This window comes from Vreelandella halophila (genome assembly GCF_019903425.1).
Lineage (GTDB): Bacteria > Pseudomonadota > Gammaproteobacteria > Pseudomonadales > Oleiphilaceae > Halospina > Halospina halophila.
The window spans coordinates 2075569-2133239 of sequence record NZ_JACHUZ010000013.1 but is presented as its reverse complement, the minus strand read 5'-3'; the positions used below and the strand labels follow the sequence as shown (position 1 = coordinate 2133239).

At 62.0% G+C, this 57671-nt stretch carries 49 protein-coding genes, 2 tRNA genes and 2 pseudogenes (2 of these 53 only partly in view); 12 read left to right on the top strand and 41 right to left on the bottom strand.

Annotated elements, in window-relative coordinates:
• A protein-coding gene (smc, locus tag H4I92_RS14300) for a chromosome segregation protein SMC (RefSeq protein WP_077531220.1) crosses the window boundary here: on the bottom strand, nucleotides 1-2031 show its 5' portion. It extends 1467 nt beyond the left edge of the window; 2031 of the gene's 3498 nt are visible here — the first part of the coding sequence; it begins with the start codon at nucleotides 2029-2031; its stop codon lies beyond the left edge, outside the window.
• Nucleotides 2032-2042: 11 nt separating this feature from the next.
• Entirely contained in the window at nucleotides 2043-2732 is a 690-nt protein-coding gene (locus H4I92_RS14295; RefSeq protein ID WP_077531219.1) for a GntR family transcriptional regulator, read from the bottom strand.
• A 226-nt stretch (nucleotides 2733-2958) separates the two neighbouring features.
• Here H4I92_RS14295 and H4I92_RS14290 point away from each other — a divergent pair, with 226 nt between their 5' ends.
• Complete coding sequence (locus tag H4I92_RS14290) at nucleotides 2959-3918, top strand: GGDEF domain-containing protein (RefSeq protein ID WP_077531218.1); 960 nt, start codon at nucleotides 2959-2961, stop codon at nucleotides 3916-3918.
• Here H4I92_RS14290 and rluB read toward each other — a convergent pair.
• The 13 genes from rluB to sdhC all read right to left on the bottom strand — a co-directional run bounded on the left by rluB (nucleotide 3908) and on the right by sdhC (nucleotide 18697).
• A complete protein-coding gene (rluB, locus tag H4I92_RS14285) occupies nucleotides 3908-4837 on the bottom strand; it encodes a 23S rRNA pseudouridine(2605) synthase RluB (protein WP_077531217.1) in 930 nt (309 codons plus the stop codon). The two genes, H4I92_RS14290 and rluB, sit on opposite strands and share 11 nt — an antisense overlap.
• Nucleotides 4834-5466 carry an SMC-Scp complex subunit ScpB gene (scpB, locus tag H4I92_RS14280; protein ID WP_077531216.1) on the bottom strand — a complete coding sequence of 211 codons (633 nt, stop codon included), beginning with the start codon at nucleotides 5464-5466 and terminating at the stop codon, nucleotides 4834-4836. Before scpB ends, rluB begins: the two co-directional genes overlap by 4 nt.
• Nucleotides 5466-6293: a segregation and condensation protein A gene (locus H4I92_RS14275; protein ID WP_077531215.1), complete on the bottom strand. Its 828-nt coding sequence runs from the start codon at nucleotides 6291-6293 to the stop codon at nucleotides 5466-5468. Before H4I92_RS14275 ends, scpB begins: the two co-directional genes overlap by 1 nt.
• Entirely contained in the window at nucleotides 6290-7507 is a 1218-nt protein-coding gene (locus H4I92_RS14270; RefSeq protein WP_179105719.1) for a tryptophan--tRNA ligase, read from the bottom strand. Before H4I92_RS14270 ends, H4I92_RS14275 begins: the two co-directional genes overlap by 4 nt.
• Before the next feature lie 118 nt (nucleotides 7508-7625).
• The gene (sucD, locus tag H4I92_RS14265) at nucleotides 7626-8498 is read right to left on the bottom strand and encodes a succinate--CoA ligase subunit alpha (RefSeq protein ID WP_077531214.1); all 873 of its coding nucleotides are present in this window, start codon (nucleotides 8496-8498) and stop codon (nucleotides 7626-7628) included.
• Nucleotides 8495-9664: an ADP-forming succinate--CoA ligase subunit beta gene (gene sucC, locus H4I92_RS14260; protein WP_077531213.1), complete on the bottom strand. Its 1170-nt coding sequence runs from the start codon at nucleotides 9662-9664 to the stop codon at nucleotides 8495-8497. Before sucC ends, sucD begins: the two co-directional genes overlap by 4 nt.
• 34 nt (nucleotides 9665-9698) lie before the next feature.
• Nucleotides 9699-11141, bottom strand: a complete 1443-nt coding sequence (gene lpdA / locus H4I92_RS14255; RefSeq protein ID WP_077531212.1) for a dihydrolipoyl dehydrogenase — start codon at nucleotides 11139-11141, stop codon at nucleotides 9699-9701.
• Between the two features lie 29 nt (nucleotides 11142-11170).
• On the bottom strand, nucleotides 11171-12454 hold the full coding sequence (gene odhB / locus H4I92_RS14250; RefSeq protein ID WP_077531211.1) for a 2-oxoglutarate dehydrogenase complex dihydrolipoyllysine-residue succinyltransferase: 1284 nt from the start codon (nucleotides 12452-12454) through the stop codon (nucleotides 11171-11173).
• Between the two features lie 26 nt (nucleotides 12455-12480).
• Nucleotides 12481-15318: a 2-oxoglutarate dehydrogenase E1 component gene (locus tag H4I92_RS14245; RefSeq protein ID WP_077531210.1), complete on the bottom strand. Its 2838-nt coding sequence runs from the start codon at nucleotides 15316-15318 to the stop codon at nucleotides 12481-12483.
• Between the two features lie 167 nt (nucleotides 15319-15485).
• Nucleotides 15486-16190 carry a succinate dehydrogenase iron-sulfur subunit gene (locus H4I92_RS14240; RefSeq protein WP_077531209.1) on the bottom strand — a complete coding sequence of 235 codons (705 nt, stop codon included), beginning with the start codon at nucleotides 16188-16190 and terminating at the stop codon, nucleotides 15486-15488.
• Nucleotides 16191-16205: 15 nt separating this feature from the next.
• The gene (gene sdhA / locus H4I92_RS14235) at nucleotides 16206-17978 is read right to left on the bottom strand and encodes a succinate dehydrogenase flavoprotein subunit (protein ID WP_077531208.1); all 1773 of its coding nucleotides are present in this window, start codon (nucleotides 17976-17978) and stop codon (nucleotides 16206-16208) included.
• 3 nt (nucleotides 17979-17981) lie between these two features.
• A complete protein-coding gene (gene sdhD / locus H4I92_RS14230) occupies nucleotides 17982-18329 on the bottom strand; it encodes a succinate dehydrogenase, hydrophobic membrane anchor protein (RefSeq protein WP_077531207.1) in 348 nt (115 codons plus the stop codon).
• Entirely contained in the window at nucleotides 18323-18697 is a 375-nt protein-coding gene (gene sdhC / locus H4I92_RS14225; protein ID WP_077531206.1) for a succinate dehydrogenase, cytochrome b556 subunit, read from the bottom strand. The genes sdhD and sdhC overlap by 7 nt, the downstream gene beginning before the upstream one ends.
• A 392-nt stretch (nucleotides 18698-19089) precedes the next feature.
• Here sdhC and gltA point away from each other — a divergent pair, with 392 nt between their 5' ends.
• Nucleotides 19090-20364 carry a citrate synthase gene (gene gltA, locus H4I92_RS14220; RefSeq protein WP_077531205.1) on the top strand — a complete coding sequence of 425 codons (1275 nt, stop codon included), beginning with the start codon at nucleotides 19090-19092 and terminating at the stop codon, nucleotides 20362-20364.
• Between the two features lie 68 nt (nucleotides 20365-20432).
• Nucleotides 20433-21305: an NAD(P)-dependent oxidoreductase gene (locus tag H4I92_RS14215; RefSeq protein WP_077531204.1), complete on the top strand. Its 873-nt coding sequence runs from the start codon at nucleotides 20433-20435 to the stop codon at nucleotides 21303-21305.
• A 39-nt stretch (nucleotides 21306-21344) separates the two neighbouring features.
• Here the strand turns inward: H4I92_RS14215 and topA are convergent, their stop codons facing one another.
• From topA to fadB, 3 genes are all read right to left on the bottom strand, one after another.
• Nucleotides 21345-24038 carry a type I DNA topoisomerase gene (gene topA, locus H4I92_RS14210; RefSeq protein ID WP_077531203.1) on the bottom strand — a complete coding sequence of 898 codons (2694 nt, stop codon included), beginning with the start codon at nucleotides 24036-24038 and terminating at the stop codon, nucleotides 21345-21347.
• 149 nt (nucleotides 24039-24187) lie between these two features.
• Nucleotides 24188-25363 (bottom strand): acetyl-CoA C-acyltransferase FadA, encoded by a 1176-nt coding sequence (gene fadA / locus H4I92_RS14205; RefSeq protein ID WP_077531202.1) that lies wholly within the window; start codon nucleotides 25361-25363, stop codon nucleotides 24188-24190.
• Between the two features lie 32 nt (nucleotides 25364-25395).
• The gene (fadB, locus tag H4I92_RS14200) at nucleotides 25396-27543 is read right to left on the bottom strand and encodes a fatty acid oxidation complex subunit alpha FadB (protein ID WP_077531201.1); all 2148 of its coding nucleotides are present in this window, start codon (nucleotides 27541-27543) and stop codon (nucleotides 25396-25398) included.
• Nucleotides 27544-27784: 241 nt separating this feature from the next.
• Here fadB and H4I92_RS14195 point away from each other — a divergent pair, with 241 nt between their 5' ends.
• Both H4I92_RS14195 and H4I92_RS14190 read left to right on the top strand, forming a co-directional pair.
• On the top strand, nucleotides 27785-28648 hold the full coding sequence (locus H4I92_RS14195) for a hypothetical protein (protein ID WP_077531200.1): 864 nt from the start codon (nucleotides 27785-27787) through the stop codon (nucleotides 28646-28648).
• Between the two features lie 20 nt (nucleotides 28649-28668).
• Nucleotides 28669-29103, top strand: coding sequence for a universal stress protein (locus H4I92_RS14190; protein WP_077531199.1), 435 nt, complete (start codon nucleotides 28669-28671; stop codon nucleotides 29101-29103).
• 2 nt (nucleotides 29104-29105) lie between these two features.
• Here H4I92_RS14190 and H4I92_RS17210 read toward each other — a convergent pair whose 3' ends face one another.
• From H4I92_RS17210 to H4I92_RS14175, 5 genes and pseudogenes are all read right to left on the bottom strand, one after another.
• On the bottom strand, nucleotides 29106-29501 hold the full coding sequence (locus H4I92_RS17210) for a hypothetical protein (protein ID WP_422821991.1): 396 nt from the start codon (nucleotides 29499-29501) through the stop codon (nucleotides 29106-29108).
• A 150-nt stretch (nucleotides 29502-29651) separates the two neighbouring features.
• A pseudogene (locus H4I92_RS17205) lies at nucleotides 29652-30179 on the bottom strand (ATP-binding cassette domain-containing protein); the annotation flags it as partial.
• Nucleotides 30165-30998 (bottom strand): annotated as a pseudogene (locus tag H4I92_RS17200) (ABC-F family ATP-binding cassette domain-containing protein); the annotation flags it as partial. The pseudogenes H4I92_RS17200 and H4I92_RS17205, both read right to left, overlap by 15 nt.
• A 41-nt stretch (nucleotides 30999-31039) precedes the next feature.
• The gene (locus H4I92_RS14180) at nucleotides 31040-31972 is read right to left on the bottom strand and encodes a chemotaxis protein (RefSeq protein WP_077531198.1); all 933 of its coding nucleotides are present in this window, start codon (nucleotides 31970-31972) and stop codon (nucleotides 31040-31042) included.
• 108 nt (nucleotides 31973-32080) lie between these two features.
• Nucleotides 32081-32156, bottom strand: a tRNA-Gly gene (locus H4I92_RS14175).
• Nucleotides 32157-32439: 283 nt separating this feature from the next.
• Between H4I92_RS14175 and H4I92_RS14170 the strand changes: the two genes are divergently transcribed.
• Entirely contained in the window at nucleotides 32440-33450 is a 1011-nt protein-coding gene (locus H4I92_RS14170) for a zinc-dependent alcohol dehydrogenase family protein (RefSeq protein ID WP_077531197.1), read from the top strand.
• A gap of 1 nt (nucleotide 33451) precedes the next feature.
• Here the strand turns inward: H4I92_RS14170 and H4I92_RS14165 are convergent, their stop codons facing one another.
• From H4I92_RS14165 to H4I92_RS14145, 5 genes are all read right to left on the bottom strand, one after another.
• Complete coding sequence (locus H4I92_RS14165; protein WP_077531196.1) at nucleotides 33452-34555, bottom strand: sulfate/molybdate ABC transporter ATP-binding protein; 1104 nt, start codon at nucleotides 34553-34555, stop codon at nucleotides 33452-33454.
• Between the two features lie 9 nt (nucleotides 34556-34564).
• Nucleotides 34565-35392 (bottom strand): sulfate ABC transporter permease subunit CysW, encoded by an 828-nt coding sequence (cysW, locus tag H4I92_RS14160; protein WP_077531195.1) that lies wholly within the window; start codon nucleotides 35390-35392, stop codon nucleotides 34565-34567.
• Nucleotides 35389-36264, bottom strand: coding sequence for a sulfate/thiosulfate ABC transporter permease CysT (gene cysT, locus H4I92_RS14155; RefSeq protein WP_077531194.1), 876 nt, complete (start codon nucleotides 36262-36264; stop codon nucleotides 35389-35391). Before cysT ends, cysW begins: the two co-directional genes overlap by 4 nt.
• Before the next feature lie 17 nt (nucleotides 36265-36281).
• On the bottom strand, nucleotides 36282-37313 hold the full coding sequence (cysP, locus tag H4I92_RS14150; RefSeq protein ID WP_077531193.1) for a thiosulfate ABC transporter substrate-binding protein CysP: 1032 nt from the start codon (nucleotides 37311-37313) through the stop codon (nucleotides 36282-36284).
• Between the two features lie 167 nt (nucleotides 37314-37480).
• Entirely contained in the window at nucleotides 37481-38083 is a 603-nt protein-coding gene (locus H4I92_RS14145; protein ID WP_077531192.1) for a DUF924 family protein, read from the bottom strand.
• 130 nt (nucleotides 38084-38213) lie between these two features.
• Here H4I92_RS14145 and H4I92_RS14140 point away from each other — a divergent pair, with 130 nt between their 5' ends.
• The 6 genes from H4I92_RS14140 (at nucleotide 38214) to pta (ending at nucleotide 45723) form a co-directional block, all read left to right on the top strand.
• Entirely contained in the window at nucleotides 38214-39113 is a 900-nt protein-coding gene (locus tag H4I92_RS14140) for a TIGR01777 family oxidoreductase (RefSeq protein ID WP_077531191.1), read from the top strand.
• Entirely contained in the window at nucleotides 39110-39712 is a 603-nt protein-coding gene (locus H4I92_RS14135; protein WP_077531190.1) for a hypothetical protein, read from the top strand. The genes H4I92_RS14140 and H4I92_RS14135 overlap by 4 nt, the downstream gene beginning before the upstream one ends.
• A 51-nt stretch (nucleotides 39713-39763) precedes the next feature.
• A tRNA-Glu gene (locus H4I92_RS14130) sits at nucleotides 39764-39838 on the top strand.
• Between the two features lie 141 nt (nucleotides 39839-39979).
• The gene (locus H4I92_RS14125) at nucleotides 39980-42382 is read left to right on the top strand and encodes a bifunctional diguanylate cyclase/phosphodiesterase (protein ID WP_077531189.1); all 2403 of its coding nucleotides are present in this window, start codon (nucleotides 39980-39982) and stop codon (nucleotides 42380-42382) included.
• A gap of 9 nt (nucleotides 42383-42391) precedes the next feature.
• A complete protein-coding gene (locus tag H4I92_RS14120; protein WP_077531188.1) occupies nucleotides 42392-43588 on the top strand; it encodes an acetate/propionate family kinase in 1197 nt (398 codons plus the stop codon).
• On the top strand, nucleotides 43588-45723 hold the full coding sequence (gene pta / locus H4I92_RS14115) for a phosphate acetyltransferase (protein WP_077531187.1): 2136 nt from the start codon (nucleotides 43588-43590) through the stop codon (nucleotides 45721-45723). Before H4I92_RS14120 ends, pta begins: the two co-directional genes overlap by 1 nt.
• 6 nt (nucleotides 45724-45729) lie before the next feature.
• Here the strand turns inward: pta and der are convergent, their stop codons facing one another.
• The 13 genes from der to trmJ form a co-directional block, all read right to left on the bottom strand.
• Nucleotides 45730-47154, bottom strand: a complete 1425-nt coding sequence (gene der, locus H4I92_RS14110; protein ID WP_077531186.1) for a ribosome biogenesis GTPase Der — start codon at nucleotides 47152-47154, stop codon at nucleotides 45730-45732.
• Nucleotides 47155-47159: 5 nt separating this feature from the next.
• Entirely contained in the window at nucleotides 47160-48323 is a 1164-nt protein-coding gene (gene bamB / locus H4I92_RS14105; RefSeq protein ID WP_077531185.1) for an outer membrane protein assembly factor BamB, read from the bottom strand.
• Nucleotides 48323-48970 carry a YfgM family protein gene (locus H4I92_RS14100; protein ID WP_077531184.1) on the bottom strand — a complete coding sequence of 216 codons (648 nt, stop codon included), beginning with the start codon at nucleotides 48968-48970 and terminating at the stop codon, nucleotides 48323-48325. The genes bamB and H4I92_RS14100 overlap by 1 nt, the downstream gene beginning before the upstream one ends.
• A gap of 3 nt (nucleotides 48971-48973) precedes the next feature.
• Nucleotides 48974-50245: a histidine--tRNA ligase gene (hisS, locus tag H4I92_RS14095; RefSeq protein WP_218668222.1), complete on the bottom strand. Its 1272-nt coding sequence runs from the start codon at nucleotides 50243-50245 to the stop codon at nucleotides 48974-48976.
• Between the two features lie 66 nt (nucleotides 50246-50311).
• Nucleotides 50312-51430 carry a flavodoxin-dependent (E)-4-hydroxy-3-methylbut-2-enyl-diphosphate synthase gene (ispG, locus tag H4I92_RS14090; protein ID WP_077531182.1) on the bottom strand — a complete coding sequence of 373 codons (1119 nt, stop codon included), beginning with the start codon at nucleotides 51428-51430 and terminating at the stop codon, nucleotides 50312-50314.
• Between the two features lie 41 nt (nucleotides 51431-51471).
• Complete coding sequence (locus H4I92_RS14085; protein WP_179105718.1) at nucleotides 51472-52434, bottom strand: RodZ domain-containing protein; 963 nt, start codon at nucleotides 52432-52434, stop codon at nucleotides 51472-51474.
• Nucleotides 52427-53224 (bottom strand): type IV pilus biogenesis/stability protein PilW, encoded by a 798-nt coding sequence (gene pilW / locus H4I92_RS14080; RefSeq protein WP_077531180.1) that lies wholly within the window; start codon nucleotides 53222-53224, stop codon nucleotides 52427-52429. The genes H4I92_RS14085 and pilW overlap by 8 nt, the downstream gene beginning before the upstream one ends.
• Nucleotides 53225-53254: 30 nt before the next feature.
• Nucleotides 53255-54382, bottom strand: a complete 1128-nt coding sequence (rlmN, locus tag H4I92_RS14075) for a dual-specificity RNA methyltransferase RlmN (protein WP_077531179.1) — start codon at nucleotides 54380-54382, stop codon at nucleotides 53255-53257.
• A 30-nt stretch (nucleotides 54383-54412) separates the two neighbouring features.
• On the bottom strand, nucleotides 54413-54844 hold the full coding sequence (ndk, locus tag H4I92_RS14070) for a nucleoside-diphosphate kinase (RefSeq protein WP_077531178.1): 432 nt from the start codon (nucleotides 54842-54844) through the stop codon (nucleotides 54413-54415).
• 68 nt (nucleotides 54845-54912) lie between these two features.
• Nucleotides 54913-56088: an aminotransferase class V-fold PLP-dependent enzyme gene (locus H4I92_RS14065; protein WP_077531177.1), complete on the bottom strand. Its 1176-nt coding sequence runs from the start codon at nucleotides 56086-56088 to the stop codon at nucleotides 54913-54915.
• A gap of 41 nt (nucleotides 56089-56129) precedes the next feature.
• Entirely contained in the window at nucleotides 56130-56615 is a 486-nt protein-coding gene (locus H4I92_RS14060) for an Rrf2 family transcriptional regulator (RefSeq protein ID WP_077531783.1), read from the bottom strand.
• A gap of 59 nt (nucleotides 56616-56674) precedes the next feature.
• Nucleotides 56675-57481 (bottom strand): serine O-acetyltransferase, encoded by an 807-nt coding sequence (gene cysE / locus H4I92_RS14055; RefSeq protein WP_077531176.1) that lies wholly within the window; start codon nucleotides 57479-57481, stop codon nucleotides 56675-56677.
• Nucleotides 57474-57671 carry the 3' end of a tRNA (cytosine(32)/uridine(32)-2'-O)-methyltransferase TrmJ gene (trmJ, locus tag H4I92_RS14050; protein ID WP_077531175.1) on the bottom strand. The gene runs 597 nt beyond the window's last position, so 198 of the gene's 795 nt are visible here — the last part of the coding sequence; its start codon lies beyond the right edge, outside the window; it ends in the stop codon at nucleotides 57474-57476. Before trmJ ends, cysE begins: the two co-directional genes overlap by 8 nt.

Here is a 57671-nt window from a genome sequence, read left to right as displayed (position 1 = left end):
CTCACCCTCGGTAACCGATTCCTGCAGGGAAGCGGATTCTTCTTCCAGGGCTTCAACACGCTTCTGGCGTTCAATCACGCCGGTGTCATCATCCCCCTCATCCGGAAGGCGCAGCCATTCAGGGCCGACCCAGATGCCGCCCGGGGTAACCAGGGATTCACCGTCCGCCAGGGAACCACGGCGCGCCAGTACATCATTCAGATCGCCTGCGCACCAGACGCGGGCCAGCCACCCGGCAACACTCCCGCCACGGCCAACTTCCGCCAGCAGCGTGCCGGGCACGGCGTCCGCGCCTACACCGGAGGCATGCGCAATGGTCAGCCCCGAGGGTGCCTGCGTGAGGACAGTGCCGTCGTAATCATCCGGGTTCAGGACCAGTGCCTGCGCCAGTGGGCCGAGTACGGCTTCCACCGCTTTCTCCCAGCCTTCACTCACCTCCAGTGTCTGGGCCAGGCGCTGGGCCTGCTCCCAGCCCTGCTGGCTGAGCCATTCCCGGCGGCGTTCGTCACTGTCACCCAGCTGCCCTTCCAGAAGTGCCTGCTCGGAAGCCAGACGCCCGTTCAGGGTCTGCAGCCGGCCACGCTTCTCGTTGAGCTCCGGCTCCAGCTGCTCGATCGCCTCGCGATCCCGCTCCAGCTGTTCGGTATGGGTCTCGACCCGTTCCCGTGCCTCTTCAACCCGGGCCTGCTGTTCCTCGCGTTCATTCTCGAGTGTGGCTTCCTCCCCGGAGCGGTCATCGTGGTCCAGGGTGGCCCGTTCCTCCTCCAGGCGCTGGCGGCGCTCGCGGAGCTTCAGCAGTGCGTCCTCGCTGGCCTTGATCCGGGACTGCCCCACTTCCGCCTGCTGGCGGTCATCCGCGGAACGCTGGCTGAAATCCTCCCAACGCTGCTGCCACTCCTGCATGCGGGTCTCCGCGTCGGCCAGCCGTTCGCCGAATTCCTCGGCGCGGGCAGAGGCGGTTTCCAGTTCCGGCTCAACCGTTGTCAGTTCGCTGGTGACGCTGTCCAGCCGCTCCTGGTCCTGCTCCAGTTCCTTCGCCACCTCCCTGCGGCTCGCGAGTGCCTGCTCCAGATCCTCGGCGGCCTGGCGGGCATTGCGCTTCTGGTTCTTCAGATTCTGTTCAACCCGCGCGATCTCCGCGCCGGCCTCGTAGTAGCGCCCCTGGGCCTGGTTGAAGCGTTCGCTGCGGTCGCTGTGCTCCTGGCGCAGGGATTCCAGCTCGGACTCCAGCGAGGTACGCTCGGTGACCACCTTTTCCTGGGCGGTTTCGGCCTCGCCAATCGCCCTGCGGTGTTCCTGCAGTGAGGCATCCAGATCACGCCAGCGCAGCACCGCCAGCTCCGCCTGCTTCTCACGCTCCTCCTGCTTCAGGGCCCGGTATTTTTCCGCCGCTTCCGCCTGTTTTTCCAGATGCTGGAGCTGGCGGTCGAGCTCGTCCCGCAGGTCGGTCAGGCGGTCGATGTTCTCCTGGGTCCGACGCATCCGGTTCTCGGTCTCGCGCCGGCGCTCCTTGTAGCGCGAAATGCCCGCTGCTTCCTCGATGTAGTGGCGCAGTTCCTCGGGCTTGGCCTCGATCAGGCGCGAGATCATGCCCTGCTCGATGATGGCGTAGCTGCGCGGCCCCAGGCCGGTGCCCAGGAACAGGTCGGTGATGTCCCGGCGCCGGCACTTGGCACCGTTCATGAAGTAGTCGGACTGTCCTTCACGGGTGACGCGGCGCTTGACGGAAATCTCGTTGAAACGGCCGTATTCACCGGGCGCCGTACCGTCACTGTTATCAAATACCAGCTCGATGGAGGCCTGCCCCACGGGTTTGCGACTGGTTGAGCCGTTGAAGATGACGTCGCTCATGGCCTCGCCGCGCAGGTACTTGGCCGAGCTCTCGCCCATGACCCAGCGAACGGCATCGATGATGTTGGACTTGCCGCAACCGTTGGGCCCCACAACCGCCGTCATATTCGAGGGAAAGGGAACCGTGGTGGGTTCAACAAAGGATTTGAAGCCGGCGAGCTTGATGGACTTCAGGCGCATGGGCGACCGGCTCAGGTAGCGGGTTCGACGGTAAGCGATTCATCCCGGGCCAGCGCCTGGAGAGCCACTTCGCGCTGGTGTTCACCGAAAGCCCGGATCACCTCGGTCACACCCTGGTGATCATCCGACTCGACACGGTCCGCGATGCGTTGGAAATAGGTTCTGGAGACCTGCATTTCCCCTGGATCATTAGCCAGAACCAAGTAATAGGTGCGGCTGATGGCGGGCCGGAAGTTCTCCAGGGTTTCCTCCAGGTAGGGGTTGGCCACCACCGGGTAGCACCGGCGCATCACTTCCAGGCCGCCGTCAATCACTTCACTTACCTCAGATGAATCACCACTGAGGCGGCGACAGAGCTGGTGGATGGACTGGAGCAGCGGCTGCTCATCGCTTTCAGTCCGCCGGGCCATGAAGCGGTCGGCGAGCATCTCGAGCAGATTCAGGTAGATGTCGTAGAGGCTGTTCACCAGTTCCGGCGTCATGCCGGAGACAACAGCCCCCTTGCGTGGGTAGATGCGGATGAGATGGCGGCGCTCCAGGATCAGAAGCGCCTCGCGCACCGAGCCGCGACTGACGTCCAGCTCCCCGGCCACCTTGAGCTCCTGGATGCGTTCACCAGGGCGCAGAGCGCCGGTGATGATCTGGCGGCCGATGTGCTGGGCAATCTGTTCGGAGAGACTTTCCGGCGCCTGGAATTGCATAGTGAGCGACCTACCCCTTCCCTGTATAAGCTGGAGGATCATATCACAACAGCCCGACAATGGGACACGCGGCCAGGGCCTGCCGTCATTTTTTTGCCACACCGGCCAGCAACACCCCCGGGAGAGGCGCAAAATATTTTCAAGCCGCTGTTTTTAAAGTATTAATAATGACTGGCACGGATTTCGCTTAAACAGCCTGTCAGCGAATCCGAGACCGGAGTAAGGCATGAAAAAGGTAACCGGCAACGCCCGCCCCATTGATCTGAAACAGGCCCGTGATGCCGCGGAAAATGTGCGGATCATTGATGAGTGGCAGGAAAACACCAACCGGCTTACCGTCCTGTGCAGCCGCCTGCACCAGACGCTGGACCTCAATACAATGCTGGACATTTTTGCCGAGGAGCTGAACCAGGTAATTCCCTTCGCTGCCCTGGCCTACCGTCGCTCACGCAGCGGTGGGGACTTCGGTTACCTGCTCGGTTCCGGCGGACCCCATCACTGCTGCTACAACCTTTCGCTGCGCGGCCAGGAGCTGGGCTCCCTGCGACTGGACCGCCGTGAACGTTTCCGCGACGACGAACTGATGTTCATTGAACAGGCCATCGGTGTGCTCATCCAGCCCCTGCGCAACGCATGGCGCTACCAGGAGGCTCTGGAATCCGCGATGACCGACGGCCTCACCGGCATGGGCAACCGCCGCGCCCTGGACGAGACGCTTGAAAACCACGTGGAGCAGGCTCGGCGCTACACTCAGCCACTGAGCCTGCTGCTGGTGGACCTGGACCACTTCAAGCAGATCAATGACACCCTCGGGCACGCGGCGGGCGACGAGATCCTTGGCTTGGTCAGCGAACGGATTGAAGCCCAGATCCGCTCCTGCGACCAGGGCTTCCGTTATGGCGGGGAGGAATTCGCCGTTGTGCTGCCCCACACTGGCCAGGAAGCCGCGCACCTGGTGGCGGAACGGCTGCGGTGCGCATTCCGGGAACAGCCCATGCATTACGCTGAAAGGGCTCTATCCATCACCGCATCTATCGGCGTTGCCACGTTGGGTGACAGTGACGACGAGGACGACCTCCTGCGGGCTGCGGATGGCGCCCTGTACGCCGCCAAGAACAGTGGCCGCGACAGAGTTCGCATTGCCGGCGATGGCACTGACGGCCTGGACAACGCCGTCAGCGTTTAGGGCTGCGCCCCTTTCCCTGGCGGCCTTTGGTGCCGCCACGCCCCTTCTCCGCGGGCTTTGCGGACTTCCGGTTGTCGGGCCGGGCCGGCCGCTTGCGCTTGAGGCGACGCAGCCGGTGCTTTTCCGGGGGCGTCGGGGATTTGACGGGCACCCGTTCTAGCCCGACGGAGTCACTCAGCGTATCCACATCCGCCTGACCCAGCTCCTCCCAGCGTCCAGCACTCAGCCGGCTGGGCAGAAAGATCGGACCGTGACGCACGCGCTTGAGCCGTGACACCTGAACCCCCTGAGACTCCCACAGGCGCCGCACCTCACGGTTGCGCCCCTCCATAATCGCCACGTAATACCAGTGGTTGTGACCGGTGCCCCCCCAATACACAAGATCCGTAAAGCGCGCGTCACCATCCTCAAGCGTAACGCCGCTGACCAGACGTTCGGCCATGGCGTCATCCACCTCACCGAAAATGCGCACGGCGTATTCACGGTCCACCTGCCAGGAGGGGTGCATCAGCCGATTGGCGAGTTCGCCGTCAGTGGTGAACAGCAGCAGCCCGCTGGTGGAAATATCCAGGCGCCCGACCGCGATCCAGCGCTCGCCGGTAAGCTGGGGCAGCCGCTCAAAAACAGTGGGCCGACCCTCCGGGTCATCCCGGGTCGTTACCTCGCCTTCGGGCTTGTTGTAGACAATGACCCGCCGCGTGGGCGAGGCAGCTGAATCCAGGTCCACGCTGCGTCCATCCACGACGATTTCATCCTGAGCCGTCGCGCGGGCGCCCAGCTGGGCGACTTCACCATTGACCTGCACGCGCCCCTGGCTGATCCAGCCCTCAATGGCCCGCCTTGAGCCCAGGCCGGCGCGCGCCAGCAGTTTCTGGAGACGCTCGCCGGCCTCGTTCGGTGTATGACCGGAATCACTCATACGTTCGTCTCCGTTTCTTCTTGGGAATTGGCGTTGGATTCATCCAGTGCCAGCTCCTCCTGGAGCCGGTCTTCCACCTCGCGGCTGATGGTCTCGAGATCACGGACCTCCGCGAGGCTCGGCAGCTCATCCAGTGACTGCAGGTTGAAATAGTCCAGGAACTGTTTCGTCGTGGCGTACATCGAGGGGCGGCCCGGTACGTCACGCTGGCCCACCACCCGGATCCATTCACGGTCCAGCAGGGTCCGGATGATGTTGGTGTTCACCGTGACCCCGCGTACCTCTTCAATCTCGCCCCGGGTAACGGGCTGACGATAGGCGATCAGGGCCAACGTCTCCAGCAGGGCACGGGAATAGCGCTGGGGCTTCTCCTCCCAGAGCCGGCTCACCCAGGACGAGAGTGATTCCCGCACCTGGAAGCGCCAGCCCGAGGCCACTTTCCTGAGCTCAAAACCCCGCCCCTCACAAGACTGCTCGATCAATGAGAGCACGTGTTCAAGCACCGTGCGCGTGGGTCGCTCATGCTCGTCGAACAGCGCCTGCAGCTGATCCAGACTGAGCGGCTTTCCAGCCGCCATGAGCGCGCCTTCGACAATGCGCTGGACCTGGTCGATGCTCGCCTCGTCCATCAGGCACTCCCTCTTGCACGGATGTGAAGCGGCGCCAGCGGCTCGGACTGCACCACCTCCACCAGTTGCTCACGGATCAGTTCCAGTGTGGCGATGAAGCTCACGACCACACCCAGCCGACCCTCTTCCGGCGAAAACAGTGTCTCAAAGCGCACGAAGCTGTCGCCGGAAAGCTGTTCCAGAATACTGGACATTCGCTCCCGGGTGGACAGCTGCTCACGCTCAACCTGGTGGTGCTCATACAGATCCGCACGTTCCAGCACCCCCCTAAGGGCCAGCAGCATCTCGCGCAGGCTGACGTCCGGATGCAACTGGCGCTCGGGCATTTCCGGCGGCTTCGCACCGGCCAGATGGAAATCCCTGTCCCGCCGCGGCAATGCATCAATGTCCTCGGCCGCCATCTTGTAGCGCTCGTATTCCTGGAGGCGGCGGATGAGCTCGGCCCTCGGGTCGTGCTCTTCTTCCTCCTCCTCAGTCTGGCGTGGCAGCAGCATGCGGGATTTGATCTCGGCCAGGGTGGCCGCCATCACCAGGTACTCGGCGGCCAGTTCAAACCGCATCGCCTCCATGAGCGCGATGTACTCAATGTACTGATCGGTGATCGCGCTGACATCCACGTCCAGGATATCCATGTTCTGCCGCCGGATCAGATACAGCAGGAGGTCCAGCGGGCCTTCAAAGGCGTCCAGAAAGACCTCAAGTGCATCCGGCGGGATGTAGAGATCCTGGGGCAGATCATGAACCGGCTCGCCGGCTACCCGTGCCAGCGCCTCCCGATCCGGCGAGGCCCGGTTCTCCCCGGTGCCGGTTTCCGCTTCCGTGGTCATCGACGGTATTCCAGCCCCATCACGCGCCGGACTTCCTGCAGGGTATCCCGGGCGGCGTCGCGCGCCTGTTCACGGCCCTCATCCAGGATCGAGCGCACCAGGTCCGGATTGTTCTCGTATTCGCGGCCACGTTCCCGGAAGCCCTTCTGCTCCTCGATCACCTTCTCCTCGAGCGGCTTCTTGCAATCGATGCAACCGATGCCCGCGTTGCGGCAGCCATTCCAGACCCATTCGCGGGTACTGTCGTCGGAGTAGATCTTGTGCAGGTCCCAGACCGGGCACTTCTCCGGGTCACCCGGATCACTGCGCCGAACCCGCGCCGGATCCGTCTGCATGGTCCGGATCTTCTGGCTGACCGAATCCGGTTCCTCGCGCATGAAGATGGTGTTGCCGTAGGACTTGGACATCTTCTGCCCATCCGTTCCCGGCAGCCGCGCCTCCGGCGTCAGCAGCTCCTGGGGTTCCGGAAGGATTACCTTGCCCCCGCCCTCGATGTAGCCATAGAGCCGCTCACGGTCCCCGATGGAAATGTTCTGCTGCTCCTTGAGCAGTGCCCGGGCCGTCTCCAGCGCCTCCTCATCACCCTGCTCCAGGAAGCGCCGGCGCAGGCTGCGGTAGAGCTTGGCGTTCTTCTTGCCCATCTTGGCGATGGCCGCCTCGGCCTGCTCCTCGAACCCGGGGTCCCGGCCATAGAGGTGGTTGAAGCGCCTGGCCACCTCGCGCGTTATCTCCACGTGGGAGACCTGGTCGGCACCCACCGGCACCAGGCCGGCCCGGTACATCAGGATGTCCGCGCTCTGGAGCAATGGATACCCGAGGAACCCATAGGTCGCCAGATCCTTTTCCTTGAGCTTCTCCTGTTGGTCCTTGAACGACGGCACCCGCTCCAGCCACCCCAGCGGCGTGATCATCGACAGCAGCAGGTGAAGCTCCGCGTGCTCCGGCACATGGGACTGGATGAACAGGGTCGAAGACCCGGGATTGACCCCTGCAGCCAGCCAGTCGATCACCATGTCCCAGATGCTCTCCTCAATGGTGAACGGATCCTCGTACATGGTGGTCAGCGCGTGCCAGTCCGCCACGAAGAAGAAACACTCATACTCGTGCTGGAGCTGGGCCCAGTTGGCCAGAACACCGTGGTAGTGGCCCAGATGCAGGCGGCCAGTGGGCCGCATCCCTGAAAGGATGCGTTGCTGGGGTTCAACGGAAGTCAATCCGGTCTCCTCATTGGTTCAGGGTCTGGCATGATTATACGCACGAAACGTTCATGGGTTAATCAACGAAAAAAGCCGACCCGCAGGTCGGCTTTAAAGGGCGTATGCGCCGGCCGTCTTACCAGCCGGTCGCCTCCTTGATGGCCTTGCCGATGTCGGCCAGGCTGCGCACCGTGTGCACGCCCGCATCGTGCAGGGCACTGAACTTCTCGTCCGCCGTGCCCTTGCCACCGGCAATGATGGCGCCGGCGTGGCCCATGCGCTTGCCGGGCGGTGCCGTAACACCCGCGATGTAGGAAACCACCGGCTTGCTCACGTTCTCCTTGATGTAGGCAGCCGCCTCTTCCTCGGCCGTACCACCGATCTCACCGATCATGACGATGGCCTCGGTTTCCGGGTCCTTCTCGAACAGCTCGAGCATGTCGATGAAGTTGGAACCTGGGATCGGGTCGCCGCCAATGCCAACACAGGTGGACTGACCGAACCCGTAGTCCGTGGTCTGCTTGACCGCCTCGTAGGTCAGCGTGCCGGAGCGGGAAATGATGCCGACCTTGCCGGGCTTGTGGATGTAGCCGGGCATGATGCCGATCTTGGACTGCTCCGGGGTAATGACACCGGGGCAGTTCGGGCCGATCATGCGCACGCCCTTGCGATCCACGTATTCCTTCACATAGAGCATATCCAGCGTCGGGATGCCCTCAGTGATGCAGACCACCAGCTCAATGCCGGCATCCGCCGCCTCGACCACCGCGTCCTTACAGAAGGGGGCGGGCACGTAGATCACGGTCGCGGTCGCGCCGGTCTGCTGGACCGCCTCGCGCACGGTATTGAATACGGGCAGACCCAGATGCTCGGTACCACCCTTGCCCGGGCTGACGCCGCCGACCAGATTGGTCCCGTATTCCAGCGCCTGTTCGCTGTGAAAGGTCCCCTGGGCGCCGGTGAAGCCCTGGCAGATCACCTTTGTTTCCTTGTTCACCAGTACACTCATGCTTCACCTCCGGCTGCGGCAACGACTTTTTCGGCGGCTTGGGTAAGGCTGCTGGCCGCGATGATGTTCAGGCCGCTGTCCGCCAGCTTCTGGCGTCCGTTCTCGGCGTTGTTGCCCTCAAGGCGGACCACCACGGGAACCGTAACGCCCACCTCTTCAACCGCACCCATGATGCCTTCGGCGATCATGTCGCACCGCACAATGCCACCAAAGATGTTGACCAGAACGGCCTTGACGGTGTCATCGGAAAGGATGATCTTGAACGCTTCGGCCACGCGCTCCTTGGTCGCGCCACCGCCGACGTCCAGGAAGTTGGCCGGCTGGCCGCCGTGGTGCTTGATGATGTCCATGGTACCCATGGCAAGACCAGCGCCGTTGACCATGCAGCCGATGTTGCCATCGAGGGCGACATAGTTGAGGTCCCACTCGGCCGCATGCGCTTCGCGCTCGTCCTCCTGGGAGAGGTCGCGCATCTCGGCAAGCTGCTTCTGGCGGTACATGGCGTTGTCATCCGCGCCCACCTTGGCGTCCAGGCAGTGCAGGTTGCCCTGATCGGTGATGACCAGCGGATTGATTTCGATCAGTGCCAGATCCTTGTCCTCAAAGAGCTTCGCCAGCCCTAGGAAGATTTTCGTGAACTGCTTGATCTGGTCACCCTGAAGGCCCAGCCCGAAAGCCAGCTCACGGGCCTGGTAGGGTTGCGCGCCCACCAGCGGGTCCACCGTTGCCTTCAGGATCTTCTCTGGGGTTTCCTCGGCCACCTTCTCAATCTCGACACCGCCCTCGGTAGAGGCCATGAAGACGATCCGGCGGGAGCCACGATCCACAACCGCGCCCAGATAGAGTTCCTGATTGATGTCGGTCAGGGACTCGACGAGGATCCGGTTGACGGGCTGACCCTTTTCATCCGTCTGGAAGGTCACCAGACGCTCACCCAGCCACTGGTCCGCAAAGGCACGGATCTCGTCCTTCGACTTGGCCAGCTTCACACCGCCGGCCTTGCCGCGGCCACCGGCGTGTACCTGGGCCTTGACCACCCAGCCGTCGCCGCCGATCTTATCGGCAGCCGCCACCGCTTCATCAGCGGTGGAACAGGCCACGCCCTCGGAGACGGGCAGGCCGTACTCCCCAAAGAGCTGTTTGCTCTGATATTCGTGCAGATTCATAGATCACAACCTGTTGTGTTGGAGATTGCGCCGGTCATTTCTTCCGGCGTCGATTTGCCTTGTGAATCGCCATGCCGTCCACACCCAGTGCCGCCTCATGGACGGATTCGGACAGCGTCGGATGCGCAAAGCAGGTCAGGGCCAGGTCCTCGGCACTGGAGCCGAACTCCATCGCGATCACGCCCTGGGCGATGATCTCGGAGGCCTGGGGCCCCACAACGTGCATACCCAGTATCCGGTCGGTCTCCTCGTGAGCGATGATGCGTACCTGACCTTCGGTTGCGTTGGCAGCCATGGCCCGACCGTTCGCCGCAAACGGGAAGGCACCGACCTTGTAGGGCTCACCCTCGGACTTGAGCTCTTCCTCGGTCTTGCCGACCCAGGCCAGCTCCGGATGGGTGTAGATAACATTGGGAATGCAGTCATAGTTGACCTCGGTCGCATAGCCGGCGATCCGGTCAACCACCATCATGCCCTCTTCCGAAGCCTTGTGCGCCAGCATCGGGCCACGCACCACATCGCCGATGGCATAGATCCCGGGCACATTGGTCTGGCACTCGTCATCCACAGCCACGAACCCACGTTCGTCGAGATCCACGCCCGAATCGGACGAGAACAGCTTTTCCGTATTCGGGGTACGACCAACAGCCACGATGAGCTTGTCGCACTTGATCTGCTCTTCGTTACCCTCGCCATCCTCATAGGTGACATAGACTAGGTTGCGCTTGACCTCAGTCTTGGTAACACGGCATTTCAGGCGAATATCCAGGCCCTGCTTCTGGAAGCTCTTGTAGGCATCCTTGGCAATGGCCTGATCCACGCCGGCCAGGAAGGTGTCCTGGGCTTCCAGCATGGTGACCTCGGAGCCGAGCCGGTTCCAGACACTGCCGAGCTCCAGACCGATGACCCCAGCGCCTATCACGCCCACGCGCTTGGGCACCTCATCAAATTCCAGAGCGCCTTCGCTGTCGACGATCTTGCCTTCCTTCATCGGTGCCGGCGGGATCTCGATCGGCCGGGAGCCGGTGGCAATGATGATGTTTTTGGCCCCGTAGGTGCTCTTGTTGCCCTTGGGGTCGGTCACTTCCACCTGTTTGCTGTTAAGCACACGGCCCCAGCCATGGATGGAAGTCACCCCGTTGGACTTGAACAGCCCCGCGATACCGCCGGTGAGGTTACCGACGATCTCGTTCTTGTTCTTCATCATCTGCTCGATATCGACATCAAGCTCCTTGATTTTCAGGCCCTGCTTCTCGAAACCGTGCTTCGCCTCCTCGTACTTGTGGGAGGTCTCAAGCAGCGACTTGGAGGGGATACAGCCCACGTTCAGGCAGGTACCACCCAGCACCTGGTCGCCCCTGTCGTTCTTCCAGCCTTCGACACAGGCAACGGTCATTCCCTGCTGGCCGGCACGGATTGCAGCAACATAGCCGCCCGGACCGGAACCGATGACGATGACGTCGTAATCTTGAGACATAGTGATTCCTGCTTGCCAGTGATTCGTTATCAGACGTCCAGAAGAATCCGCGCCGGATCCTCGAGCAGCTCCTTGATCGTGACAAGAAACTGCACAGCTTCCTTACCGTCAATCATACGATGGTCGTAGGACAGCGCCAGATACATCATCGGCAGCACCTTGACCTCACCGTTGACGGCCATGGGGCGCTCCTGGATCTTGTGCATGCCAAGGATCGCCGTCTGTGGCGGATTCAGGATCGGCGTCGAGATCAACGACCCGAAAATACCGCCATTGGTGATCGAGAAGGTACCACCGGTCATCTCCTCAATGGTGAGCTTGCCGTCCCGCGCCTTCTGGCCGAAGGTGTTGATGCCCTGCTCCACGTCAGCGACCGAGAGCGCGTCCGCATCGCGCAGCACCGGCACCACCAGCCCCCGGTCCGTGGATACGGCAATGCCCACATCCTGATAGCCGTGATAGACCATTTCATTGCCGTCGATGGAGGCGTTCACAGCCGGGAAGCGCTTGAGGGCTTCAGTCGCCGCCTTCACGAAAAAGCCCATGAACCCGAGCTTGACGCCATGTCGCTTCTCAAAGGACTCCTTGTACTGCTGGCGGATGTCCATGATCGGCTGCATGTTCACTTCGTTGAAGGTGGTGAGCATGGCCGTGGTCTGCTGGACGTCCACCAGGCGCTTGGCGATGCTGGCACGCATCCGGGTCATGGGTACGCGCTTCTCGGGGCGTTCGCCCTGAGGCATGCTGCCGGCCGGCGCCCCGGGGGCGGCCGCCTGGCTTCCGCTGCCACTGCTTTGCGCGGCGGATGCCGGTTCACTGCCTTTCTGGTCCGCGGCGCGCTGAACATCTTCCTTCAGAACGCGCCCGCCCTTACCGGTGGCCTCCACCTTCGACAGGTCAACGCCCTTCTCTTCCGCCATCTTCTTCGCGGCCGGGCTGACCAACGGCTCTTCGCCACTCTTGTCGCCCGAAGCAGCTGGTTCGGATTCCGGCTCTTCCTGGGCAGCCGCGGACTCACCGCCACCGCTGTCCTCTGACTCCTCCTTCGCCTCACCGCCAGCGGCGGAACCGGATTCGCCTTCCGCGAACTTGCCGATCACTTCGCCGCTCTCAACGGTATCGCCCTCGCCCTTGACGATCTCCTTGATGACACCGTCGCCGGGCGCCACCACCTCGAGCACCACCTTATCGGTCTCGATGTCGACGATCAGCTCATCCCGCTCGCACTGTTCGCCGGGTTTCTTGTGCCAGGTAGCGATCGTTCCTTCCGCGACGGATTCGGGAAAAACCGGAGCTTGGATATCTGTTGTCATTGCCCTTCCTTTCTTGTCGGGACCCGTTAGACCGAGAATGCGTCTTCAACGAGTTGTTTCTGTTCCTGAGCGTGAACACTGGGATAGCCGGAAGCCGGCGCTGCCGAGGCCTTGCGGCCCGCGTATTCCAGTCGCGGCTTCTTGGGCACGTTTTCCAGCGCTTGGCGCATGTGATGCTGGCTGCAGTACCACGCCCCCTGGTTCATGGGTTCCTCCTGACACCAGACTGCCTTCTCGATATGGCTGTAGGGCGCCAGAACCGCATTCAGGTCGTCGTGCGGGAAGGGATAGAGCTGTTCAATCCGCACGATCAGGGTGTCATCACGTTCATCCGTCTTCTGCTTCTCGAGCAGATCGTAATAGACCTTGCCGCTGCACATGATCAACCGTTTCACCTTGCGCGGATCGGGCATTTCCTTCGGCGGCAACACCGTCCGGAAGGTGCCCTCGCACAGGTCATCCAGGGAGGAAACGGCCTCCTTGTGGCGCAGAAGACTCTTAGGCGTGAGTGCAATCAGCGGCTTGCGCAGCGGACGCTTAACCTGCCGGCGCAGCATATGGAACACCTGGGAAGGCGTGGTCGGCACGCATACCTGGATGTTGTGCTCGGCACACAGCTGCAGGAAGCGCTCAAGCCGCGCCGAGGAGTGCTCCGGCCCCTGCCCTTCGTAACCGTGAGGCAGCAGCAGGGTCAGCCCGCAGAGCCGCGCCCACTTGTGCTCACCACTGGTAATGAACTGGTCGATCACCACTTGGGCACCGTTGACGAAGTCGCCGAATTGGGCCTCCCAGATGGTCAGTGTCGCCGGCGTGGTCGTGGCATAGCCGTACTCAAACGCCACCGCCGCCGCTTCTGACAGCAGCGAGTCGTAGATCTCGAAGCGCGGCTGGTCGTCCCGGATGTGCTCCAGCGGCACGTACTCAGAGCCGTCCTTCTGGTTGTGCAGTACCGCGTGGCGGTGCGAGAAGGTACCGCGACGCGAGTCCTGGCCGGTAAAGCGGATGGGATGCCCCTCATTGATCAGGCTCGCATACGCCATGGTCTCGGCATAGCCCCAGTTGAGCGGCAGCGCGCCCTGGGTCATCTTGCCGCGGTCCTCCATGATTTTCTTGACCTGGCGCTGGATGGAGAATCCTTCGGGAACGGTCGAAATCCGGCGCCCGAGTTCCTGGATGGTCTTCATCGGCACGCTGGTCTTGCAGCGCGCGGTCCACTCGTGACCGATGTAGGGGGTCCAGTCCACGTAGAGGTCGGTGTTGGGCTCTTTTACCAGCGCATCCACCACATGGTCGCCATTGTCGAGCTTGTCGCGGTATTCCTCGAACAGCTTCTTGGCATCCTGTTCCTGAATAACGCCGTCACTAACCAGCTGCTTCACATAGAGGTCACGGGTGGTCGGGTGGTTACGGATCTTCTCGTACATCCGCGGCTGCGTGGCGGACGGTTCGTCCGCCTCGTTGTGGCCACGGCGACGGTAGCACACCAGATCAATGACCACGTCCTGGCCGAATTCGTTACGGTAGTCCATGGCCAGCTGGGTCACATAGAGCACCGCCTCGGGGTCATCCCCGTTCACGTGCAGTATCGGCGCCTGCACCATCTTGGCCACATCCGTGCAGTATTCCGTGGAACGCGCGTCGTAGCGGTGGCTGGTGGTGAAACCGATCTGGTTATTCACCACAATGTGCACTGTTCCGCCGACGCCGTAGCCCCGGGTCAGTGACATCTGCAGGGTCTCCATGACCACGCCCTGGCCGGCGAAGGATGCGTCCCCGTGGATTGCGATGGGTAGCACCTGCTGGCCGACCTTGTCCTCGCGCCGCGCCTGGCGGGCACGCACGGAACCACTTACCACTGGTGTCACGATCTCCAGGTGGGACGGGTTGAAGGCCAGTGCCAGATGCACCTCGCCACCAGGTGTCATTACGTTGGATGAGAACCCCTGGTGATACTTAACGTCACCGGAGCCCTGCTCCATGGTCACCTTGCCGTCAAACTCATCGAACAGCTCCTTGGGATTCTTGCCCAGGGTGTTGACCAGGATATTCAGCCGGCCCCGGTGAGCCATGCCGATGACAATCTCGCGCGCACCGTAGGAACCGGCGCGCTGGATGAGCTCACTGACACAGGGTGTGAGCGACTCCGCGCCCTCAAGACCGAAGCGCTTGGTGCCCGGGTACTTCGACCCCAGGTACTTCTCCAGCCCCTCGGAGGCGTTGAGGCGTTCCAGCAGGTTCAGCTGGGTTTCCTTTTCATAGTTGGGATGGGACTTGACGCTCTCAAGCCGCTGCTGGAACCAGCGCTTCATCGTGGTGTCGACGATGTGCATGTACTCGGCGCCAACGGTGCTGCAGTAGGTGCGCTCAAGCCCATCGATGATATCGCGCAGCTTCATGCGTTCAGAGCCGAAGAACAGCGACCCGGTCTGGTACTCCACGTCCAGATCGTCGTCATCCAGCTCGTGATAGCGGTAATCGAGATCCTTCACTTTCGGCCGATCCAGCAACCCCAGCGGATCGAGGTCCGCATTCTGGTGGCCACGGAAGCGATAGGCGTTGATCAGCTGGAGAACGCGGACCTGCTTTTCTTCGGCCTTGGAGATGGAAGAGGGAGCGCCCTGGGCTGGAGAATAACGGCGCTGATTCTGGGAAATGTATCGGAACTGGTCTCGGATTTCTCGGTGTGGAACATCGGGCCTGTGGTCGCCTGGTATCCCTGGAAGCTGGTCGAAATAACGCCGCCATTCTTCCGGAACGCCGTTGGGATCCTTGAGGTAGGTTTCGAACAGATCCTCAACGTAGGCCAGATTCCCACCCTGCAGGTGGGACGTCCGCCACAGCTGCTCCATTATGCTTTCATGCATGGCACTCGCTCGCCTCTGACTGAACTTCGTGTCAGCAAACGCGGCCCAGGCCTTTTGAGCTCCGGCCGCGTGCCCTTGCGCGACACGGTGTTGCCGTGACGCGCATTAACCAAGGGCGGCCTGAGGGCCGCCCTGAGCGTCTTCTGGCGTGAACAGTGTCGCGATAATCAGGTTGTGCGCTGCATCAGCATAGTACGGATATGGCCGATTGCACGTGTCGGGTTCAGTCCTTTGGGACAGACACTCACACAGTTCATGATCCCGCGGCAGCGGAATACGCTGAACGGGTCATCAAGATTATCGAGACGTTCCGCAGTCGCCGTGTCACGGCTGTCCGCCAGAAAACGATACGCCTGCAGCAACCCTGCAGGGCCCACGAACTTGTCCGGATTCCACCAGAACGAAGGGCAGGAACTTGAGCAGCAGGCGCACAGGATACACTCATAGAGCCCGTCGAGTTTCTCCCGGTCTTCGGGGGACTGGAGACGCTCAATCGCGGGCTCGGGATTGTCATTGATCAGGTACGGCTGGATCCTCTCGTACTGCTGGTAGAAGATCGACATGTCCACCACCAGGTCCCGCACCACGGGCAACCCCGGAAGCGGGCGCAGTACCAGTTTATCCTTCTTCACGACTTCCGAAACCGGCGTTACGCACGCCAGCCGGTTCATGCCGTTGATGTTCATGCCGTCGGAGCCGCAAACCCCCTCGCGGCAGGAGCGGCGGAACGCAACACTCACATCCTGTTCCTTGATCATGTGCAGCACGTCGAGAACCATCAGATCTTTGCCTTCCGGAAGCTCAACCTCGACGTCCTGCATGTACGGAACATTGTCCGTTTCAGGATTGTAGCGATAGAGACTGACCAGCATCACAACACCTCTTTATTAGTACTTCCGGACTGTCGGCGGGAACGCATCCATCGAGCGCGGTGCGAAGTTGACCTCGCGCTGACCCAGCCGCTTCTCAAGCGGGAAGTAGATGGAGTGCTTCAGCCACTGTTTGTCATCACGCTCGGTATAGTCATTCCGCGCATGCGCGCCACGGCTTTCACGACGCTCAATGGCTGACACCGCCGTTGCGTACGCAACCTCGTAGAGGTTCTCCAGCTCCAGCGCCTCGACACGGGCCGTGTTGAAGGCGTTGCTGGTGTCCTCGAGTTTCGTGTTGCGGATCTTTTCGCCGATCTCATCCAGAATTCTGAGGCCTTTCTCCATGGGTTCGCCATCGCGGAAAACCCCGAAGTAAAGCTGCATGGTGTCCTGGAGTTCCTTCTTGACATCGTACACGCGCTCCGTGCCCTCGCCGCTGTTGAGACGGTCGAGCCGCGCCATGGCCTGCTGGATATCGCTCTCGCTGGCCTCCATGCTGTCGCCGCCTTCACGCAGCTGCTTCTCGATCTGCAGCCCGGCCGCACGGCCGAACACTACCAGATCCAGCAGGGAGTTACCGCCCAGGCGGTTGGCACCGTGTACGGATACCGACGCCGCCTCGCCGCAGGCAAAGAGCCCTTCGATGGGCTGGTCGTTACCATTGGCGTCCTGGGTCATAACCTGACCACCGATGTTCGTCGGCAAGCCGCCCATCATGTAGTGACAGGTCGGTACCACCGGGATCGGCTCTTTGACCGGGTCCGCGTGGGCAAAGGTCCGGGAAAGCTCCAGGATGCCCGGCAGGCGCAGATTCAGTGTCTCCTCGCCCAGATGGTCGAGCTTAAGATAGACGTGATCCTTGTTGGGGCCGCAGCCACGGCCTTCCAGGATCTCCAGCACCATGGACCGGGCCACCACGTCACGGCCGGCCAAGTCCTTGGCGTTCGGGGCATAGCGTTCCATGAAGCGCTCGCCCTCCGAATTCACCAGATAACCGCCCTCACCACGGCAGCCCTCGGTCACCAGAGTGCCCGCGCCATGGATACCAGTGGGGTGGAACTGCCACATCTCCATATCCTGAACCGGAATACCGGCCCGCAGGGCCATGCCCACGCCGTCACCGGTGTTGATCAGGGCGTTGGTGGTGGAGGCGTAGATGCGGCCGGCACCGCCGGTTGCCAGTACCGTCGCCTTGGACTTGATGTAGACGACTTCACCGGTTTCCATCTCGATGGCGATGACACCCACCACCTGACCATCCTGGTTTTTCACCAAGTCCACGGCATACCACTCATTCAGGAAGGTCGTGCCCCCCTGCAGGTTGGCCTGGTAGAGGGTGTGAAGCAGTGCGTGGCCGGTACGGTCCGCCGCTGCGCAGGTGCGCGCCGCCTGACCGCCCTTGCCGTATTCCTTGGACTGGCCACCGAAGGGGCGTTGGTAGATACGGCCGTTCTCAAAGCGGGAGAACGGCAGCCCCATGTGCTCCAGCTCATAGACGGCACGCGGGCCCACTGAGCACATGTATTCGATCGCTTCCTGGTCCCCGATATAGTCGGAGCCCTTGACGGTGTCATACATGTGCCACCGCCAGTCATCGTTCGGATCCGCACTGGCAATGGCACAGGTGATGCCACCCTGGGCGGAGACGGTATGGGACCGGGTCGGAAAGACCTTGGAGATGCATGCTGTGTTGATGCCGGACTGGGTCAGCTGCTGTGCGGCCCGCAGTCCGGAACCGCCACCACCGATCACGAGTGCATCAAACGACATGGTTCTAAGATTGGACATGATTCAGAGCCCCCAGAGAATCTCGACACCCCAGACGAGGTAGACAAACATGATCAGCCCGCAGCCGGCCTGGACGACAAACCGCAGCGCGGTCGGTTTGATGTAATCGGTAGTGATCGTCCAGAGACCGACCCACGAGTGGATACCCAGCGAAATCAGCGCGAGAAGGCTGAAGATGCGCATCCACATCTGGTCGAACAGGCCGGCCCACTGTGCGTAATCGAGATCGGACGACCCCAGCACAAACCCCGTCAGGAACAGGGTGTACAGCGCCAGTACCACGGCTGAGACACGTTGCATCAGCCAGTCGTAGGCACCGGTTCGCCCGAGGTTGGTGACACTCCTTACCATATCCAGACTCCCAGCAGAACAATCAGTACGGCAGAGACCACAAAGGTGATCTTGGTGCTGAGGCGGCCGCCCTCAAGCGTCTCCCCAACGCCCATATCCATGATCAGGTGACGGATACCCGCCACCAGGTGATAGGCAAGCGCCGACAGCGTGCCCCAGACCACCAGCTTGCTCAGCGGGTGCGCCATGAGCGCCGCCACGGACGCGAACCCGGCCTCACCGGCCAGTGATTGGTCGAGACCATAGAGAAGGAATGCGATCCCTACAAACGCCACAATGCCACTGATGCGGTGCAAGATTGATGCTATGGCGGGAATGGGAAAATGGATGGTGCTGATTTCTAGGTTAACCGGTCGTTTGGTCGTCACGGCTCCTGACCCCTGTCTGGTGCGCCGGGCGGTGTCGGTCGGTCCCGACAGCCGGGCACAGTGTGTTGGTGGATCATTGCTCTGATCAGCGGGCGGGTTAGAACCGCCGTCTCGCTGGCGGGCTCCCGTCTACGGGCTAGGAATTATAGAGACTGCCCCCGGTGATTACAAACCGGCAAGCGACCCCCAACGGCCCCCAGGTAACAGACAGATTGACAATTGGTAACACCGCCCTATATTTTCGCGGACCGCGAAGGCGTTACATCAAGCGACCCCTGCCGACTGGCCCACCCCGACGCCTGATCCGTGACGTCCGGGTCAATCTTCTGCGATACTTGGGTCCGCTGTGCGTCATCTCCAGCACTGGTTTGCTGAACTGACAGGAGAACACCATGTCCAACGAGAAAGCAACGCTTTCGGTCGGAGGCCGAACCCTGGAACTGCCAATCTATTCCGGTACCCAGGGCCCTGATGTGATTGATGTGAGAAATCTGGTCACGGAAGGCTGGTTCACCTACGACCCCGGGTTTGTTTCCACCGCCGCGTGCGAATCGAAAATCACCTTCATCGACGGGGCGAACGGGGTTCTCCTGCATCGCGGTTACCCCATCGAACAGCTGGCCAACAACGCCGATTACCTCGAAGTCTGTTACCTGCTGCTCCACGGCGAACTCCCCACCGCCGAGGAAAACGAGCGCTTCCGCCGCACCGTCAATAACCACACCATGATACACGACCAGATGAGCCACTTTTTCAACGGGTTCCGCCGCGATGCGCACCCGATGGCCATTATGGTTGGCGTGGTCGGGGCGCTCTCCGCCTTCTATCACGACACCATGGACCTGACGGATCAGTACGAACGCGAGGTAGCGGCTCATCGGCTGATTGCCAAGATGCCGACCATCGCGGCCATGTGCTACAAGTACTCGATCGGCCAGCCTTTCATGTATCCGCGCAACGATCTGGGCTATGCCGAGAACTTCCTGTACATGATGTTCGGCGTACCCTGCGAGGAGTACAAAGTGAACCCGGTCCTGGCCAAGGCCATGGACAAGATCTTCATCCTGCACGCGGACCATGAGCAGAATGCCTCCACATCCACGGTCCGCCTGGCCGGCTCCACCGGCGCCAACCCGTTCGCGGTCATCGCGGCCGGCATCGCGGCTCTCTGGGGTCCGGCGCATGGCGGCGCCAATGAGGCGGTCCTGAACATGCTCAACGAGATCGGTGATGAATCCAACGTCGAACGTTGCGTCGAGCGGGCCAAGGACAAGGACGACCCCTTCCGCCTGATGGGCTTTGGCCACCGGGTCTACAAGAACTTCGACCCACGCGCCCGGGTTATGCGCGACACCGCCCACGAGGTACTCCAGGAGCTGGGACTGGAGAACGACCCGCTGCTGAGGATTGCCCAGCGTCTCGAGCAGATCGCGCTGGAAGACGACTACTTCATTGAGCGCAAGCTCTATCCGAACGTCGACTTCTACTCCGGGATCATTCTCAAGGCCATCGGCATCCCGACCTCGATGTTCACGGTGATCTTCGCGCTCTCGCGCACCATTGGCTGGTTCTCCCACTGGAATGAGATGGTCAGCGGCAACTACCGCATCGGCCGGCCGCGCCAACTCTACAGCGGCTACACCAAGCGCGACTATCCCAGCGAGTAACAGCACCCCCGAAAACCCGCTTCCGAGCGGGTTTTCTCGTTTCAGGAGACAGGAGGAGGCAGCGTCCCATGCAGATTGCTTTCATCGGACTCGGGGTCATGGGTTTTCCCATGGCCGGGCACCTGGCCCGGCATGATGGGTTCAGCGTGCGGGTCTACAACCGAACAGATGAAAAGGCACAGGCCTGGGCCCGGGACTACCCCGGCGACACCGCGGAGCGTGTTGTGGAGGCCGTGGCTGGCGCGGATGCCGTCGTCACCTGCGTGGGGGCGGATCCGGACCTCAGGGCGCTCTACACGGGGGAACAGGGCATCATCGCCAATGCTCCCACAGGCGCCGTGCTGATCGACCACACCACGGCTTCCGCCAGTGTTACCCGGGAACTGGCGGAACTGGCAGGCGAAGCCGGTCACAGCTGGGTGGACGCCCCGGTATCCGGCGGCCAGCAGGGTGCTGAAAACGGCCAACTGACCATCATGTGTGGTGGCGAGCGTACCGCCTTCGACCGCGCGCTCCCTGTACTCAACTGCTACGGCAAGGCCGTGAATTACATGGGCGGCGTGGGTCATGGCCAGCTCACCAAGATGGTGAACCAGATCACCGTCGCCGGTCTTCTGCAGGGGCTGTCGGAAGGACTTCATTTCGCGGAGGAAGCGGGGCTTGACCCGGCCTCGGTTGTGCAGGCCATCAGTGGCGGCGCGGCCCAGTCCTGGCAGATGGACAACCGCGCACAGACCATGATCGAAGGCGAGTACGACCACGGCTTCGCAGTGGACTGGATGCGCAAGGATCTGGGCATCTGCATCGCGGAAGCGCGGAACAACGGCGCCAGCCTGCCGGTTGCAGCGCTGGTCGACCAGTTCTATTCCGACGTACAGAACCTGGGCGGTGGGCGCTGGGACACCTCAGCGCTGCTGGAGCGGCTGCGGGCCAATTCCTGACCTCACACCCGGGATCGCCTGAAGGGGGCGAACGCCCCTTCAGCTGGCCTTGCGCTTACCGCCCTGCCCGCCGGATTTCTTCTTCTCATGGGGCTCCCAGCGGCCGTTGCGGTAGTAGGCCTGCCATCCGGTCGCCTTGCCGTCCTTCTCCGAGGCCACATACTGCTCTTTGGTCTTGCGGCTGTAGCGCACCGTGGTCGGGTTACCCTCGGGATCACGCTCCGGGGCATCCAGAATGTAGGCGTACTTGGGATCCAGCTCCGCCGCGTGCGGCTTGATCTCGCTCACCATAGGCGGCCGCGTCTCGCGGTTCTTGGGGAACTGGCTGGCAGCCAGAAAAAGGCCCGAGGCACCATCCCGCAGCACATAGGTGTCGTCCACCTTCTGGCACTGCAGCTCCGGCATGGGGATCGGGTCCATCTTGGGCGGTGCGGGCTCGCCGTTGCGCAGCAGCTTGCGGGTGTTCTTGCACTCCGAATTGGTGCAATCGAAATACTTGCCGAAGCGCCCGCTCTTGAGCTGCATCTCGCTGCCACACTTGTCGCATTCAAGCGTCGGACCCTCGTAACCCTTGATGCGGAAACTGCCGTACTCCAGCTCCTGGCCGTCACAGTCCGGGCTGTTGCCGCACACGTGCAGCTTGCGGGTCTCATCGATGAGGTAGCTGTCCATGGCCGTGCCACATTTCGGGCAGCGGTGTTTCTCGCGCAGCAGGCGGGATTCACCCTCGCCGTCATCATCCTCGTCCGCGCTGACCGCCTCGTCTCCGGGAATCAGGTTGATGGTCTTCTTGCAGCGTTCCTTGGGCGGCAGTGAATAGCCGGAGCAGCCGAGAAAGACCCCTGTGCTGGCCACGCGGATCTGCATGGGCCGACCGCAGTCCGGGCACTCAATCTCCGTATCCGTGGGCGCATTGGTGCGCATGCCACCGTCCTCGAATTCCGCCTGTTCAAGCTGCTTCGAGAAGCGCTCGTAGAACTCATTGAGAACCTGCTTCCAGTCCTCCCTGCCCTCGGCAACCTCGTCCAGCTCCTCCTCCATGCGCGCCGTGAAATCGTAATCCAGCAGATTGGAGAAGGACTCGTTCAGCCGGTCCGTAACAATGTCGCCGAGCTTTTCGGCATAGAATCGCCGGTTCTCCAGACGCACATAACCACGCTCCTGGATCGTCGAGATGATGGAGGCGTAGGTTGAGGGCCGCCCGATGCCGCGCTTTTCCAGCTCCTTGACCAGCGACGCCTCGGTGTAGCGCGGTGTCGGCTTGGTGAAGTGCTGGCTCGGGGTCAGCTCGCTCAGGATCAGGCGGTCGCCTTCCGCGATGTCCGGCAGGACAACGTCCTGATCCTTCTTGCCAGAGGACGGCGCCACCTTCTGGAAACCATCAAACCGGATGATCCGGCCACGGGTCTTGAGCTGGTAATCCCCCGCGACCACGGTCACAGACGTGCTCAGGAACTCGGCGTCGGTCATCTGGCAAGCCACGAACTGGCGCCAGATCAGGTCATAGAGCCGCTCGGCGTCCTTCTCCAGGCCGCTGATGTCCTGGGCCCGGCGCTTGACGTCGGAAGGCCGGATCGCCTCGTGCGCTTCCTGCGCGCCCTCACGGGATGTGTAATAACGGGGCTTCTCGGGCAGGTAATCGTCGCCGAAACTGGCCTGGATATAACCGCGCGCGGACTGGATCGCATCCTGGCTCAGGTTGGTGGAATCCGTCCGCATGTAGGTGATGTAGCCGGCCTCATACAGGCGCTGGGCCAGCGTCATGGTCTTCTTCACGCTGAACCCGAGGCGGTTACTCGCCGCCTGCTGCAGCGTGGAGGTGATGAACGGCGCCGAGGGCCGGGATTTGGTCGGTTTATCCTCACGCTTGGCTACGCGGAACGCCTGCTCATCGTCCGCCAGCGCCCTGAGACGCTCAACGTGCTCATTACTCTGCTGTTCATTGGTGGGCCGGTAGGGCTTGTCACCATACTTTGCCACCTCGAACGGGATGCCCACATTCTTCTGCTCGGGCGGCGTCAGAAGCGTGTCCAGCTCCCAGTATTCCTCCGGTACAAAAGCGCGGATCTCACGCTCGCGCTCAACAATCAGCCGCACCGCCACGGACTGCACACGACCGGCGGAAAGCCCGCGCGCAATCTTGCTCCACAGCAGTGGCGAGACCATATAGCCCACCACACGGTCCAGGAACCGGCGCGCCTGCTGCGCCTCGACCCGATGGGTGTCCACATCCGTGGGTTCGGAAAAGGCCTCCTGGATGGCACGCTTGGTGATCTCGTTGAACACCACACGCCGGTACTTGTCGTCGTTGCCGCCAATGGCCTCCTTCAGGTGCCAGGCGATCGCCTCCCCCTCGCGGTCAAGGTCCGTGGCCAGGTAGACGGCATCGGCGTTATTCGCCAGCCGCTGCAACTCGCTGACCACCTTTTCCTTGCCGGGAAGGATCTCGTAGTGGGCTTCCCAGTCGTTCTCCGGGTCCACCCCCATGCGACGGATCAACTGATCATGAGCCTTCTGCTGCTTGTATCGGGCCTTGGTCTCGGGATCCATCTTGCGCGTCTCCGCCGCCTGGCGGGCACGCTCCTTGGGGTCCGTTTTACGGTTGCCGGAACCACTCACTGGCAGATCGCGGATATGCCCCACGCTGGACTTCACGATGTAGTCATCACCAAGGTACTTGTTGATGGTCTTGGCCTTGGCGGGGGATTCCACGATTACCAGACTTTTACCCATAACGGCGAAATCTTCCTCAGAACAGTGTAGTGACCATGGCACCGGCCATGGACGTGGCGACAATATATAGGGATTGGGTCATGGCGGGTCAAGTGACCCCAAACAAAAAGCCCGGCGCGAGGCCGGGCTTTTGAGGGCTTGGAAGCGGATCAGATCCGCTCGAAGACAGTAGCCGTCCCCTGCCCCAGGCCGACACACATGGTGGCAACACCCAAGGTACCCTCGTTCTGCTGCATGACGTTCAGCAACGTGGTGGAGATGCGGGAACCGGAGCAGCCCAGCGGGTGGCCCAGTGCAATGGCGCCGCCGTGCAGGTTCACCTTCTGGTCCATCTCGTCCAGCAGCTTCAGATCCTTCAGGACCGGCAGGGACTGCCCGGCGAAGGCTTCGTTCAGCTCCCAGAAATCGATGTCCTCGACCTTCAGGCCAGCGCGCTTGAGCGCCTTCTTGGTCGCCGGAACCGGGCCGTAACCCATGATCGCCGGATCCACACCTGCCACAGCGGTCGCACGGACCTTGGCGATGGGCTTCAGGCCCAGCGCCTTGGCCTTCTCGTAGGACATCACCAGCATGCTGGAGGCGCCGTCGGTCAGCTGCGAGGAGGTACCGGCGGTAACCGTGCCATCCTTCGGATCAAACGCCGGCTTGAGCTCGGAAAGGCCTTCCGCCGTGGTATCCGGGCGGATGGTCTCATCCTGCTCGATCAGCTTGCGGTAACCATTCTCGTCGTGACCTTCAACGGGCACGATTTCATTATCGAAACCGCCGTTTTCACGGGCCTGCGCGGCACGCTGGTGCGACCGTGCCCCGAACTCGTCCTGCGCTTCACGGGTAATGCCGTGCATCTTCGCCAGCATTTCCGCGGTCAGGCCCATCATGTTCGAGGCCTTGGCGGAATACTTGGAGGACGCCGGGTTGTGGTCAAAGCCGGATTCCATGGGAATGTGGCCCATGTGCTCCACACCGCCGATCACGAACACCTCGCCATTGCCCGTCTGGACGGCCTGGCTGGCGGTGTGCAGCGCGCTCATGGAAGAACCGCACAGGCGGTTCACGGTCTGTGCCGCCGCTTCGTGGGGGATGCGGGTCATCAGCGACATCTGGCGCGCGATGTTCAGCCCCTGCTCTTTCGTCTGGTTCACGCAGCCCCAGATCACATCCTCAACTTCCTTGGGATCCAGCTTCGGGTTGCGATCGAACAGCGCTTCGACCAGCGCCGCGGACAGGTCCTCGGCGCGCACATTGCGGAAACAGCCATTCTTGGCACGGCCCATCGGCGTCCGCACGCAATCGACTATGACTACGTCTCTTGGATTAAGGCTCATAGATCTTCTCCGTTCGGAAATCTGTTCAACGATCAGCCATGGAACTTCTTGCCGGCCTTGGCCATTTCACGCATGCCATCGGTCGGATGATAGAGCGGACCCAGGTCCTTGTACTTGTCTGCCATCTGGCAGAACGCGTCCAGGCCAATATCGTCGATGTAGCGCAGCGCACCACCACGGAAGGGCGGGAAGCCGATGCCATAGACCAGCCCCATGTCCGCCTCTGCAGCCGTACCCACGATGTTGTCTTCCAGGCACCGCACGGTCTCGATGCACAGCGGGATCATCATGCGCTCAATGATCTCGTCGTCGGTGAACTCCTGGCTGTTGTGGACAACCGGCTTGAGCAGATCGTAAGTGGATTCATCCACAACCTTCTGCTGCTTGCCCTTCTTGTCCAGCTTGTACTGATAGAAACCAACGTCGGACTTCTGCCCCAGCCGATCCTTCTCGAACATCACGTCGATGGCACTCTTGTGCTCATCCTTCATGCGGTCCGGGAAGCCTTCAGCCATCACCTCATTGGCGTGCTTGGCGGTGTCCATGCCGACCACGTCCAGCAGGTAAGCCGGGCCCATGGGCCAGCCGAACTTCTCCATCACCTTGTCGACTTTCTGGAAGTCGGCGCCGTCACGGACCAGGCGCGCGAAGCCGCCGAAGTACGGGAACAGGATCCGGTTGACCAGGAAGCCAGGGCAGTCGTTGACCACGATCGGGCTCTTGCCCATGGCACGGGCGTAGGCGACAGTTGTAGCCACTGCCTTGTCACTGGTCTTCTCGCCACGGATAACCTCAACCAGCGGCATCATGTGAACCGGGTTGAAAAAGTGCATGCCGCAGAAGTTTTCCGGGCGCTTGAGGTTCTTCGCCAGGCGGTCAATGGAGATCGTGGAGGTGTTGGAGGTGAGGATCTTGTCCTCGCCGATCACGTCCTCGGTTTCACGCAGTACCGAATCCTTGACCTTCGGGTTCTCGACCACAGCTTCAACAACCAGGTCCACATCCCCGAAGTCGCCGTAGTTCAGCGTCGGATGGATGTTGTTGAGCACATCACCCATCTGGTCGGCGCTCATCTTGCCCTTGTCGACGCGCTTGCTCAGCTGCTTCTTGGCCTCGTCCAGGCCCAGCTTGATGCCGTCGCGGTTGATGTCCTTCATCATGATGGGCGTGCCCTTGAGCGCGCTCTGGTAGGCAATGCCGCCACCCATGATCCCGGCACCGAGAACGGCGGCCATCTTCACCTGGTTGGCCTGCTTCTCGTAGTCTTTGGCCTTTTTCTTGAGATCCTGGTCGTTCAGGAAGATCTGGACCAGGGAAGCCGCTGTGCTGGTCTTGGCCATCTTGGCGAAGCCTTTCGCCTCGACCTCAACCGCTTTGTCCCGGGTCATGCCGGCATGCTTTTGCATCACCTTGACCGCTTCCACCGGCGACGGATAGTTGGGACCGGACTGGCCGGCGACATAGCCCTTGGAGGTCTCAAACACCATCATGCTTTCCATGGAGTTGAGCTTCAGCTTGCCGGTCTTCTCTTCACGCCGTGCCTTGTAATCCAGCTTGCCGTTGTTGGCCTCCTTCAGCACGTCGATGGCGGCGTCGACCAGCTGGTCGGACTTCACCACAGCATCCACTGCGTGCGCCTTGAGTGCCGTGTCCGCCTTCTGCTCGCCACCCATGCAGATCCATTCGATGGCGTTGTCCGCACCAATCAGGCGGCTGAGGCGCACCGTGCCCCCGAAACCGGGGAAGATGCCGAGCTTGACTTCCGGCAGACCGACTTTCGCCTTCTCGTCCATAACACGGAAGTCGGTGGACAGGCACATCTCGAAACCGCCGCCCAGTGCCTGACCGTTGATCGCCGTCACGGTCGGGAAAGGGAGATCCTCAATGCTGTTGAAGATCCGGTTGGCCTTGAGGTTGTTGTTGACGAGCTCTTCCTCCGGACCCGCAAACAGGTCGGTGAACTCGGTGATGTCCGCGCCCACAATGAACGTGTCCTTGGAACTGGTAACCACCAGCCCCTTGAGCTTTTTCTGCTTTTCGAGGGCCTCGGCCGCTTCGCCGAGTTCCTCGATGGTGAGCTGATTGAATTTATTGACAGACTCACCCTTCAGATCGAAGTCGAGCTGTGCAAAACCGCCTTCGATCTCTTTAACCGTGATGGCTTTACCTTCGTAAATCATCAACTGTTCTCCAGGTTGTGATTGGTACGTCGCTGGCCGTAACGCGATCCAAATTCATACAGTCGTTTGAATCCGGCGCCAACGATGAGAAAAAACCGAGCGTTTGTCAATTTGTTTATGCGCCGCCATCCTACAACATGAACCCCAGATGCGCCCCTCTCTGGATTGGAAGAATGTGAAAGCTTGCTACACTGTGGCCACAATCCTGAACACAGACTACAACGGTGGAGACTAACCCGACATGATGACAGCCATTCTGCGAATCCCGCTGCTGACCACCTTCCTTGCCCTGGCGCTGCTTGCGCTGGGCTCTTCGCCCGCCCACAGCCAGCAGACGGACGGCAGCAGCGAAGCGGAAAACGAGAGCGAGGCCATGGCGGAGCAGCTGCTGGACCGGATCCACCGCTTCCGCCTGAGCAATTTCATGGCACTTAATGACTACTACAACTACAGCATGGACCCGGAGGAGGAACTGATTTCCGAGATCAACGGTAACATGGAACGCTCGGATGCCCTGCTCGGGGAAATCGGCGAGCTGGCCGGGGAATCCCTCACTGGCTCCGAGCTGGAGGATCTGCGCAGTGCCTACACGGCCTTCCAGGACCAGATGGACACCAACATCGAAGACGTGCGCGGCTCCGGCTACCCGGACCTGCGCCTGCTGTCGGACATGGCCAACCAGGCGCAGAACCTGAGCGTGCTGTCAGAGGAGATCTACAACCAGGTAGCCGGCCAGGAAACAACTCCTACCGTCACCGACCTGGAACTGGCCCGGGAAGCGTCCATCACCATGGCTATGATGGTTACGCGCTACTCGGCACGCTCCTCTTCATCCGTGGCGCAGGTGTTCCAGGGCGCCGATTCGGAGCAGTCTCTGGACGATCTGGCCAGGGAGTTCGAGGGCAACCTGGAGGAGCTCCGCAACCGTCTGGGTGACAACCAGGCGATTGATGCCACCCTGTCTGACGTCAACAGCAAATGGCGCTTCATTCGTGGCTCCTACATCGAATATGATGAGAAGAATGTGGCGTTTGTGATCAACCGCTACTCCACCAGCATCATTGAGAATCTGGAGCAGGCCATTGAACGCCTCAAATCAGCCTGAAGGCCCACGGAGGATCCCCTATGAGTGATTACCAACACATCCTGGTTGCCATCGACCTGACCGAAGAAGCACCGGAAGTGCTGCGCAAGGCCAAACACCTGGCGGAGAGCAACTCAGCGACACTGGAGCTTCTGCACGTGGTCGAACCCGTGGGATACGCCTATGGCGGCGATCTGCCGCTGGATCTCAGCGACCTCCAGCAGCAGCTTGAGGACAATGCGCGCAGCAAACTGGATGAGTATGGCGACGAATTCGGGGTCAGCCCCGGGAACCGTCGTGTGGTGGTTGGCCGCCCGGGATCGGAAGTACGCAGGCAGGCGGAGGAGCACGGTTCCGATCTGATCGTGATTGGCAGCCATGGCCGCCATGGTATCCAGCTTCTGCTCGGCTCCACCGCCAACTCCGTGCTGCACGGCTCACCCTGCGACGTGCTGGCGGTGCGCATCGGCGGCTGATATCAGCCGCTGGCCATCTCTTCCAGTTCCACCCATCGCTCCATGGCGGACTCAAGTTCGGACTCCTTGTCGGAGAGTTCGCCAAGGATCTTCTGGACCCTGTCATTCTCCTGTTGATAGAAGCCGGGATCAGACACCTCTTCGTGCAGCTCGGCCACTCTCGCTTCGAGATCCCTGATGCGCTGCGGCAGCTGTTCCAGCTCCAGCTTGTACTTATAGCTCAGCTTATTGCTTCCGGAACCGGAGGCCGGCGCCGCCCGGCTGCTTGAGGACTGGGCTGCACCTCCGCCCGAACCGCTGCGACGCCCATTTCCACCGCTGGAGACAGTCCCCTGCTCCGCCGGGAACTGACCGCCCTCGCGGCGCCAGTCGCTGAAGCCACCAATGGTTTCGTGCACACCGCCACGGCCGTCCAGAAACAGCACACTGCCAGCCACATGGTCCAGAAACTCCCGATCGTGGCTGATCACGATCACGGTGCCCTTGAACTCCACCAGCTGGGCTTCCAGCAACTCGAGTGTGTCCACGTCCAGATCATTTGTGGGCTCGTCGAGAACCAGAATGTTGGCGGGCTGACTGAACAGTTTCGCCAGCAGCAGCCGCGCCCGTTCCCCGCCGGAAAGCATCCGGACCTGGGTCCGTGCCCGTTCCGGCGTGAACAGGAAATCCTGCAGATAGCCCATAACGTGCCGGCTGCGCCCATTCACCTCAACGGTCTCACGCCCCTCGCTGAGGTTCTCGAAGGCGCTCTTTTCCGGATCCAGCTTGCCGCGCAGCTGGTCGAAGTAGGCCACTTCCTGGCGCGTGCCACGGCGGATCTCCCCTTCAGTGGGCTCCAGATCGCCGAGAAGGAGCTTGAGCAGCGTTGTCTTGCCTGAGCCGTTCTCACCGATCACGCCGATCTTGTCGCCGCGCAGCAGCATGAAATCCAGGTTGTGGATCAGTGGCTGGCTCTGATCCCAGGCAAACCCGGCCTGCTGGGCTTCGGCGATCAGCTTGCCGGAACGGCCGGCATCCTCTACCTCGATCTTCGCCTTGCCGGAGCGTTCCCGGCGCTGTCGGCGTTCGGCGCGCATCGCCTCCAGCTCCTTCACGCGACCTTGGTTACGGGTACGGCGGGCCTTCACGCCCTGGCGGATCCAGCGCTCCTCCTGGGCGAGCTTGCGGTCAAACTCGGCGCGCTGGCGCTCCTCATCCGCCAGTGCCTTGTCCTTGGCCTCCAGATACTGGTCATAGTTCCCCGGCCAGGACGTCAGCGCGCCGCGATCCAGCTCGATGATGCGGGTCGCCATGGCACGGATGAAGGCACGGTCGTGACTCACAAAAAGTACTGCCCCCTGGAACTGGCCCAGCGCCCCTTCCAGCCACTGGATTGCGGGCACGTCCAGGTGGTTGGTGGGCTCGTCCAGCAGCAGCAGGTCGGGGTCGGTCACCATCGCCTTGGCCAGCAGCACACGGCGCTGCCAGCCGCCTGAGAGCGTATCCAGGCGCGCGTCGGGGTTGATCCGGTACTGCTCAAGCACCGTGCGGATACGCTGGTCGTAGAGCCAGCCATCCAGCGCCTCGAGCCGCTCCTGGACCTGCTGCATCTGCTTCAGGTCGTCCTCGTTACTGGCGGTCATGGAGAGCTCATTGAACCGCTCCAGAAGACGCCCGGTCTCCGGGAAGGCCTGGGCCACCACCTGATAGGCGGTCAGATCCCGCTTCTCGGGCAGTTCCTGGGGTAGCTCGGCCACCCGCATGCCCTCCGGCACGGAGACATCGCCGGCATCCGGTTCCAGCGCGCCCGTCACCAGCCGCAGCAGTGTGGATTTGCCTTCACCGTTGCGCCCGAGCAGCGCCACGCGCTCGCCGTGCTCAACGCGCAGGTTCGCGCCATCCAGAAGGGGTTGCATGCCAAAAGCGAGCTGGATCGAATCCAGTGTGAGAACGGTACTCATGAATCAGTGTCAGACACCCTGCGCAGATAGTTCTGGACAAGCTCCGCCAGCTCATCGGGGCGGAACTTGGAGAGAAAGTCGTCACAGCCCACACGGTCCACCATGGCCTGGTTGAAGTCCCCGCTCAGCGAGGTGTGCAGGGCCACATGCAGATGCTTAAGCCGTGAATCCTCACGGATCTCGGTGGTCAGGCGGTAGCCGTCCATTTCGGGCATTTCGGCATCGGTGATCACCATCAGCAGCTGGTCGATTTCGCCGTTCTGCGCCATGGTCTGCAGCCGCGCAAGCCCCTCGGCCCCATTGCCCGCTGTTACCACCTCGATCCCGAGCTGCTCGATGGTATCACGCGCCTGGTTCAGCGCCACCGGGGAATCATCCACCACCAGAATCCGCTTACCCTGAGCCGATGCGATGACGTCTTCATCGACCAGCCCTTCGGAAAGCGAGGTTGTGTAGGGCACGATCTCGGACAGTACCTTCTCCACATCAATGATCTCCACCAGCTTTTCCTCATGGCGGGTGATCGCGGTCAGGTAATGCCCTCGCCCTGTGGTTTTCGGCGGTGATTCAATCTCTTCCCAGTTCATGTTCAGGATCCGTTCAACACCACCGATCAGAAACGCCTGGGTTCGGCGGTTATACTCGGTGATGATCAGGCTCGCATCGTCGGCAACCTCCTGGGGCTTCATACCGATTGCCGCCCCGAGGTTGATTACCGGAACCGTGGTACCCCGAAGATGCGTCACACCCTCAACGACTGGATGACGATGGGGAATCGCGGTGAGTTTCGGCATGCGGATGACTTCGCGGACCTTGAACACGTTGATCGCGAACAGCTGGCGACCATGTAGCCGGAAGAGCAGCAATTCCAGCCGGTTGCGCCCAACCAGGCGCGTGCGCTGGTCCACATTATCAAGCAGTCCCGCCATAGATGCCTCCGAAGGGCCAGGAATTCTCCGCACAGTGTAGCTGAGCGACAGAGGAAGGGGGCTGAAAACACAGAAACCCGGCTCTGGGCCGGGCTTCTGAAGGGAATTTGGAGCGGGAAACGAGATTCGAACTCGCGACATCCACCTTGGCAAGGTGGTGCTCTACCAGCTGAGCTATTCCCGCTTTGGATGCCGGGCCTGTGTTGCCCTGAACAACGGCTGTGTATTGTACTCATGCGCAGGCAGGCGTCAATAGATCTTTTCAGATTATCATCCCGCAAGCGGTGTCGCATTGCATTTCGAACTCCCGTTTTGCACCTCTGAAGGAGGATAATGACACCTGCCACTGCCCTGCGGTCACAACCCGCTGTTTTGCCAATCAAAGCCCGGTAATCGGAGAAATGGCATGAAGCGTGCGTCCTGAAGGTACTGGGCAATTATTCATTCACGAAAAGGGAAGGCTCACCATGAAACAGATCCGCCTCGGGTCATCATTCGGCACGGACAACCTTGAAGTCCACACCTGCGACATCCCCACGCCCGGCCATGGCGAGGTGCTGATCCGGGTCAGAGCCGCAGCGCTCAATTACCGCGACTGGGAAGTCATCAATGGCCAGTATCATACCGTTTACGGCCCTGGTCTGGTCCCGCTCTCCGACGGCGCCGGGGAGGTTGTGGAAACAGGTCCGGGGGTAACCGCCTTCGACGCCGGCGACGCCGTTATTGCCAGTTTCTGGCAGGGCTGGCATTCGGGACCATTGGCGGATTCGCTGCACGCGGAGACGCTCGGCGGCCCACTAAACGGCATGCTGGGTGAATACCGGGTACTGCCGCAGCAGGGTCTGGTCAAAGCCCCTCAGCACCTTGATTTCGCCCAGGCAGCCACCCTCCCCTGTGCCGGGGTTACTGCCTGGCAGGCGCTGGTTACTGAAGGCAGTATCCAGGCGGGTGACCGGGTATTGATCCAGGGCACCGGCGGGGTCTCCATGTTTGCCCTCCAGATTGCACGGATGCACGGGGCCCAGGCCATTGTCCTGTCCTCAAGCGAGGCCAAGCTCGCACTGGCCCGCCATCATGGCGCCAAGGCAACCATCAACTATCTCAGCACACCGGACTGGGCCGACGAGGTCATCGCCGTTACCGGTGGCCATGGGGTCGATCATATCCTCGAGGTGGGTGGCCCCGGCACCTTCTCACAGTCACTGTCAGCCCTGGCCGTGGGCGGCCAGATCAATGTGATCGGGTATCTCGGCGGGAAAGAGGGGCAGATCAACCCACTGCAGATCCTTCAGGCCCATGCCCGGGTGCGCGGTATCGCGGCCGGCCCCACCAGCACACTGAAGCAGCTCTGCGACGCCATTGAGCGCACCGGAATGACGCCGGTCATCGATTCCGAGTTCGACTGGATGGCGTATGAGGAAGCCCTGAATCACCTGACGTCAGCACAGCACGTGGGCAAGATTGTGCTGAACGTCTGAGCTATCCGGCCGCCTCATACCAGCTCAGGGTCTTCGGCTCACTCAGGTGATCGCAGAACAGGTGGCCCACGTCCGGCACCGCATAACAGCGATCACCACGCTTCGGCTGGCGGGCGTTGAAGGCGCTGTGGGTGATGCCCACTTCCCACAGTTCCTGGGACTCCCAGCCATCCGGCCTGAGCTCAACGCGCACCTCCGCACCGATCACGTTGATCGCCTCGATCCGGAATGGCAGGTGGGCATCCCGTGACGGCTCCTGCGTCAACCTCACTTCGTGGGGGCGAAGGTAGAGTTCAGCGTCATCGTCATCACAGCTTTCGGGCAGCCTCACCCAGGCGTCTCCCTGGCGCAGCACACCCCCTGAAATCGCACCGGGAAGCGCGTTGACCTGCCCCAGAAAATTGAACACAAAGCGGCTTTCCGGCTGGGAATAGAGCGCCAGCGGCGAATCCACCTGCTCCACTCCCCCCTGGCGCATCACCACCACCTGGTCAGAGAGCTCCAGCGCCTCCTCCTGGTCGTGGGTCACGAATACGCTGGTGAAATGCAGCTCGTCATGCAGGGAACGCAGCCACCGCCGAAGCTCCTTGCGGACCTTGGCATCCAGCGCTCCGAAGGGCTCATCCAGCAGGAGGATCTCCGGGCGCCTGGCCATGGCCCTTGCCAGGGCAATACGCTGCTTCTGGCCACCCGAGAGCTGGGCGGGATAGCGCCCTGCCAGGTGATCGAGCTGAACCATTTCCAGAAGCTCGTGCACCCGCCTGCGGATTTCCCGTTTCGAGGGCCGCTCCCTGCGCGGCAGCACCTTCAGCCCGAAGGCCACATTCTCGGATACGGTCATATGCCGGAAGAGTGCATAGTGCTGGAAGACGAAGCCCACGCGCCGCTCACGCACATGCAGGCCGGTCACGTCCTCGCCGCTGAACAGGATGCGCCCCCGGTCGGGGTTCTCGAGCCCGGCAATGCTGCGCAGCAGCGTGGTCTTGCCGGAGCCGGAGGGCCCCAGCAGCGCCGTGAGCTGACCGTCTGGAATCGTCAGGTCGATGTCGCGCAGCGCCTGGAACTGCCCGAAAGACTTGTTGATCCCGTCGATTTCGATCGTCATCAGAACTCCTCAGACCCGACTCTGACGCCATTCCGCAATGGTTTTGACGGCCAGCGTGATCAGTGCGATGCCAGCCAGAAGCGACGCCGCGGTGAACGCCCCCACAATGTTTTGATCCTGGTACAGCAGCTCAACGTGCAGCGGCAGTGTGTTGGTCTCGCCACGGATGCTGCCGGAGACCACGGACACCGCGCCGAACTCGCCCACGGCCCGGGCATTGGTGAGAATCACCCCGTAGAGCAGCGCCCAGCGGATGTTGGGCAGCGTGACGCGCCGGAACAGCTGCCAGCCGCTGGCGCCCAGTACCACGGCGGCCTCCTCCTCGTCCCGGCCCTGCTGCTGCATCAGTGGGATCAGTTCCCGGGCCACGAAGGGGCAGGTCACGAAAACCGTTACCATCACGATGCCGGGCCAGGCGAACATCAGTTCCACGTCGTACTGACCGAGCCACTGCCCTGCCCAGCCATTGCTGCCATAGAGCAGCAGATAAAGCAGACCGGCGACCACCGGTGACACGGCAAAGGGAATGTCGATCAGTGTTGCAAGCAGCCGGCGCCCGGGGAAGCTGAAGCGCGTTACCAGCCATGCCAGGAAGACCCCGAAAACGGTGTTCAGCGGCACGGTCAGCAGCGCCACAAACAGGGTCAGACCGATGGCATGCAGGGTGTATTCATCCAGGATGTTGCCGATGTAGCCGGCCCAGCCCTGGGCAAGTGCCTGGGTAAAGATCACCACCAGCGGCATGAACAGAAACAGGACGGTCAGGACCACGGCCAGCCCGATCAGGGTGCGGCGAATCACAGGTCCATCGCCGACGCGATGAGGTTTCGAACTCATCCCCGGCCTCCGTGAAGACGCTTCAGGTAACGGCCCTGCCAGACGTTGATGGCCAGCAGCAACAGCAGCGACGCACCCATCACAACCGAGGCGATGGCGCTGGCCGCCGCGAAGTCATACTCCTCCAGGCGCACGAAGATCATCAGACTGATCACCTCGCTCACATAGGGCGAGTTGCCGGCAATGAACACAACGGCCCCGTACTCACCGAGGCTGCGCGCAAACGACAGCCCGCCCCCGGTCACCAGTGCTGGCCACAGAACCGGAAAAAGAATGCGGCGGAACACGGTCCAGTCGGAAGCACCAAGGCTGACCGCCGCCTCCTCGTCCTCAGGCGGCAGTTCCTCCAGCACCGGCTGAACCGTGCGTACTACAAAGGGCACGCTGGTAAAGGCCATCGCTACCACAATCCCCAGCGGGGTATAGGCAACCTCGATGCCGAACTCCGCGAGGAAGCGCCCGTACCAGCCGTTCTCCGAGAAAAGGGTCGCCAGGGTAATACCCGCCACCGCCGTCGGCAGCGCGAATGGCAGGTCCATGATGGCATCCAGCAGGCGCTTGCCGGGGAATTCGTAGCGCACCAGCACCCAGGCCATCAGCAGACCGAAGACACAGTTAAACAGTGAGGCCGCCAGAGCCGCCAGAACCGTGACCTTATAGGAGGCCACCACGCGCGGGTCCGTCACGACAAACCAGAACTTCTCCCAGCCCATGCCCGCGGTGTGGATCACCAGCCCGGATATCGGCAGCAGCAGCACAAGACTGATGAAGAACAGCGTAACGCCGAGGCTCAGGCCGAACCCCGGCAGCACACGTCTGGAAACGGGTACCCCCGCGCGCCGCGGACGTACCGATTGGTCGGTGTCAGCCATGGATCAGACGGATACTCCTAGCGGCGCTGAAGCTGGTCCAGCTTGCCGCCACTGGAGAAATGCGTCTCCATGGCGCTCTCCCAGTCACCGGCAATCTCCTGGATGGGCATCAGCTTCACCTCCGGAAACTGATCCGCCACGTCCTCTTTCACGGCCTCGTTGTGCACCCGGTAGTTGAAGCCGGCGAGCATGCGCTGGGCCTCTTCGGAGTAGAGGTGTTCCAGGTAGGCTTTGGCGACTTTCTCATTGCCCTTCTTCTCGATGTTCTCATCGATCCAGGCAACCGGGAACTCGGCCAGGAAGCTCACCTCGGGAACCACAACCTGAAGATTCTCCTCCGGGTTGAGTTCCGGGATGTTCATTGCCTCGGACTCGAACGTCATCAGCACATCCCCCAGACCACGCTCGACGAAGGTGGTGGTGGCACTGCGGCCACCGGAGTCGAACACCTTCACATGGCCCAGAAGGTCACTCATGAAGCCATCGATCCGCTCCTGGTCATCCCCGAATTCATTCTGGGCATACCCCAGGGCGGCCAGATAGGAGTAGCGGCCGTTGCCGGAGGTCTTGGGATTCGGCATGATCAGTTCCACATCCTCACGCACCAGATCATCCCAGTTCTCAATGTTTTTCGGATTCCCCTCGCGCACCACGAACGCCATGGTCGAGTAGTAGGGCGAGCTGTTGTTGGGCAGCCGTGATGCCCAGTCTTCCGGGATCAGATTGCCACGCTCAGCAAGAATGTTCACGTCAGTGACCTGGTTGTAGGTCACCACATCCGCATCCATGCCCTGCAGAATCGAACGGGCCTGCTTGGACGAACCGGAATGCGACTGTTTGATATTGATCGTCTCACCGGTTTTCTCTTCCCAGTGCTCGGCGAAGAGCTTGTTGTACTCAGCAAAGAGTTCACGGGCGATGTCATAGGAGGAGTTCAGGAGCTCCCGGTCCTGTGCGGAGGCGGGGCCGGCCAGCAGAAGAGCAAACGCCAGCACACTGAACCAGAGCCCCATGCGGGCCTTCAGGGTCACTACGGAAACATTGGGCATCGTCGGAAAACTCCCGGTCGGTCCTGAAAAGGATATTCACAAAACGTATATAGAGCGGCTTGAATCAGCGCGCAAAGAATAAGTGACAGCGCATCAATCAACAATGGGCTGCATAGACGATTTTTGATTTTCTTTGAAACCGGCGGTTATAGCGCTGTCTGCGGCGACTACTGACCGAAAGTGGCGCCCTCTTCCAGGAACGCCGCTTCCGCAGCAGTACTCCGGCGCCCCAGCACCTGGTTCCGGTGCGGGAAACGCCCGAAACGCTCGATGATTTCCGCGTGTTCACGCGCACTCCGGTGGAATCCGCTCAGCACATCCCGCAGGCGCCCCTCCGCCGTTTTCTCCAGCTGCTCATAGAGGGCTACTCCTTCGCGCTGGATCTCCCGGTTCTCGGCGTGCTGATACGGCATATAGAAGAATGCCCGCTGAATGCGGGGGAGCGCCAGTTCACGACCCTGGGCCACGCCTTCGCGTGCCAGGCGCTGGGCCAGAGGGTCATTGCGGAACGCCATGGCGGTACGGCGGTAGATGTTGCGTGAGAACTGATCCAGAAGCAGGATCTCTGCCAGGGCGCCGCCAGGCTCGTTCCGCCAGTGGTCGAGCCCCTCTTCGGAGGCCAGCAGCACCATGGAGGAAAAGCGCCGCCGCATGGCCCGATCGAAACGCCGGCTCTCGGTGAACCACTGCTCACGGTAGGCTTTGGCGGGCACTCCCTCGTTGTCCAGGGAGCCGAACCAGAAATCCACAATGTAGGGCCATTCGAACATAACTGGAGGATATCAGCGTACAGCAGGCGCGACCATGCGGGATTCGTGAACCTTTTCCTGGCCTGCCGCCCCTGCCGATGCCACTATTGACACCGGTTCAGCATGGATTGAACCACAGAGGGAGTACCCTATGAACCAGCACATCCTGATCACCGGCGGCACCGGCTTCATCGGTCAGCTGCTCTGCCATGAGCTCCACAGCAAGGGCCGTAACCTGACAGTATTGAGCCGCCGGAACGAGGCCGAGGTCCAGCGTCTATGCGGCCGGGTACAGGTGATCCGCCGCATGGACGAAATACCGGCCATCCCGACCATTGATGCCGTGATCAACCTCGCGGGTGAAGGCATCGCCGAGAAACGCTGGACGCAGCAGCGCAAACAGGCCCTGTGGGACAGCCGCATTACCCTCACTGATGAGCTTGTGTCGCAGCTTCAGCGCCGCGATGCCCTCCCGGAAACCATGATCTCCGGGTCCGCAGTGGGCTACTACGGCGACCAGGGCGACGCGGACGTAACGGAAACCACGGAACCCCGGGATGAGTTCACCCATCGTCTTTGCGCCGCCTGGGAGGCATCCGCCACCCGCCTGGGCGATGATACCCGGGTCTGTCTCTCCCGTACCGGCCTTGTCATCGGCCGTGACGGTGGTTTCCTGCAGCAGATGCTGCCCCTGTTCCGGCTCGGACTGGGCGGACGTCTCGGTAATGGCCGCCAGTACATGCCCTGGATCCATCGGCAGGACATGGTCCAGGGGCTGATCCATCTGCTCGACTCCCCTGAGCTCAGCGGGGCCTTCAACCTGACAGGCCCGGAGCCGGTCACCAATGCGGAGTTCACCCGGGCACTGGCACAAGTCCTGAATCGCCCCGCCTGCCTGCCGGTACCGCCGGTGGCGCTCAAGCTGGCCCTCGGGGAAATGGCCCGCCTGCTTCTCACCGGCCAGAAAGCACGGCCGGAGCGACTTCTGGAATCCGGTTTCGTGTTCCAGTACCCCAGTGTTGAGCAGGCACTGGCAGAGGCGGTGGGATGACCCGAGAAGGCCGACTGGCCCTGGCGGGGCTACTGCTCGCCCTGGCCTTTCCGGCCACGGCCGAGCGCACGAACAGCGTCAGGGCCTTCGAGGGGGCCAGCTATCAGGCGTGTGGCCTGATCGCCAGCCAATACATCACCTCGATGCAGCTCATGGAGCAGGGCCTGTCCCCGGCCATCCTGAGGGACACCCTGCCCGGGCTGAGCGATGCCGGTTCCCGGCGTATCAACCAGCTCCACAGGGCCCTTGATGAGGAGGGCCCGGCCGGCACCTACTCCAACATCCATGCCCGCTTTGCCCGCTGCGCCCGCCAGGTTCATGAAGCGCGAGGCGAGCCCGAGCCCGGCACCCGGGAAGATCTTTTCTACCGCTGCGCCGGCGAGAACAAGATCCGCTATGAAATCGCCCTGGCCGCCTTCGCCGGCGGTACGCTGGAGGAGGTCCGCGGGCAACTTTCCCCCCGCCACAAACCAGTCGCGGAGGCCCTTTTCAAGCGCTACCGGGAGACGGATGCGGCCACGGTACTCCGCGGGATCGGAACAACCTTCAAGGCCTGCCTGCGGGGCCCGGCTGCCCGGACTGGTTCAGATAATGGTTGACAGCCCGCCCCAGCTTCCATAAAGTGCGCATCCTGTAACGCATGGCGTCGCGTCCCGTTCGTCTAGTGGTTAGGACACTGCCCTTTCACGGCAGTAACAGGGGTTCGAGTCCCCTACGGGACGCCATTTTCCCTCCTTTTCTGTTATCCCCTTCTCAGACATCGTCCACAGCAACCGCTGGCCCATGCGACGACTCATGTCCTTACTGCTATAGTGTGAAATTCCGGTAACCCAACCCCGACCAAACGGTAGTCGAGTCGCCGCCCCATGCGTAACCCCCTGTCCTGGTCCCGGAGCCCCATTGTCCGTTCGCCCCTGTCTCTACGACTGCTGGGGCTGATCGTTCTGTGCAGCTCCATTTTCACCCTTGTCGCCGCGGCCGTTCAGCTGTGGGTAAGCTACCGCTCGGATGTCGCCAGCATCGAACAGCGCCTCCGTGTGATTGAGGCCGGCTACAGCAACAGCCTTGCCAGCAGTGCCTGGGCCATCGACCATGAGTTGATCAAGGTGCAGCTTGAGGGCATCACCAGCCTTCCGGACATTGCTCATGCAAGGCTTCAAATGGAGCCTGAAGGGGTCATCCGCGCCGGCAGTATTCCAGAGAACAACGGCACCGCCACCCATGAATTCGATCTTGAGTATGACGGGGAACAGCTGGGGCATGTAACTGTCACCGCCAGCCTCAAAGGGGCATGGGTGAACCTCAGGCGCAACGTCCGCGTCATCCTCACCACCCAGTCGCTGCGCACCTTCTTCCTGTCACTGCTGCTGCTGTGGATCTTCCACTATTTCGTGGCACGCCATCTCACCACCATGGCCAACTACGCACGCCAGTTCACGCTGCAGAACCTGAACAAGCCCCTGATACTGGATCGTCCTTCACGGTCACTCCGGGGCCAGGACGAACTGGACCATGTCACGGAAGCCATCAACAGCATGCGTGCGCGTCTGCGTGAGGACCTGGAGCGCCAGAAGGTGGACGAAGCGGAAATCCGCAAACTATCCCTGGCTCTGGAACAGAGCCCCTCTTCGGTCATCATCTGTGACCGCAGCTGGCAGATTGAATACGTCAACAACAAGTTCCTACAGCTTACCGGCCTGCTCATGGACGATGTGCTCGGCCACCACCCGGTGTTTCTCACGGCGGACACACTCAGCGAGGAAGAGAACCGTGAGCTGTGGAACAATGTGCGCCTGCAGGTCCAGCGGGTAGGCGTGTGGCAGGGGGAAATGCAGCGCACGCGGGACAATGGCGAGCGTTTCTGGGAACAGGTGGTGGTTACCCCCATCCGCAACGATGACGAACACCCCTCCCATTACCTGATCCTGGGAGAAGACATCAGCATCCGCAAACGTTACGAACAGCAGCTCCTGCGACAGGCCAACTACGACATCCTCACGGGCCTGCCCAACCGGATGCTGGCGCTCGACCGCCTCAAGCTTGCCCTCGCGCAGGCGCGACGGGATCAGACCATGGTGGGCGTCATGTTCCTGGACCTGGACAACTTCAAACACGTCAATGACACCATGGGCCACGACGCCGGCGACAACATGCTGATCGAGGCCTCACGCCGAATCTCCGCCTGCCTGCGCGGCACCAGCACCGTCGCCCGCCTGGGTGGGGATGAGTTCCTGATCATCCTTCCCACCCTGGCCTCTCCCGGGGCCACGGAACAGGTGGCCGAACGTATCCTCCAGACCTTCGTACCACCGTTCAACATCGCCGGGCATGAGCTGTTTGTGAGCACCAGTATCGGCATCGCCATCTACCCCGGTGACGGCGACAACAGCACCAACCTGCTGCAGAACGCGGACGCCGCGATGTACGAAGCCAAGAACCGGGGCAAGAGCTCCTTCCAGCGTTTCGCCCCGGAAATGAAGGAGGTCTCCCAGGAGCGCCTCCAGACGGAGAGCCTGCTCCGGCGCGCGCTGGAAATGCAGGAATTCGAGTTGCGCTTCCAGCCGATACTGCGGCTCGGCGACAGTCGCATCATGGGCGCGGAGGCGCTGCTGCGCTGGAACAATGCCACGCTCGGCATGGTGCCCCCGGACCGCTTCATTCCGCTGGCTGAAGAAACCGGTCTCATCATATCCATCGGCCGCTGGGTGATCCGGGAGGCCTGCCGGGCGGTCAGCCGCTGGCAGAAGCAGACGGGTGACCCGATAATCATGGCGGTCAATGTTTCACCCCGCCAGTTCCGCGACCCACACTTCGTGGAGACAGTCAGTGCCGCACTGGAGGAAACCGGCCTGGAGGGCCAGTATCTGGAACTGGAGATTACCGAGCGGCTGATCCTGGACAACAATCTGGAAACAGACCGCGTGCTCCACGACCTTGATGCGATGGGGGTACGTCTGTCCGTGGATGACTTCGGAACCGGCTATTCGGCCCTGGGCTACCTTAAGAATTACCCCTTCGATACCCTCAAGATCGACAAATCCTTTGTCGGCGATCTGAACCGCGACTCCGACGACACCGCACTGGTGAGCGCCATCATCAATATGGCCCACAGTCTGGGTCTTAAGGTGGTTGCCGAAGGCGTTGAATACCAGGATCAACTGGAGTTCCTTGGCACGGAGCGCTGCGACTACGCTCAGGGTTTCCTGTTCACCCATCCCCTCAGTGAGCGCGAGTTCCTGCTCTGGTGCAGCGACCACATGGACGGTTAGGATGCCGACATGGATCAACAGCATCTGCTCATCATCAATGCCGGCAGCTCATCACTGAAACTGACACTGGCGACCGCCCCCGACTACCAGGTCCTGGGCGCCTTCCTGGCGGAGCGGTTGGGTACGGACAACCCCACCCTGAACCAGAAGGCACCGCAGAGCGCCAGTGAGTCCCTCGCCAGCGGCAGTGGTCACCATGAAGCGCTGGAAGCCTGCCTGAAGCGCCTCAAGACTCAGGGCCTGCTCTCCCGCGAGCCGGACGCGGTGGGCCACCGCGTGGTCCATGGCGGCGAGGCCTTCACGGATTCAGCACTGATCGACGATCAGGTCACCGCGGCCATTGATGGCTGCAGTACACTGGCGCCTCTGCACAATCCAGCCAACCTTGCCGGCATCCGCGCCACGCGATCCCTATACCCCGACTGTCCCCAAGTGGCCGTATTCGATACCGCTTTCCACCAGTCACTGCCAGCGACGGCGTATCACTACGCCGTCCCCCAGGCCCTTTACCACGATCACGGGGTGCGCCGCTACGGCTTCCACGGCACCAGCCACCGCTGGATCCTGCAGCAGGCCGCGGGCTGGCTGGAGCGCCCGCCCGAACGCACTTCCATCATCTCCGCCCACCTCGGCAATGGCTGCAGTGTCACCGCTGTCCGGAATGGCCGGAGCGTGGACACCAGCATGGGCCTGACACCCCTGGAGGGCTTGGTCATGGGGACCCGCAGCGGCGACGTGGACCCGGGTCTTTTTGATTTCCTCCTGCGTCGGGGCTACGGCGCCGAGGCCATACACGACATGCTCAACCGCGAAAGCGGCCTACTGGGGCTCTCGGGGGTCAGTCACGACATGCGCACCCTCACCGAGGCTGCCCAGGACGGTCATGAACAGGCCAATCTGGCCGTTAACGTCTTCTGTTTCCGGCTGGCACGCTACATCGGTGCCATGATGGCCTCTCTGGAGCGCCTGGACGCCTTGGTATTCACAGGCGGCATCGGTGAGAACAGCCCGCTGGTGCGGCAACGGACCCTGGCGCACCTGAGCATTTTCGGGCTGGCGCTGGATGAGGCGTCCAACCGCAACCCGGAGTCGGCCGCCGCCATTCACGCCCCCGGTACGCCTCCGGTGCTGGTGATCCCCACGGACGAGGAACAGATGATCGCACTTGACACGCAGCGCCTGACCACCACAGGGAGGACCGCCTGATGGCCCAGAACCTGTTCATTACGCCAACTGACCTGCACTCCGGGCTCACTTCCGTATGCCTGGGCTTGGTGCGGGCGCTGGACCGCCTGGGGCTGCGCGTGGGCTTCTTCAAGCCCGTGGCCCAGAGCGCCATGGGCGAGGACTCGGACGCCTCCGTCCACTTCGTCCGCGCCCGCACCAACCTTGAACCCTCCACGCCGGTTTCCCTGCGCCATGCCCAGGAGCGGATCAACCAGGGGCGCTCCGGCGAGTTCATGGAGGACATGGTCAGCCGCTACCATGAGTCCTGCGAGGACTGCGATGTGGTCATCGTGGAAGGGCTGGTGCCGGACAGCCAGGAAAGCTACACCCAGCGCCTGAATGTGGAGATGGCCCGTAACCTGGACGCACAGGTGATCCTGGTAAGCGCCCCAGGCGAACGCGGGCCCGAGGAACTCGGCGAGCGCCTGAATTTCACAATCCGCATCTTCTCGGAATCCGGATCGACCCCGGTGATCGGTGCCATCCTGAACCGCCTTGGCGAACCCACCGGCCACAGTCTGCCGCTGGCCACCGACGACACGGAGCCGGATCCGGTGCACGACTGGGCCAGCGAATGCCCACCCCTGCGGGACGGCCACCTGAGACTGATCGGAGCCATTCCTTGGCGTCCGCAACTGGTGGAACCCCGGGTCAGTGACATAGCCCGGGAACTGGACGCCGAGCGTCTGCACAGTGGCGACATGGACCGTCGGCGGGTGCGCCGCGTCAGCATCGCCTCCCGCACCATTCCCAACATGGTGGCAACGCTCCGGCCAGGCACGCTGCTGGTTACCCCCGGTGATCGTGAGGACATCATCGTCGCGGCTGCGCTGGCGGCACTTTCGGGGATTCCCCTGGCGGGGCTGGTCCTGACCGGCGGACTCAGGCCCAGTGACCAGACCCTGACCTTCATCCGTTCGGCGCTGGAAACCGGCCTGCCGATCATGACCTCCAGCATGGATACCTATCACACCACCCACTGCCTGGCGTCCATGGCGATTGCCGTACCCGTGGACGACACAGAGCGCATCGAGAAGGTCATGGAGACCACCGCCGAGGCCATCGATGCCGAGTGGCTGCGCGACCAGCTGGCGGTGGACCGTGAACCCCGCCTGTCACCGCCGGCGTTCCGTTATCTTCTGACCCGCCGCGCCCGTGAGGCCGGCAAACGCATCATCCTGCCGGAGGGCGACGAGCCGAGGACACTGCAGGCCGCCGCGCGCTGCCAGGAAAAGGGCATCGCCGAGTGTGTACTGGTGGGCAAACCGGACCACATCCATTCCGTGGCCCATTCCCGGGACATCACCCTGCCCGACAGCATCCGGATCATCGACCCGGACGAGGTGCGCGACAGCTATGTGGACAGCATGGTGGCGCTGCGCCGGCACAAGGGTATGAAGCCCGACATGGCCCGGGCCCTACTGGAGGATAACGTGATGCTGGCCACCCTGATGGTGGCCCTGGATGAGATGGACGGGCTCGTTTCCGGCGCGGTGCACACAACCGCCAATACCATCCGCCCCGCCCTGCAGCTGATCAAGACCCACCAGGCTGCGCGGATCGTCTCTTCCGTGTTCTTCATGTGCCTGCCGGACCAGGTGCGGGTCTACGGTGACTGCGCCGTGAACCCGGACCCGGACGCCGAAGAGCTGGCAGACATCGCCATCCAGAGCGCGGACTCCGCAACGACCTTCGGCATCACGCCACGGGTGGCGATGATCAGCTACAGCACTGGCAGTTCCGGCAGCGGGGATGATGTGGAAAAGGTGCGTCAGGCGACGGCCATCGCCAGCGAGCGGCGCCCGGAGCTGATCATCGACGGTCCGCTGCAGTACGACGCTGCCGCCATTGAGAGCGTCGCCCGCAGCAAGGCGCCGGACAGTCCGGTGGCGGGCCGGGCCACTGTCTTCGTGTTCCCGGACCTGAACACCGGCAACACCACCTACAAGGCGGTACAGCGCAGCGCCAACGTGGTTAGCATCGGCCCCATGCTGCAGGGCCTGCGTAAGCCGGTGAACGACCTCTCAAGGGGGGCCATGGTGGAGGATATTGTCTTCACGATCGCGCTGACGGCGATACAGGCGAAGCAGGTGGCGGATCAGGGGCTGGCCTGAAGCGCCTCAGCCCTGTTTCTTGCGGCGCTTGCTCTGCTTCTCGTTTTTCTTCACGTGCTGCATCAGGCGCGCCTTCTTCTGCTTCTGGCGCTTGTTGAGGGTATTCTTGCGACCCTCGAAGGGGTTGTCCGGCGAACGGAACTCAAAGCGAATGGGCGTTGCCTCGACCTTGAGAACCCGACGGTAGGTATTCTCCAGATAACGCTGGTAATCCCTGGGCACGGCATCCGCCTGTGTGCCGTGCACCACGATCCGCGGCGGGCATGAACCACCCTGGTGAGCGTAGCGCAGCTTGATGCGGTGACCCCGCACAATGGGCGGCGGATGCTGGGTAACGGCATCCTGCAGAATACGGGTCAGGTGGTTGGTGGACCACTTGGCCATGGCGGAGTCATAGCCCGCATCGATGGACTCGTAGAGATCCCCAACTCCGGTGCCGTGCAGGGCCGAGATAAAGTGCATCCGGGCGTAATCGAGAAAGCCCAGCCGCCACTTCAGGTGTTCCTTCAGCCAACGCCGGTCCTCGGGATCCATGCCATCCCACTTGTTGACCGCCACCACCACGGCACGCCCGGCGTCCAGGGCAAAGCCGATCAGGTGCATGTCCTGGTCCACCAGCCCCTCGCGGGCATCGATCATCGCGATCACGACATGGGCTTTTTCGATGGACTGGAGGGTTTTCACCACCGAGAATTTCTCGACCGTCTCCTTGACCTGTCGCCGGCGACGCACGCCGGCAGTATCGATCAGGGTGTAGTCACGGTCACGGCGGCTGAAGGGAATCCGGATGCTGTCCCTCGTGGTACCGGGTTCGTCATAGACCACAACCCGGTCCTCACCAAGAATGCGGTTGACCAGGGTGGACTTTCCCACATTCGGCCGACCGATAATCCCGACCTGAATGCGCCCGTCCTCTTCCTCCTCTGGGTCCTCCTCCAGAGCTTCGGCATCGCCGAGCACCTCGTCCAGAAGACTGCGGATACCCCGGTTATGGGCCGCGGAAATGCGATGGAGAGGATCAAAGCCAAGGCCATGGAACTCGGCGGCGGCCTGGTCCTCGTCCTGGCCATCGGTCTTGTTGACGACCAGGTGCGCGCTCACACCCTGGCGGCGGAGCCGGTCGATGATGTACTCGTCACCCGGGGTGAGTCCGGCACGGCCATCGACCACCAGCAGCACCTCGTCGGCCTCCTCGATGGCCGCCTCGGCCTGGCCCGCCATGAGCTGGTCAATGCCCTCGTCATCGCCGGCAAGGCCACCGGTATCAATGGCAATGAAGCGGTGTCCGTGGTGACGGCCCTCGCCGTACTGGCGATCCCGGGTCAGCCCCGAGAAGTCGGCCACCAGGGCATCCCGGCTGCGCGTGAGCTGGTTGAACAGCGTGGACTTGCCCACATTGGGGCGGCCGACAACGGCGATTACGGGCGTCATGGACTTCAGCGGTCACCTTCCCGTACATGATAGGAGGCCAGCCAGCCCCCGTTACCGAAGACGATCACCCGGTCACGGAAGCGGATGGGGTCCGTGCGCAGGCCTTCATCATCGACGAGAACACGCCCATCCATGGTGCCGTCAGTGGCATCAACCGCATAGAGGTAGCCCTCGAAATCCCCTACAACGGCGTGGCTACCCAGAGCCACGGGAGCCGTCGGCTGACGCCAGGCCAGCTCACGATGACGCCATAGTTCGCTGCGCGAAGCGCGCTCGAAACCCACAAGAGTTCCATCGGCACCAGCGGCCACGACCTGTTCATCGGTGACGGCGGGCGCCTCCAGACTCGACAGCTCACGACTCCAGCGCTCCTCGCCGGAGCGCAGTTCCAGTGCCGTGACGCTGCCCTGATAGGCACTCACATAGACGGTGTCGTCCACCACATGGGGCGATGAATCCACGTCCACCAACCGCTCAAGCTCGGTTCTGCCTGCTGACTGAGCCAGCCTCTGCTCCCACTGAACCGCGCCACTGTTCACATCCAGCGCTACAACCCGTCCATTATCGAAGCCGGCGATCACGCGACTGCCATCCATCCAGGGTGTGGCGTTGCCGCGGAAGCTGAGCACCGGCATGTTGCTGTCGTACTGCCAGCGCCGGTTGCCATTGGACTGGCTGAACGCCAGCAGCTCGCCGTCGATGGTCTGCACGACCACATAGCGCCCATTGCTCTGGGGCGGCACCAGGGCCTCGTTCGGCAGCGAGGCGCGCCACTGCTCCTCGCCTTCATGGGAAAGGGCAATAAGCTCACCATTGCGGGTCACCACGTAGAGGTGGTCCGAGTCCACCCCCACGCCGGCAAGAAGGCGCTCATCCAGCTTTTCCCACCAGTCACGCCGGCCGTTGCGGGCGTTATAGGCGGTGATATAGCCGTTCTGGGTGGCGGCGTAGACCGTCTCCTCCTGGATTCCGGGGGACAGGAAGAGGTACTGGCCATCCATTCCCTCCCCGACACGGCGGCTCCAGATCTCGCGGACCTCCGCGTCACCGCTGACCTCGGGAACGGGCGCCGGCTGCTCCCGGGGCTCGGAACTGCTGCACCCGGCGAGTACAACACCGGCGACAACACAGATCATCAGGCAGCGCCAGGCTGCGGTAGGTGCCCGCATCAACCCTCCTCCATTACGGCAAGGTCACTGAGCTTGAGTTCAAGCAGACGATCATTCACATCCTCACCGTGGGAGTCACGCGCTGCCTGGTAGGCTTCCCGCGCTGCGTCCTCATTCCCGGCGGCATGGTGTGCATCCCCCCTGAGCTCATGGAACAGGGGCGCAAATTCCCCGGCGTCATCAAGGCCTTCCAGCGTCGAGAGCGCACTATCAGCATCGCCGCTGGCAAGCTGGGCGCGGGCCAGCCGCAGACGGATCACACGTGGCAGCGGCTCACCGCCTGCCTGCTGCAGAGCCCATTCCAGCTCTTCACTCGCGTCTTCCGGGCGGGACTCCTGCATATAGACGTTCGCCGCAACCATGGCGGAGAACACCGTGTAGGGGCTGTCCGGCTGGCTGTCCTTGAGATTGTCCAGAGCATATTCCATGGAGGAAAGCCGCTCCTCGGTCTCCTCGTCCGACTGCAGGGTGCTGATGACGCTGTCAAAACCCTGGCGAGCCTCCGCGCGGGCCGCCGCTTCACGCGCCTCCCAGTACTGCCAGCCGGCTATACCCAGAACCACGATGGCAATGCCCATCAATACACTGGAACCGTTCTGCTTCCACCAGCGCTTGAACGCTTCCCACTGTTCGTCTTCTTCGGCCACTTCCTATTCTCCCTGTTCGTTCGTTTTGTCACCGAGGTGGGCCTGACAGGCGGCTATCAGCTCGGATTGCGCAATCCGCTGCTGCTCGGTGTTTACCAGGTTCTTCACGCTGACCTCCCCGGCCGCGGCTTCATCCGCGCCCAGGATCACGGCCAGCCGTGCACCGGAGGCGTCGGCCTTTTTCATGCGGCTCTTGAAACCACCACCACCGCAGTGGCTCACCACCCGATTGGCCGGCAGCGCATCCCGCAGGCGCTCCGCAAGGCCGAATGCCTGGGCGGAAAGGCTGTCATCCATGCTCATGACATAGATATCGGCATGGCCGTTGACCCATTCGGGGATCAGCCCTTCTGTCTCGAGCAGCAGGATCAAACGTTCCATGCCCATGGCGAACCCGATCGCCGGCGTCGAGCGCCCACCGAGCTGCTCCACCAGGCCGTCGTAACGACCCCCGGCACAGACGGTGCCCTGGGCCCCCAGCGCGTCGGTGACCCACTCGAACACGGTTTTACCGTAGTAGTCCAGCCCCCGGACCAGGCCGGCGTTCACACTGTAGGCAAGGCCGGCCGCGTCCAGGCGTTCACAAAGGGCACGGAAATGCTCACGGCTTTCTTCCCCGATATAGTCCGCCAGTACCGGCGCGTCCTCAAGCACGCGCTGGGTCTCGGCCACTTTTGAATCCAGGATCCGCAACGGATTGGTAGCGAGCCGACGCTGGCTGTCCTCATCGAGTCTGTCACGGTGGTTTTCAAGATAGGCGGTGAGCGCGTCGCGATAGCGCTGACGGTCGGCGGCGGTGCCCAGCGAATTGATCTCCAGGCGCACCTGGTCCGCCAGGCCCAGCGCCCGCCAGATGCGGGCAGTCATCAGCAGCAGCTCGGCGTCAATGTCCGGCCCTTCCATGCCGAAGGCTTCCACACCGATCTGGTGGAACTGGCGGTAGCGCCCTTTCTGCGGGCGTTCATGGCGGAACATGGGGCCGGTGTACCAGAGGCGCTGCTGCTGGTTGAACAGCAGCCCGTGCTGCTCCGCGGCACGGACACAGCCTGCGGTGCCTTCCGGTCTCAGGGTCAGGCTGTCGCCGTTGCGATCCTCAAAGGTGTACATCTCCTTCTCGACGATGTCCGTGACCTCGCCGATGGAGCGGCTGAACAGCTCGGTTTTCTCCAAAATGGGCATGCGGATCTCGCGATACCCGTAGGCGCTGAGCACACCGCCCAGGGTGCGCTCCACATACTGCCAGACCGGTGACTGGTCCGGCAGTATGTCGTTCATTCCACGAATTGCCTGTATTCTGGCCAAGGTTCTCCCCTGTTCGGTCGCGTGGTTGCCCGCCCGCGATCAGCCCTTGGCGATGATGGCGTCTTCTTCAGCCTTCTTGCGCGCCGCCCGTTGCCGGATCTCACGCTCCAGGTCATCCACCAGGGAGGCCTTGTCGATCTTGCGATCCTTGTCCCCATCCTGGTACATCAGGTGCTGGGGCGTACCCCCGGTGATGCCGATGTCCGCTTCCTTCGCCTCGCCGGGCCCGTTGACAATGCAGCCGATCACGGCCACATCCATGGAGGTGTTCACATCCTCCAACCGGGACTCCAGCTCGTTCATGGTGCCGATCACATCAAAGTTCTGGCGCGAGCAACTCGGGCAGGCGATGAAGTTGATCCCGCGCGTGCGCAGGCGCAGACTCTTGAGGATATCGAAGCCGACCTTGATCTCCTCCACCGGGTCCGCTGCCAGCGAGATGCGGATGGTATCACCGATCCCTTCCGCCAGCAGCATCCCCAGGCCAACGGACGACTTCACGGCGCCGGAGCGCAGGCCGCCGGCCTCGGTGATCCCCAGGTGCAGGGGCTGCTCGATCTTATCCGCGATGAGTCGATAGGCCTGGACCGCCATGATCACATCGGAGGCCTTGAGGCTGACCTTGAAGTCCTTGAAGTCATACCGATCGAGGATCTCGATATGGCGCATGGCGGATTCCACCATCGCCTCGGAGGTGGGCTCGCCGTACTTGCGCTGCAGGTCCTTCTCCAGGGAGCCGGCGTTGACGCCGATGCGGATCGGGATGCCGTGGTCCTTGGCGGCGTTGATCACCGCGCGGACCCGCTCTTCCTTCCCGATGTTGCCGGGGTTGATGCGCAGGCAGTCCACACCCAGCTCCGCCACGCGCAGCGCGATTTTATAGTCGAAATGAATGTCCGCCACCAGCGGGACGTTCACGGCCGCGCGGATCTTCGCAAAGGCCTCGGCGGAATCCATGTCCGGAACCGATACCCGGACAATGTCGGCGCCAGCTTCCTCCAGGCCCCGGATCTGCGCCACGGTGCCCTCAATGTCCAGGGTATCCGTATTGGTCATGCTCTGAACGGCAATGGGCGCATCGCCCCCCACGGGCACCGACCCCACGTGGATCTGGCGGGAAGGCCTGCGCTTGATGGGAGACTCTTCGTTCTTAAGCATCGTTCTGAACCTGCCATTCTCTGCGGCTGCCCCTGAGGGGTTCAGCCATTGGCTGTATCAAGTACAAACTGTGTGCGTCCCGCGTTCACGGGGTACTGATCGAGGTCCACTGTTTCACCCATGAAGCGGACCGAGGCGACCGCTTCAACGTTGCCGAGCAGCACCTCGAAAGGCTCGGGCCCTTCATAATCAACCGTTTCACCTTCCTGGGCAAGTGTAACCACAACCCGCTCACCGTTGCCGTTGACCACTTCAACCCAGCATGCACCATCAAAGGCAATGGTCAACGAGGCCTGACTTGCACTGGCCTGTTCACCGGATTCCGCCTGCGTTCCGCCGTTGGACACCGCTGCTCCGGGATCATCCACCTGGGCAACCGGCGTTGACAGCGCCGGTTCAGCGCCGGCTCCATCAGATGAGGGCTCGGTGGATGAGGTCTCCGCTTCAGAGCTCCCTGCTTCAGTGCTATCTCCCTCGCCCGTTGCGCTGTCCGGCTCTGATTCACTCTCCGCCCCCGACCCTGAGTCCGGAACGTCAAGCTCGACCTCCCCCGCCGCATCCACGGCCGAATCCACCACCCAGGGCCCGTACTGATAAACTACCCAGCCGATTACCACCGCTGTAAGAAGCGCGATGGCCACACCTCCGATACGACGCCTGCGCAGCTTCTTCTGACGTATGATTTCCGTCGGGCTGGGTTCTTTCTGTGCTTCCTGCTTCTGGCGGAAGGGTTCGAGTTCCCGATCCAGCCGGGCAATCAGATCATCCCCGTCCTGTTCCGTGAGGCGGGCATAAGTCCGGACATATCCCTTCAGGAAAAGATCCGCAGGCATCGCCTCGTAATCACTGTCCTCAATGGCCTGGATGATTGACGGTCTCAGATGCAGCTGATCCGCTACATCCTGGCGATCCATTCCGTGGTGCTCGCGGGCGGTTCGCAGCTGCTCGCCTACGAGCCGGGATGTCGGCCCGTTACTGTTCTCAGCGCTACCCTCTTCACTCATCGCTGACCATGGTCCTGTATTGCTGGTATTCCTCAGAATCCGGGAAACGTTCCCGCAATTGCTCCGCGAGCTCGGACGCCTCTTGATCACCCCCTGACTCTCTTGCCAGACGGATGCCCGCCAACAGGGACGCGGGCGTATGGGAAGCATCCCGGGAACGCTCGATACGCATGGTCAGTCGACGGTACAGGGGCCGGGCTTCCGCATAACGCCCGGCATCGATAAGGGAGGTTATCGCACCAATGTGGTCTGTTGTACTGCCCCGCCGCAGCTGCATAGCGCGCTTATAGGCTTCGGCAGCCTCATCATGGCGTTCCAGCTGACCCGCGGCACGCGCCAGGTTGACGAACACCCCGGCACGCCTGTCGTAATCAGTATCCTCGGACGCTTTCCGGAACTGCTCCAGAGCCTCTTCGTAACGACCGCGGTTGTAGAGAAAAACCCCGAAATGGGCCCGGCCACGGGTATACTCCGGTTCCAGGTCCAGTGCCCGCCGAAAGCGCTCCTCAGCCAATCTGTACTCACCTTCCTCCTCGCTGATCAGGGCCCTGGCGGCGATGGCGGGGGCGCTTTCATCATTGATCTCAAGCGCGCGGTCCAGATGACGCCGGGCCCGGTCATAGCGGTCATTCTGGATATAGGCCAGCCCCAGACGCACATAGTCTTCCTCTGCCTGCTCAGGATCCTGTGAGGCAAAGGTTCCCTGCCGCTGCGAGACACAGCCCGCCGTGATAATGCACAGAAGAATCGCGGTAAGCCGCGTCGCGTCTGCCTTCAATCGACCTGGCATGGAGTCAGTCACCCTTCGAGTCGTTCCTGTTCAGCCCACCTCCTGGTGAACCGGAATGTAACGCTCACTGCGGCGGGTACGGTCCTCGAACTGACCGACCAGCTGGCCGCAGGCGGCATCAATGTCGTCGCCGCGTGTTGTACGCACCGTTGTAATATAGCCGGCCTGGTTCATGATGTCCTGGAACCGCTTCACCGCATTCCCGCTTGGGCGACGGTAATCACTCTCGGGAAAGGGATTGAACGGAATCAGGTTGACCTTGCACGGCACATCCACCAACAGATCCGCAAGCTGTGCCGCATGCTCCGGCTGATCGTTGACGCCCTCAATGAGGGTGTACTCAATGGTGGCGCGGCGCCGGTCCCCGAGCCCCGAAAGGTACTGCTTTGTCGCCGAAAGCAGCCGCTCGATCGGGTACTTGCGGTTCAGCGGCACAAGCTCGTTACGCAGCTCATCATTGGGGGCATGGAGCGAAATGGCAAGTGACACATCCGAAACCTCGCCCAGCTTCTCGAGTGCCGGAATAACCCCTGAAGTGCTCACGGTAACCCGCCGTTTGGAGATGCCATAGGCCCAATCATCCATCATCAGATCCATGGCATCAACGACGTTGTCGAAGTTGAGCAGGGGTTCGCCCATGCCCATCATCACAACATTGGTGATGGGCCGCTCTTTCGTGCGGTCGAAGGGCATGAAGGTACGCAACGCCGCCCAGACCTGACCGATGATCTCGGCCGCGGAGAGGTTGCGATTAAAGCCGCGCTTACCAGTGGAACAGAAGCTGCAGTCGAGGCTGCACCCAACCTGGGAGGACACACACAGGGTGCCGCGCTCGCCATCGGGGATCAGCACCGTCTCGATGCTGTTGCCCTCGGCCATGCGCATGACCCACTTGCGTGTGCCATCACTGGAGGTTTCATCAAGAAGCACCTCCGGCCCCCGGATCTCGGCGATCTCCGCCAGGCGTGCACGGAGTGTCTTGCTGACGTTGGTCATGGCCTCGAAGTCATCCACTCCATAATGGTGGATCCACTTCATCACCTGCCCGGCACGGAACTTCTTCTCGCCGATGTCGACGAAGAACCGCTCCATCTTGTGCCGCGGCAGGCCAAGCAGATTGACCTTCTCAGCTGAATTCTGGGAGCCGGTGTTGCTCATGATCGGATACCTTCTGTGCCCACGCTGGTCTTACAGGGTGCGCGGGCAGATCTCGCTGTCGTTGAAGAAATAGGCGATCTCGCGCTCGGCGGATTCCGGCGAATCGGAGCCGTGAACCGCGTTGGCGTCGATCGAATCGGCGTAGTCCGCGCGGATGGTGCCTGCTTCCGCTTCCTTGGGGTTGGTGGCGCCCATCAGTTCACGGTTACGGGCGATGGCGTTCTCGCCTTCCAGCACCTGGACAATAACCGGGCCAGAGGTCATGAAACCCACCAGATCCGGGAAGAACGAACGCTCACGGTGCTCGGCGTAAAAGCCTTCCGCCTGCTCCTGGGTCATGTGGATCATGCGGGCCGCTACAATCTGCAGATCCGCATTCTCGAAACGGCTCTCAATCTCGCCGATCAGGTTGCGGGACACGGCATCCGGCTTGATGATCGACAGGGTGCGCTCAATAGCCATGTGATGAAACTCCTGTTATCGGTAATCGGTGGAATCCGGGCGGAATTATACGCACCTCAGGCGTAAAGTCACACCGTCGCACGCCGCGCGGCACTGCGTTCGCGCAGCCTCTGCACCGCCTCAGTGATGCGTTCGGCGGCTGTGTCGATCTCAGTTTCCGTACTGAAGCGGCCGAGGGAAAAACGCAGCGACCCCTGGGCCTTCTCCGGCGGAAGACCGATCCCCCGCAGCACATAGGAAGGCTCCGTGGTGGCCGATGCGCAGGCGGAACCGGAGGAAACGGCAATCCCCCTCAGTGCCAGCAGCAGGGATTCGCCATCCACGCCCTCGAAGCCGATATTAATGATGCCCGGGACCCGTTCTGCCTCCGGGCCATGCACCTGAACACCGTCCAGCCCTTCCAGGCCCCTGATGAAGCGCGACCGCAGTGCCTCAAGCCTTTCCGCCTCGGCGCCACCTTCCTCAAGCGCCAGACTGAAAGCGTGCCCCATGGCCGCAATCTGGTGGGTTGCCAGGGTTCCCGAGCGCAGGCCACGCTCGTGGCCACCGCCATGCATCTGGGCCTCAATGGTGACATCCGGCGAACGGCGCACGTAGAGCGCGCCGATCCCCTTTGGTCCATAGACCTTGTGCGCGGAGAGCGCCATCAGGTCCACCGGCATCCGGGTAACATCCAGGGCCATCTTGCCCAATGCCTGTGCCGCGTCCACATGGAACAGGACGCCCCACTCACGCAGCAGGCTTCCGATGGCCGCGATGGGGTTGATGCTGCCCAGCTCGTTGTTCACCGCCATCAGTGACACCAGGATGGTGTCATCCCTGAGTGCCGCCTGAACCTGGTCCGCTGCGATGCAGCCGCACCCATCCGGTTCCAGCCAGGTGACCTCAAAGCCCCGCTCTTCCAGCCAATGGAAGCAGTCCACCACCGCCTTGTGTTCAATAACGGAGGTGACCAGGTGGCGCCCCCTGGCCTGATTGGCCATGGCGGCGCCCTTGATGGCCAGGTTGTCGGACTCTGTGGCACCGGAGGTCCACACGATCTCCCGGCTGTCCGCGCCAATGAGCCCGGCCACCCGGGCGCGCGCCTGTTCCACCGCCGCCTCGGCCTGCCAGCCTACGGCATGGGAGCGGGAAGCCGGATTGCCGAAGATGCCGTCCGGTGTCAGATACTGCTGAAGCGTCTCCGCCACACGCGGGTCAACGGGCGTGGTGGCGGCATAGTCGAGATAAATGGTCTGTGTCATGGGATTGTTTCGCTGTTGGGAACCGTCTGCGCGGCAACCGCTCAGGCACTGGCCGGGCGCGTGTCGCCCGCAATAACCGCGGTTTCGCGCTGGCGCTGATCCTGGCGCTGCGCCACTGCCTGGATCTCCGGTTTATCCCGGAGCTCGGCCAGGCTGATCCGGCTGAGAAAACGGTGGATCTCATCCCCGAGATCCGCCCATAGGTGATGAGTCAGGCACATTTCGCCATTCTGGCAGTCGCCGGCGCGATTACAGCGGGTGGTGTCCAGCGATTCATTGACCGCGTCCACCACGTCCGCCACGAATATCGCATCCTCCGCCGCCGTGAGCCGGTAACCACCTCCCGGCCCACGCACACTGGTTACGAGGTTGCCCCGGCGCAGCCTGGCGAAAAGCTGTTCCAGGTAGGACAGCGATATGCCCTGCCGCTGCGAGATATCCGCAAGGGATACAGGTCCACTCCCGGAATGGATGGCCAGGTCAAGCATCGCGGTAACGGCGTAGCGCCCTTTGGTGGTCAGCTTCATGATCGGAACCCGGTTGCGCTGACAGATTGGCTTGATTATCAATTAACCAAGTAAAACAGTCAAGTATTTGATCCTGACTCGCCCTCGTCAGTCGCCTTTTCCTGACCATCGGCCGGTACGTCGCCGCAGTCAAAGTCCATCGGCAGCGGCGGCATCTCAGTGGAACCGCGATAACTGTCCATCTGTTTCAGCGCCTTGCACATGGACTCGATACGCTCGTCCACCACATGCATGTGATCCAGCATGCTGCGGATGGAGCGGGCAATCGGGTCGGGCATATCCTCGCTGAGCCCGTAGGCATCGAACCCGATCTTCTGCTCCATGGCCTTGCGCCGCCCTTCCTCTGGCTCTTCCTTCTTGGTCACAATGCGCCCGGGAATGCCCACCACTGTGGCGCCTTCGGGCACCTCCTTGGTCACCACCGCGTTCGACCCCACCTTGGCATGGCGGCCAATGGTGAAGGGTCCGAGAATCTTTGCACCGGCCCCCACGACAACGCCGTCGCCCAGGGTTGGGTGGCGTTTGCCGTGGTTCCAGCTGGTTCCCCCAAGGGTCACGCCCTGGTAAAGGGTGACATCGTCACCGATAACCGTTGTCTCACCGATGACCACCCCCATGCCATGGTCGATAAAGAAGCGCCTGCCAATGGTCGCTCCGGGGTGAATCTCAACACCGGTGAGCCAGCGGGCAAAGGTGGAGATGGTGCGCGCCAGCCACTTGAAGCCCCACTGCCAGAGCCGATGGTTCATGCGATGGAAGAGCAGCGCATGCAGGCCGGGATAGTTGGTCAGCACCTCGAACGCATTGCGGGCCGCGGGATCACGGTGAAAGACGCTCTGGATGTCCTCGCGCAGATGGTCAAACATGATTGCCCCTGTTACGGGAACGGGCCAGCTTATCAACGCTGGTCAGGATTCCCCTGAGTATGTTCATTTCCATGCGGTCAGGATGCGCCCGCTGGAACAGCCGGCGCATCCTGACCATTAATTGTCGCGGACGCTCCGGGTCGTGAAAACCGGTGGTCGTCAGCGTCTGCTCCAGGTGCGCCAGCAGGCG

What these genes read in the sequence shown, in the direction of transcription:
- H4I92_RS14295 (WP_077531219.1), bottom strand. Translation starts at nt 2,732, where the DNA reads ATGCAATTCCAGGCGCCGGAAAGTCTCTCCGAACAGATTGCCCAGCAC.
- H4I92_RS14290 (WP_077531218.1), top strand. Translation starts at nt 2,959, where the DNA reads ATGAAAAAGGTAACCGGCAACGCCCGCCCCATTGATCTGAAACAGGCC.
- rluB (WP_077531217.1), bottom strand. Translation starts at nt 4,837, where the DNA reads ATGAGTGATTCCGGTCATACACCGAACGAGGCCGGCGAGCGTCTCCAG.
- scpB (WP_077531216.1), bottom strand. Translation starts at nt 5,466, where the DNA reads ATGGACGAGGCGAGCATCGACCAGGTCCAGCGCATTGTCGAAGGCGCG.
- H4I92_RS14275 (WP_077531215.1), bottom strand. Translation starts at nt 6,293, where the DNA reads ATGACCACGGAAGCGGAAACCGGCACCGGGGAGAACCGGGCCTCGCCG.
- sucD (WP_077531214.1), bottom strand. Translation starts at nt 8,498, where the DNA reads ATGAGTGTACTGGTGAACAAGGAAACAAAGGTGATCTGCCAGGGCTTC.
- sucC (WP_077531213.1), bottom strand. Translation starts at nt 9,664, where the DNA reads ATGAATCTGCACGAATATCAGAGCAAACAGCTCTTTGGGGAGTACGGC.
- lpdA (WP_077531212.1), bottom strand. Translation starts at nt 11,141, where the DNA reads ATGTCTCAAGATTACGACGTCATCGTCATCGGTTCCGGTCCGGGCGGC.
- odhB (WP_077531211.1), bottom strand. Translation starts at nt 12,454, where the DNA reads ATGACAACAGATATCCAAGCTCCGGTTTTTCCCGAATCCGTCGCGGAA.
- H4I92_RS14245 (WP_077531210.1), bottom strand. Translation starts at nt 15,318, where the DNA reads ATGCATGAAAGCATAATGGAGCAGCTGTGGCGGACGTCCCACCTGCAG.
- H4I92_RS14240 (WP_077531209.1), bottom strand. Translation starts at nt 16,190, where the DNA reads ATGCTGGTCAGTCTCTATCGCTACAATCCTGAAACGGACAATGTTCCG.
- sdhA (WP_077531208.1), bottom strand. Translation starts at nt 17,978, where the DNA reads ATGTCCAATCTTAGAACCATGTCGTTTGATGCACTCGTGATCGGTGGT.
- sdhD (WP_077531207.1), bottom strand. Translation starts at nt 18,329, where the DNA reads ATGGTAAGGAGTGTCACCAACCTCGGGCGAACCGGTGCCTACGACTGG.
- gltA (WP_077531205.1), top strand. Translation starts at nt 19,090, where the DNA reads ATGTCCAACGAGAAAGCAACGCTTTCGGTCGGAGGCCGAACCCTGGAA.
- H4I92_RS14215 (WP_077531204.1), top strand. Translation starts at nt 20,433, where the DNA reads ATGCAGATTGCTTTCATCGGACTCGGGGTCATGGGTTTTCCCATGGCC.
- topA (WP_077531203.1), bottom strand. Translation starts at nt 24,038, where the DNA reads ATGGGTAAAAGTCTGGTAATCGTGGAATCCCCCGCCAAGGCCAAGACC.
- fadA (WP_077531202.1), bottom strand. Translation starts at nt 25,363, where the DNA reads ATGAGCCTTAATCCAAGAGACGTAGTCATAGTCGATTGCGTGCGGACG.
- fadB (WP_077531201.1), bottom strand. Translation starts at nt 27,543, where the DNA reads ATGATTTACGAAGGTAAAGCCATCACGGTTAAAGAGATCGAAGGCGGT.
- H4I92_RS14195 (WP_077531200.1), top strand. Translation starts at nt 27,785, where the DNA reads ATGATGACAGCCATTCTGCGAATCCCGCTGCTGACCACCTTCCTTGCC.
- H4I92_RS14190 (WP_077531199.1), top strand. Translation starts at nt 28,669, where the DNA reads ATGAGTGATTACCAACACATCCTGGTTGCCATCGACCTGACCGAAGAA.
- H4I92_RS14180 (WP_077531198.1), bottom strand. Translation starts at nt 31,972, where the DNA reads ATGGCGGGACTGCTTGATAATGTGGACCAGCGCACGCGCCTGGTTGGG.
- H4I92_RS14170 (WP_077531197.1), top strand. Translation starts at nt 32,440, where the DNA reads ATGAAACAGATCCGCCTCGGGTCATCATTCGGCACGGACAACCTTGAA.
- H4I92_RS14165 (WP_077531196.1), bottom strand. Translation starts at nt 34,555, where the DNA reads ATGACGATCGAAATCGACGGGATCAACAAGTCTTTCGGGCAGTTCCAG.
- cysW (WP_077531195.1), bottom strand. Translation starts at nt 35,392, where the DNA reads ATGAGTTCGAAACCTCATCGCGTCGGCGATGGACCTGTGATTCGCCGC.
- cysT (WP_077531194.1), bottom strand. Translation starts at nt 36,264, where the DNA reads ATGGCTGACACCGACCAATCGGTACGTCCGCGGCGCGCGGGGGTACCC.
- cysP (WP_077531193.1), bottom strand. Translation starts at nt 37,313, where the DNA reads ATGCCCAATGTTTCCGTAGTGACCCTGAAGGCCCGCATGGGGCTCTGG.
- H4I92_RS14145 (WP_077531192.1), bottom strand. Translation starts at nt 38,083, where the DNA reads ATGTTCGAATGGCCCTACATTGTGGATTTCTGGTTCGGCTCCCTGGAC.
- H4I92_RS14140 (WP_077531191.1), top strand. Translation starts at nt 38,214, where the DNA reads ATGAACCAGCACATCCTGATCACCGGCGGCACCGGCTTCATCGGTCAG.
- H4I92_RS14135 (WP_077531190.1), top strand. Translation starts at nt 39,110, where the DNA reads ATGACCCGAGAAGGCCGACTGGCCCTGGCGGGGCTACTGCTCGCCCTG.
- H4I92_RS14125 (WP_077531189.1), top strand. Translation starts at nt 39,980, where the DNA reads ATGCGTAACCCCCTGTCCTGGTCCCGGAGCCCCATTGTCCGTTCGCCC.
- H4I92_RS14120 (WP_077531188.1), top strand. Translation starts at nt 42,392, where the DNA reads ATGGATCAACAGCATCTGCTCATCATCAATGCCGGCAGCTCATCACTG.
- pta (WP_077531187.1), top strand. Translation starts at nt 43,588, where the DNA reads ATGGCCCAGAACCTGTTCATTACGCCAACTGACCTGCACTCCGGGCTC.
- der (WP_077531186.1), bottom strand. Translation starts at nt 47,154, where the DNA reads ATGACGCCCGTAATCGCCGTTGTCGGCCGCCCCAATGTGGGCAAGTCC.
- bamB (WP_077531185.1), bottom strand. Translation starts at nt 48,323, where the DNA reads ATGCGGGCACCTACCGCAGCCTGGCGCTGCCTGATGATCTGTGTTGTC.
- hisS (WP_218668222.1), bottom strand. Translation starts at nt 50,245, where the DNA reads ATGAACGACATACTGCCGGACCAGTCACCGGTCTGGCAGTATGTGGAG.
- ispG (WP_077531182.1), bottom strand. Translation starts at nt 51,430, where the DNA reads ATGCTTAAGAACGAAGAGTCTCCCATCAAGCGCAGGCCTTCCCGCCAG.
- H4I92_RS14085 (WP_179105718.1), bottom strand. Translation starts at nt 52,434, where the DNA reads ATGAGTGAAGAGGGTAGCGCTGAGAACAGTAACGGGCCGACATCCCGG.
- pilW (WP_077531180.1), bottom strand. Translation starts at nt 53,224, where the DNA reads ATGCCAGGTCGATTGAAGGCAGACGCGACGCGGCTTACCGCGATTCTT.
- rlmN (WP_077531179.1), bottom strand. Translation starts at nt 54,382, where the DNA reads ATGAGCAACACCGGCTCCCAGAATTCAGCTGAGAAGGTCAATCTGCTT.
- ndk (WP_077531178.1), bottom strand. Translation starts at nt 54,844, where the DNA reads ATGGCTATTGAGCGCACCCTGTCGATCATCAAGCCGGATGCCGTGTCC.
- H4I92_RS14065 (WP_077531177.1), bottom strand. Translation starts at nt 56,088, where the DNA reads ATGACACAGACCATTTATCTCGACTATGCCGCCACCACGCCCGTTGAC.
- H4I92_RS14060 (WP_077531783.1), bottom strand. Translation starts at nt 56,615, where the DNA reads ATGAAGCTGACCACCAAAGGGCGCTACGCCGTTACCGCGATGCTTGAC.
- cysE (WP_077531176.1), bottom strand. Translation starts at nt 57,481, where the DNA reads ATGTTTGACCATCTGCGCGAGGACATCCAGAGCGTCTTTCACCGTGAT.